Source organism: Bradyrhizobium sp. Y36, assembly GCF_002531575.1.
Taxonomy (GTDB): domain Bacteria; phylum Pseudomonadota; class Alphaproteobacteria; order Rhizobiales; family Xanthobacteraceae; genus Bradyrhizobium.
On the sequence record NZ_NWTI01000014.1, the window covers coordinates 1 to 55,652 of the forward strand.

57 protein-coding genes and 1 pseudogene (1 of these 58 running past the window's edge) are annotated in these 55,652 nt (G+C 65.8%); 39 read left to right on the forward strand and 19 right to left on the reverse strand.

From position 1 onward, the window contains the following. Positions 1-133 precede the first annotated feature (133 nt). The 3 genes from CO669_RS21940 to CO669_RS21950 all read right to left on the reverse strand — a co-directional run bounded on the left by CO669_RS21940 (position 134) and on the right by CO669_RS21950 (position 2,677). The gene (locus CO669_RS21940; protein WP_245444431.1) at positions 134-613 is read right to left on the reverse strand and encodes a DUF2846 domain-containing protein; all 480 of its coding nucleotides are present in this window, start codon (positions 611-613) and stop codon (positions 134-136) included. A gap of 81 nt (positions 614-694) precedes the next feature. Further along, positions 695-1,717, reverse strand: coding sequence for an LLM class flavin-dependent oxidoreductase (locus CO669_RS21945; RefSeq protein ID WP_097662197.1), 1,023 nt, complete (start codon positions 1,715-1,717; stop codon positions 695-697). Between the two features lie 30 nt (positions 1,718-1,747). After that, positions 1,748-2,677: a LysR family transcriptional regulator gene (locus tag CO669_RS21950; RefSeq protein WP_097662028.1), complete on the reverse strand. Its 930-nt coding sequence runs from the start codon at positions 2,675-2,677 to the stop codon at positions 1,748-1,750. Between the two features lie 104 nt (positions 2,678-2,781). On the opposite strand from CO669_RS21950, the gene styA reads away from it, so the two are divergent. Both styA and styB read left to right on the forward strand, forming a co-directional pair. Then, positions 2,782-4,032 carry a styrene monooxygenase subunit StyA gene (gene styA, locus CO669_RS21955; RefSeq protein ID WP_097662029.1) on the forward strand — a complete coding sequence of 417 codons (1,251 nt, stop codon included), beginning with the start codon at positions 2,782-2,784 and terminating at the stop codon, positions 4,030-4,032. 24 nt (positions 4,033-4,056) lie between these two features. After that, positions 4,057-4,542, forward strand: coding sequence for a styrene monooxygenase NADH-dependent flavin reductase subunit StyB (gene styB, locus CO669_RS21960; protein ID WP_097662030.1), 486 nt, complete (start codon positions 4,057-4,059; stop codon positions 4,540-4,542). 172 nt (positions 4,543-4,714) lie between these two features. Here the strand turns inward: styB and CO669_RS21970 are convergent. Continuing rightward, positions 4,715-6,277: pseudogene (locus tag CO669_RS21970) on the reverse strand (winged helix-turn-helix domain-containing tetratricopeptide repeat protein). 385 nt (positions 6,278-6,662) lie between these two features. On the opposite strand from CO669_RS21970, the gene CO669_RS21975 reads away from it, so the two are divergent. Continuing rightward, positions 6,663-7,151, forward strand: a complete 489-nt coding sequence (locus CO669_RS21975) for an RICIN domain-containing protein (RefSeq protein WP_097662032.1) — start codon at positions 6,663-6,665, stop codon at positions 7,149-7,151. 152 nt (positions 7,152-7,303) lie between these two features. On the opposite strand, the gene CO669_RS21980 is transcribed toward CO669_RS21975, so the two are convergent. From CO669_RS21980 to CO669_RS22000, 4 genes are all read right to left on the reverse strand, one after another. Continuing rightward, positions 7,304-7,987: a class I SAM-dependent methyltransferase gene (locus CO669_RS21980; protein ID WP_245444433.1), complete on the reverse strand. Its 684-nt coding sequence runs from the start codon at positions 7,985-7,987 to the stop codon at positions 7,304-7,306. Positions 7,988-8,013: 26 nt separating this feature from the next. Next, positions 8,014-8,472, reverse strand: coding sequence for an Rrf2 family transcriptional regulator (locus CO669_RS21985; RefSeq protein ID WP_097662034.1), 459 nt, complete (start codon positions 8,470-8,472; stop codon positions 8,014-8,016). A 516-nt stretch (positions 8,473-8,988) separates the two neighbouring features. Then, entirely contained in the window at positions 8,989-11,010 is a 2,022-nt protein-coding gene (locus tag CO669_RS21995; protein WP_097662036.1) for a YgiQ family radical SAM protein, read from the reverse strand. 94 nt (positions 11,011-11,104) lie between these two features. Then, entirely contained in the window at positions 11,105-11,971 is an 867-nt protein-coding gene (locus tag CO669_RS22000) for a beta-keto acid cleavage family enzyme (RefSeq protein WP_097662037.1), read from the reverse strand. A gap of 157 nt (positions 11,972-12,128) precedes the next feature. On the opposite strand from CO669_RS22000, the gene CO669_RS22005 reads away from it, so the two are divergent. The 3 genes from CO669_RS22005 (at position 12,129) to CO669_RS36095 (ending at position 13,630) form a co-directional block, all read left to right on the forward strand. Next, positions 12,129-12,431, forward strand: a complete 303-nt coding sequence (locus CO669_RS22005; RefSeq protein WP_097662038.1) for a hypothetical protein — start codon at positions 12,129-12,131, stop codon at positions 12,429-12,431. Beyond that, positions 12,397-13,356 (forward strand): DMT family transporter, encoded by a 960-nt coding sequence (locus CO669_RS22010; RefSeq protein WP_097662039.1) that lies wholly within the window; start codon positions 12,397-12,399, stop codon positions 13,354-13,356. The genes CO669_RS22005 and CO669_RS22010 overlap by 35 nt, the downstream gene beginning before the upstream one ends. A 109-nt stretch (positions 13,357-13,465) precedes the next feature. After that, positions 13,466-13,630: a hypothetical protein gene (locus CO669_RS36095; RefSeq protein ID WP_198964181.1), complete on the forward strand. Its 165-nt coding sequence runs from the start codon at positions 13,466-13,468 to the stop codon at positions 13,628-13,630. 6 nt (positions 13,631-13,636) lie between these two features. On the opposite strand, the gene CO669_RS22015 is transcribed toward CO669_RS36095, so the two are convergent. Together CO669_RS22015 and CO669_RS22020 are read right to left on the reverse strand one after the other, a co-directional pair. After that, entirely contained in the window at positions 13,637-14,317 is a 681-nt protein-coding gene (locus CO669_RS22015; protein WP_097662040.1) for a GntR family transcriptional regulator, read from the reverse strand. Positions 14,318-14,325: 8 nt separating this feature from the next. Next, positions 14,326-15,738 (reverse strand): FAD-binding oxidoreductase, encoded by a 1,413-nt coding sequence (locus CO669_RS22020; protein WP_097662041.1) that lies wholly within the window; start codon positions 15,736-15,738, stop codon positions 14,326-14,328. Between the two features lie 179 nt (positions 15,739-15,917). On the opposite strand from CO669_RS22020, the gene CO669_RS22025 reads away from it, so the two are divergent. The 12 genes from CO669_RS22025 (at position 15,918) to CO669_RS22075 (ending at position 30,996) form a co-directional block, all read left to right on the forward strand. Beyond that, entirely contained in the window at positions 15,918-16,802 is an 885-nt protein-coding gene (locus CO669_RS22025; protein WP_097662042.1) for a dihydrodipicolinate synthase family protein, read from the forward strand. Between the two features lie 203 nt (positions 16,803-17,005). Continuing rightward, positions 17,006-19,339 (forward strand): TonB-dependent siderophore receptor, encoded by a 2,334-nt coding sequence (locus tag CO669_RS22030; RefSeq protein ID WP_198964182.1) that lies wholly within the window; start codon positions 17,006-17,008, stop codon positions 19,337-19,339. 2 nt (positions 19,340-19,341) lie between these two features. Further along, on the forward strand, positions 19,342-20,523 hold the full coding sequence (locus tag CO669_RS22035; protein ID WP_097662043.1) for a PepSY-associated TM helix domain-containing protein: 1,182 nt from the start codon (positions 19,342-19,344) through the stop codon (positions 20,521-20,523). 163 nt (positions 20,524-20,686) lie between these two features. Beyond that, complete coding sequence (locus CO669_RS36410; RefSeq protein ID WP_245444435.1) at positions 20,687-21,277, forward strand: DUF1963 domain-containing protein; 591 nt, start codon at positions 20,687-20,689, stop codon at positions 21,275-21,277. Positions 21,278-21,337: 60 nt separating this feature from the next. Then, on the forward strand, positions 21,338-21,970 hold the full coding sequence (locus CO669_RS36415; protein ID WP_245444437.1) for a DUF1963 domain-containing protein: 633 nt from the start codon (positions 21,338-21,340) through the stop codon (positions 21,968-21,970). Positions 21,971-22,060: 90 nt separating this feature from the next. Continuing rightward, on the forward strand, positions 22,061-23,293 hold the full coding sequence (locus CO669_RS22045; protein ID WP_097662044.1) for a rhodanese-like domain-containing protein: 1,233 nt from the start codon (positions 22,061-22,063) through the stop codon (positions 23,291-23,293). 130 nt (positions 23,294-23,423) lie between these two features. Beyond that, positions 23,424-24,668, forward strand: coding sequence for a phosphoglycerate dehydrogenase (serA, locus tag CO669_RS22050; protein ID WP_097662045.1), 1,245 nt, complete (start codon positions 23,424-23,426; stop codon positions 24,666-24,668). Positions 24,669-24,747: 79 nt separating this feature from the next. Beyond that, a complete protein-coding gene (locus tag CO669_RS22055) occupies positions 24,748-26,409 on the forward strand; it encodes a tannase/feruloyl esterase family alpha/beta hydrolase (protein ID WP_198964183.1) in 1,662 nt (553 codons plus the stop codon). A 48-nt stretch (positions 26,410-26,457) separates the two neighbouring features. Further along, complete coding sequence (locus CO669_RS22060) at positions 26,458-26,952, forward strand: MarR family winged helix-turn-helix transcriptional regulator (protein WP_097662047.1); 495 nt, start codon at positions 26,458-26,460, stop codon at positions 26,950-26,952. A gap of 12 nt (positions 26,953-26,964) precedes the next feature. Beyond that, entirely contained in the window at positions 26,965-27,735 is a 771-nt protein-coding gene (locus CO669_RS22065; protein WP_097662048.1) for an enoyl-CoA hydratase, read from the forward strand. Between the two features lie 109 nt (positions 27,736-27,844). Beyond that, on the forward strand, positions 27,845-29,926 hold the full coding sequence (locus tag CO669_RS22070; RefSeq protein ID WP_198964184.1) for a methyl-accepting chemotaxis protein: 2,082 nt from the start codon (positions 27,845-27,847) through the stop codon (positions 29,924-29,926). 131 nt (positions 29,927-30,057) lie between these two features. Further along, positions 30,058-30,996: a dihydrodipicolinate synthase family protein gene (locus tag CO669_RS22075; protein WP_097662050.1), complete on the forward strand. Its 939-nt coding sequence runs from the start codon at positions 30,058-30,060 to the stop codon at positions 30,994-30,996. 241 nt (positions 30,997-31,237) lie between these two features. Here the strand turns inward: CO669_RS22075 and CO669_RS22080 are convergent, their stop codons facing one another. From CO669_RS22080 to CO669_RS22090, 3 genes are read right to left on the reverse strand one after another with little or no spacing between them, the layout of a single operon-like run. Further along, positions 31,238-31,936 (reverse strand): DUF1045 domain-containing protein, encoded by a 699-nt coding sequence (locus tag CO669_RS22080; RefSeq protein ID WP_097662051.1) that lies wholly within the window; start codon positions 31,934-31,936, stop codon positions 31,238-31,240. 18 nt (positions 31,937-31,954) lie between these two features. After that, complete coding sequence (locus tag CO669_RS22085) at positions 31,955-33,148, reverse strand: alpha-D-ribose 1-methylphosphonate 5-triphosphate diphosphatase (RefSeq protein WP_097662052.1); 1,194 nt, start codon at positions 33,146-33,148, stop codon at positions 31,955-31,957. Next, the gene (locus CO669_RS22090) at positions 33,145-33,816 is read right to left on the reverse strand and encodes a transferase hexapeptide repeat family protein (protein ID WP_097662053.1); all 672 of its coding nucleotides are present in this window, start codon (positions 33,814-33,816) and stop codon (positions 33,145-33,147) included. The genes CO669_RS22085 and CO669_RS22090 overlap by 4 nt, the downstream gene beginning before the upstream one ends. A gap of 174 nt (positions 33,817-33,990) precedes the next feature. Between CO669_RS22090 and phnC the strand changes: the two genes are divergently transcribed. The 4 genes from phnC to phnE (CO669_RS22110) all read left to right on the forward strand — a co-directional run bounded on the left by phnC (position 33,991) and on the right by phnE (CO669_RS22110) (position 37,597). After that, positions 33,991-34,800, forward strand: a complete 810-nt coding sequence (phnC, locus tag CO669_RS22095; RefSeq protein ID WP_097662054.1) for a phosphonate ABC transporter ATP-binding protein — start codon at positions 33,991-33,993, stop codon at positions 34,798-34,800. Between the two features lie 62 nt (positions 34,801-34,862). Beyond that, entirely contained in the window at positions 34,863-35,798 is a 936-nt protein-coding gene (phnD, locus tag CO669_RS22100) for a phosphonate ABC transporter substrate-binding protein (RefSeq protein WP_097662055.1), read from the forward strand. A 72-nt stretch (positions 35,799-35,870) separates the two neighbouring features. Then, positions 35,871-36,755 (forward strand): phosphonate ABC transporter, permease protein PhnE, encoded by an 885-nt coding sequence (gene phnE, locus CO669_RS22105; protein WP_097662056.1) that lies wholly within the window; start codon positions 35,871-35,873, stop codon positions 36,753-36,755. Beyond that, complete coding sequence (gene phnE / locus CO669_RS22110) at positions 36,752-37,597, forward strand: phosphonate ABC transporter, permease protein PhnE (protein WP_097662057.1); 846 nt, start codon at positions 36,752-36,754, stop codon at positions 37,595-37,597. Before phnE (CO669_RS22105) ends, phnE (CO669_RS22110) begins: the two co-directional genes overlap by 4 nt. 120 nt (positions 37,598-37,717) lie before the next feature. On the opposite strand, the gene phnF is transcribed toward phnE (CO669_RS22110), so the two are convergent. Then, positions 37,718-38,446: a phosphonate metabolism transcriptional regulator PhnF gene (phnF, locus tag CO669_RS22115; protein WP_097662058.1), complete on the reverse strand. Its 729-nt coding sequence runs from the start codon at positions 38,444-38,446 to the stop codon at positions 37,718-37,720. Between the two features lie 169 nt (positions 38,447-38,615). Between phnF and phnG the strand changes: the two genes are divergently transcribed. Genes phnG through CO669_RS22160 form a run of 9 tightly spaced genes read left to right on the forward strand, consistent with a single transcriptional unit; the run spans position 38,616 to position 45,549 of the window. Beyond that, positions 38,616-39,029 carry a phosphonate C-P lyase system protein PhnG gene (gene phnG, locus CO669_RS22120; RefSeq protein ID WP_245444443.1) on the forward strand — a complete coding sequence of 138 codons (414 nt, stop codon included), beginning with the start codon at positions 38,616-38,618 and terminating at the stop codon, positions 39,027-39,029. A 4-nt stretch (positions 39,030-39,033) separates the two neighbouring features. Further along, entirely contained in the window at positions 39,034-39,642 is a 609-nt protein-coding gene (phnH, locus tag CO669_RS22125; RefSeq protein WP_198964185.1) for a phosphonate C-P lyase system protein PhnH, read from the forward strand. A gap of 3 nt (positions 39,643-39,645) precedes the next feature. Continuing rightward, on the forward strand, positions 39,646-40,749 hold the full coding sequence (locus CO669_RS22130) for a carbon-phosphorus lyase complex subunit (protein ID WP_097662060.1): 1,104 nt from the start codon (positions 39,646-39,648) through the stop codon (positions 40,747-40,749). After that, positions 40,746-41,642 (forward strand): alpha-D-ribose 1-methylphosphonate 5-phosphate C-P-lyase PhnJ, encoded by an 897-nt coding sequence (locus tag CO669_RS22135; protein ID WP_097662061.1) that lies wholly within the window; start codon positions 40,746-40,748, stop codon positions 41,640-41,642. The genes CO669_RS22130 and CO669_RS22135 overlap by 4 nt, the downstream gene beginning before the upstream one ends. Then, positions 41,635-42,432: a phosphonate C-P lyase system protein PhnK gene (gene phnK, locus CO669_RS22140; protein WP_097662062.1), complete on the forward strand. Its 798-nt coding sequence runs from the start codon at positions 41,635-41,637 to the stop codon at positions 42,430-42,432. Before CO669_RS22135 ends, phnK begins: the two co-directional genes overlap by 8 nt. A 22-nt stretch (positions 42,433-42,454) precedes the next feature. Continuing rightward, positions 42,455-43,153 (forward strand): phosphonate C-P lyase system protein PhnL, encoded by a 699-nt coding sequence (gene phnL, locus CO669_RS22145; protein WP_198964186.1) that lies wholly within the window; start codon positions 42,455-42,457, stop codon positions 43,151-43,153. A gap of 11 nt (positions 43,154-43,164) precedes the next feature. Further along, on the forward strand, positions 43,165-44,319 hold the full coding sequence (locus CO669_RS22150) for an alpha-D-ribose 1-methylphosphonate 5-triphosphate diphosphatase (RefSeq protein ID WP_097662199.1): 1,155 nt from the start codon (positions 43,165-43,167) through the stop codon (positions 44,317-44,319). Continuing rightward, a complete protein-coding gene (gene phnN, locus CO669_RS22155; protein ID WP_097662064.1) occupies positions 44,316-44,927 on the forward strand; it encodes a phosphonate metabolism protein/1,5-bisphosphokinase (PRPP-forming) PhnN in 612 nt (203 codons plus the stop codon). The genes CO669_RS22150 and phnN overlap by 4 nt, the downstream gene beginning before the upstream one ends. 10 nt (positions 44,928-44,937) lie before the next feature. Further along, the gene (locus CO669_RS22160; RefSeq protein WP_097662065.1) at positions 44,938-45,549 is read left to right on the forward strand and encodes a pyridoxamine 5'-phosphate oxidase family protein; all 612 of its coding nucleotides are present in this window, start codon (positions 44,938-44,940) and stop codon (positions 45,547-45,549) included. A gap of 241 nt (positions 45,550-45,790) precedes the next feature. Here the strand turns inward: CO669_RS22160 and CO669_RS22165 are convergent, their stop codons facing one another. Beyond that, positions 45,791-46,522 carry an SDR family NAD(P)-dependent oxidoreductase gene (locus tag CO669_RS22165; protein WP_097662200.1) on the reverse strand — a complete coding sequence of 244 codons (732 nt, stop codon included), beginning with the start codon at positions 46,520-46,522 and terminating at the stop codon, positions 45,791-45,793. A gap of 388 nt (positions 46,523-46,910) precedes the next feature. Between CO669_RS22165 and CO669_RS22175 the strand changes: the two genes are divergently transcribed. Next, positions 46,911-47,114, forward strand: a complete 204-nt coding sequence (locus tag CO669_RS22175) for a hypothetical protein (protein WP_097662066.1) — start codon at positions 46,911-46,913, stop codon at positions 47,112-47,114. On the opposite strand, the gene CO669_RS22180 is transcribed toward CO669_RS22175, so the two are convergent. The 4 genes from CO669_RS22180 to CO669_RS22195 all read right to left on the reverse strand — a co-directional run bounded on the left by CO669_RS22180 (position 47,115) and on the right by CO669_RS22195 (position 50,686). Further along, positions 47,115-47,618, reverse strand: a complete 504-nt coding sequence (locus tag CO669_RS22180; RefSeq protein ID WP_097662067.1) for a DUF6496 domain-containing protein — start codon at positions 47,616-47,618, stop codon at positions 47,115-47,117. It lies immediately after the preceding gene. A gap of 68 nt (positions 47,619-47,686) precedes the next feature. Further along, on the reverse strand, positions 47,687-48,469 hold the full coding sequence (locus CO669_RS22185) for an alpha/beta fold hydrolase (protein ID WP_097662068.1): 783 nt from the start codon (positions 48,467-48,469) through the stop codon (positions 47,687-47,689). A 4-nt stretch (positions 48,470-48,473) separates the two neighbouring features. Then, complete coding sequence (locus tag CO669_RS22190; RefSeq protein ID WP_097662069.1) at positions 48,474-49,769, reverse strand: O-acetylhomoserine aminocarboxypropyltransferase; 1,296 nt, start codon at positions 49,767-49,769, stop codon at positions 48,474-48,476. A gap of 125 nt (positions 49,770-49,894) precedes the next feature. Then, positions 49,895-50,686: an IclR family transcriptional regulator gene (locus CO669_RS22195; RefSeq protein ID WP_198964187.1), complete on the reverse strand. Its 792-nt coding sequence runs from the start codon at positions 50,684-50,686 to the stop codon at positions 49,895-49,897. 128 nt (positions 50,687-50,814) lie between these two features. Between CO669_RS22195 and CO669_RS22200 the strand changes: the two genes are divergently transcribed. The 7 genes in view from CO669_RS22200 to CO669_RS22230 are tightly spaced (at most 41 nt apart) and all read left to right on the forward strand, a layout consistent with a single transcriptional unit that may run on beyond the window. Continuing rightward, positions 50,815-51,780 carry a Bug family tripartite tricarboxylate transporter substrate binding protein gene (locus CO669_RS22200; protein WP_097662071.1) on the forward strand — a complete coding sequence of 322 codons (966 nt, stop codon included), beginning with the start codon at positions 50,815-50,817 and terminating at the stop codon, positions 51,778-51,780. A gap of 3 nt (positions 51,781-51,783) precedes the next feature. After that, positions 51,784-52,401: a flavin reductase family protein gene (locus CO669_RS22205; protein ID WP_097662072.1), complete on the forward strand. Its 618-nt coding sequence runs from the start codon at positions 51,784-51,786 to the stop codon at positions 52,399-52,401. Between the two features lie 41 nt (positions 52,402-52,442). Further along, positions 52,443-53,303, forward strand: coding sequence for a fumarylacetoacetate hydrolase family protein (locus CO669_RS22210; protein ID WP_097662073.1), 861 nt, complete (start codon positions 52,443-52,445; stop codon positions 53,301-53,303). Between the two features lie 3 nt (positions 53,304-53,306). Continuing rightward, on the forward strand, positions 53,307-54,110 hold the full coding sequence (gene hpaH / locus CO669_RS22215; protein ID WP_097662074.1) for a 2-oxo-hept-4-ene-1,7-dioate hydratase: 804 nt from the start codon (positions 53,307-53,309) through the stop codon (positions 54,108-54,110). Positions 54,111-54,135: 25 nt separating this feature from the next. After that, a complete protein-coding gene (locus CO669_RS22220; protein ID WP_035706477.1) occupies positions 54,136-54,522 on the forward strand; it encodes a RidA family protein in 387 nt (128 codons plus the stop codon). Between the two features lie 13 nt (positions 54,523-54,535). Next, positions 54,536-55,411, forward strand: a complete 876-nt coding sequence (locus CO669_RS22225; RefSeq protein WP_097662075.1) for an amidohydrolase family protein — start codon at positions 54,536-54,538, stop codon at positions 55,409-55,411. 22 nt (positions 55,412-55,433) lie between these two features. Next, positions 55,434-55,652, forward strand: the beginning of a protein-coding gene (locus tag CO669_RS22230; RefSeq protein WP_245444439.1) for a tannase/feruloyl esterase family alpha/beta hydrolase. The gene runs 1,458 nt beyond the window's last position; only the first 219 of its 1,677 coding nucleotides appear in the window; it begins with the start codon at positions 55,434-55,436; its stop codon lies beyond the right edge, outside the window.

The following is a 55,652-nucleotide window of genomic DNA, read 5'->3' on the forward strand; positions in this document are numbered from 1 at the left end:
GAAACTTCCTCGCAGCCGTTCTGCTCGCCGCCACCCGTCTATGGGCTAGGTTTGAGTCCACTACCTAGTCCGGGATGATCAACAGCCGCGTGTTCGCCTCGGCGATCGCCTCGTCCTGGCGAAGCGCCTCAGATCATACCTTGCCGCATGAGCTGGTGCTCTGATGCAAGCTGGCGACGTCTGCACGGCCCTGGCTTTCGGTGACCTGAATCAATGTGATGGCACCGGGCGTGATGATTCCCATCTGCGGTTGGGCGGAGAGGTAGGTGGTGCTGCCGGCGCGCAGATCGACGCTCACCTTTTCGCTTCCCTGCCCGAACAGATTGCTGCTCAGTGGAAGATTGTTGACCGCAACCTCGTGGCGGCCCGGAGGCAGGTCGCAGGCCAGGAAACCCGCAGCCTGACTGCCTCCAACGGAGCGTCCGTCGACCGAATAGTTTGGCTGGATTGCGAAACCCAGGGCGGATGAGCGATAGACCACCAGCCGCGCGGTATTTGCCTTGACGTTATCTGTCAGAGCCGTGCTGCCCATCGGCCCTGACGCACACCCCGCAAGCAAGAAAGCCGCAACGACGATCCCCGGACGCAAGCCCATTCCAACCCCCTGATTCATTCCAACAGTCCCCGAGGGATCTTTGGCGAGGGTGGTGCGCGAAGTCAATCGCGACTTCTGGTCGTGCCGCTCCAGCTCATGTCACCGCCATCCCAATGCCGGCGCGACGTGCTTCAGGATCGCCTCGATCGCATGCGCGCAGTAGTCGACGCCGAGCTGGTTCGGAATGGTCAACAGCAGCGTATCCGCCTCGGCAATCGCCTCGTCCTGCTTGAGCTGCTCGATCAGCACGTCGGGTTCGGCGGCATAAGAGCGGCCGAAGATGGCCCGGGTCTGCGGGTCGATGAAGCCGATCTGGTCCGAGCCGCCGCGCTCTCCGCCGAAATAGGCGCGGTCGCGATCGTTCATCAGCGCGAAGATGCTGCGGCTGACGGACACGCGGGGTTCGCGGCTGTGACCGGCCTCCTTCCACGCCGCCCGATAGGCCCGGATCTGCGCGGCCTGCTGCACGTGAAAAGCTTCGCCGGTCTCGTCGTTCTTCAGCGTCGAGCTCTGCAGGTTCATGCCGAGCTTTGCCGCCCACTCGGCAGTGGCATTCGAGCCCGCGCCCCACCAGATCCGCTCGCGCAGGCCTTGCGCATGCGGCTCGATGCGCAAGAGGCCCGGCGGATTTGGAAACATCGGCTGCGGGTTGGGCTCGGCAAAACCTTCGCCGCGCAAGAGGTCGAGGAAGACCTCGGCGTGACGTCGGCCCATGTCGGCATCGCTTGCGCCCTCCGCGGGGCGATAGCCGAAATAGCGCCAGCCATCGATCACCTGCTCCGGCGAGCCGCGGCTGATGCCGAGCTGCAGCCGGCCGCCGGCGATGAGGTCGGCGGATCCTGCGTCCTCCACCATGTAGAGCGGGTTCTCGTAACGCATGTCGATCACGGCCGTGCCGATCTCGATCGTGCTTGTTTTCGCGCCGACGGCGGCGAGCAGCGGAAATGGCGAAGCCAGCTGCCGCGCGAAATGGTGCACGCGGAAATAGGCGCCGTCCGCCCCGAGTTGCTCGGCCGCGACCGCCAGCTCGATCGATTGCAGCAGCGTGTCCGAAGCCGAGCGGGTCTGCGATTGCGACGAGGGCGTCCAGTGTCCGAAGGACAGGAATCCGATTTTTTTCATGGGCGTCATTTAATGACGGCAGAGGCGGCGTCAACCGCCTGAGTCGGGGGGCGAGCCATGCGGGGAAGCAGGAGAAAAATGGTCGGCGCGCGCGACCAGCAAATCCAGGAAGCTGCGCGCCCGCAGCGACATCCACTGCGTCTCCGGGTAGACCGCATGCAGCGGCAATGCGGCGATGCTGTAATCCGGCAGCACATGTTCGAGCTCGCCGCTGCGGAGGCCGTCCGCGGCATTCCATTCCGGCAGGATGGCGATGCCGAGATGATGCATCGTGGCCTCCTGCATCGCATCGGCATCGTCGACGTGAATGGGCCCGTTGATCGAGGCAACGTGCCTTCCATGCTCGGATTCGAAGGCCCATTGCTGTGCCGGCGACATCCGGGAATAGACGATGCATTGATGCGCGCCGAGATCGTCCGGCGTGCGCGGCAGCGGCCGGCCGTGCAGATAGGTCGGTGTCGCCACGAGATAGCGCTGTACGGTGCCGAGCCGGCGGGCGACCAGCGTGCTCGCCTCCAGATGTCCGATCCGCAGCGCCAGCTCGATGCCTTCCTCGACCAGGTTGACGAAGCGCTCGCTGAAGCGGATGTCGACGCGCACTTCCGGATAGTGCCGCACATAGTCGGCGATGACAGGCATCATGTAGCGCCGTCCGAACGACGACGGCACGCCGATCCGAAGCGTACCGCTCGGACGGGGCGCGGCCTGCTCGATGCTCGAGCGCGCCATGTCGAAACTGTCGAGGATCTGCCGCGCGAGATCGTAGATGCGATGCGCTTCCGCGGTCGGCTTCAGCGTGCGCGTCGTGCGCGAGAACAGCTGCGTGCCGAACTCGCTCTCCAGCATCGCGATGCGCTTGCTGATCGCGGGCTGGCCGAGGCCGAGCTCCTTGGCCGCCGCCGAGAAGCTGCCGCCCTCGAGGGTGCGAACGAACGCGCGCAAACAATCGATCCGGTCCATAATTCATTCCTGATCGGAATAAATTATATCCCATTTATTCCGTAGTGGACAAGGCGGCAGATCGTTACGCTCCCTCAAAACGAGCAATCAGGGGAGGAGACCACGTGGCACGCAACGTCGGAATCGTCGGCGCCGGGATCGCCGGCCTGCATCTCGCGCTTTACCTGCAGAAGCATGGTGTGGACGCCACTGTCATCACCGACCGGCCGCCCGAGGATTATCGCGATATCCGGCTGCTCAACACGGTGGCGCATCACCACGTGACGCTCGCGCGCGAGGACTATCTCGGCGTCAATCACTGGACCGACCCGAAGGACCATTATTACTACCACGACCACGTCTTCAATTTTCCGCAGCCGCTGAGCTTTCGCGGCGATTTCTCGAAACCGAGCCGCGCCGTCGACTACCGGATCTATCTGCCGGCATTGATGCAGGACTTCACCAACCGCGGCGGCAAGATCGAGTATCGCCGCATCGAGGAGCGCGACATCCGTCCGCTGGTCGCGCGGTTCGATCTCCTGGTGGTCTCGACCGGCAAGGGGCCGCTCGGCCAGCTCTTCACCTACCGTCCCGAGCACACGCCCTATTCGCAGCCGCAACGGCGGCTCTGCGTCGGGCTTTACACCGGCGTGCGGCAGCCCGATCCCATGAACGTCACGCTGTCGGTGTCGCCGGGACATGGCGAGATGATCGTGATCCCGACCATCACCTTCGGCGGCATCGCCAACGCGCTGCTGATGGAGAACGTGCCCGGCGGCGACATGGAGGAGCTGGCGACGCTCAGCTACGACGACAACCCGAAGCACTTCCTCAAGGTGCTGCTGGGCAAGCTGGAGAAACATCATCCGACCACCTACGACCGCATCGACACCGCGCGCTTCGACCTCGCGCAGCCGCAGGACCTGCTGCAAGGCGGCGTGGTCCCGACCGTGCGCAACACGGTGGTGGCGTTCGACGACGGCAAATGCGCCATCGCGCTCGGCGACGTCCACGCCATCGTCGATCCCATGATGGGGCAGGGCGCCAATGTCGCCTCCTATGCCGCCTTCGTGCTCGGCGAGGAGATCGTCAATGCCGACGCGCTCGATGCGCGCCTGTGCGAAAAGATCGACCTGAAGCGGCAGGACCGCGTGCTCGCGGCCTCGCGCTGGACCAATGTCATGCTGCAGCCGCCGAGCGAAGCGCTGGGCATGCTGATCGGCGCGATGAGCCAGAACCAGGCGCTCGCGAACGAGTTCACCGAGAACTTCAATTACCCTGATCGCCAATGGGATCGCATCTCGACGCCGCAGCGCATCCAGGCCTGGATCGAACGCATGTCGGCGCCGGCAGAGCCGGTCAGGGCGATCGCGTGAGGTGTGATGCGGGCCGTGAGTGAGATGCCGCGCGCCAATCCGGCCGCGTTCCGCGAAGCCGCCTCGCGCTTTGCGACCGGCGTCGCTGTGTTGACCGCGCTGGACGAGCACGGCCGCGTCTGCGGCATGACCGCCAACAGTTTCGTCACCGTCAGCCTGTCGCCGCCGACCGTGCTGGTCTCCGTCATGCCCGGACGCATGCACCGCGCGATCACAGCGACGGGGCGCTACTGCGTCAACGTCCTGCCGGAGCACGGCCGCGACCTGTCACGGCACTTTGCGAGCCAGCCCAACAGCGGCGCGATGCCGGACTACGACATCGTCGACGGCCTGCCGCGCCTTCAGGGCTGCATCGCCTGGTTCGCCTGCGAGGTGACGCGCCATGTCGATGTCAGCGACCACACCCTGATCATCGCCGAAGTCTCAGGCTGCGACTACCGCGACACCACGCCGCTGGTGTTCTTCTCCAGCCGGTATCATCGCGGAGCGGGGGCGCCGGTGGATCGGTGAGGGTGCGCCGTTTCGCGGTCGTTCAGGCGTAGGCCACCCAGCCGCGGAAGGCGAAGCCGGGTGTAGAACAGCGTCGGGTTCGAGAAACCGGCCTCGCGCAGGATCGTCTCGTCCTGCGCCGGCGCCAGACTAGGGAAGAAGGCGGTGAAGTCGACCTTGGCCGGAGTGCCCGTCATCCTTCGGGCACGCCAGCCAAGCGAAAGCCCTCACAAGCGCGTTCGCGCCCAGCAAGGTATGTGGGGTTGTCGCTTTGTTTAGCGGCGACGAATCGACGGATGGTGAACCCCGGGTGGAGCGCCAGTCCCGTACTTGCGGCAGTCCGCGCCTCTTCCAGCGCGCCAGTCAGGCCCAACGCTGCGGCCAGCGTCAAATGAGCCAGAGGAAAGTTGCGGTTCGCCTCGGTGCTTCGTCGTAACCAACCGACGGCCTCCATGTCCGAACCAAGGAGCAGCTTGGCAACGCCCACGATACAGGCCCACTGGTAGGTTTCAACGTCGCGAGGGGACAGACGCAAAGCCTCGCGTATATGACCTTCAGTCTCGGCAGCGCGCCCCATATAGAATTTGGCGCAGCCGAGGGCAGCATGGGCGTTGGCAGCATTCGGATTCAGTACCAACGCATGCTCTAGGTCACGGACGGCTTGCGCGGCCCGATTCGTAAAGATCTGGACCCAACCTCGAGCCAAGTGGGCCATCGCACGGTTAGACGTGATGGACAATGCCTTGTTCGCCATCGCCTCGGCCGCTGCCAGCCGCGCAGGCCCATCATCCGTCGTAAAACTGTTTGCAATTATCGTATCAACATTTGCCAGGCCAATCATTGAGTCGATGTTGCCGGGGTCAAACTCCAGGGCGCGTTCGAAGAAGCTGCGCGCTTGCGTCACGCATTCAAGGCTAAATCCCTTCAGCAGCCAGGCCCGGCCCTGGAAGTACAAGTCCATCGCATCAGGGTGCGGCGTGCGCTGGGCTCGTCGCGCCTCAGCTTCGACGAGCTGCGTACCCAAGGTATTGGCGAGCCTCGATACGAGTTCGTCCTGCATGTCGAACAGGCCCGCGACAGGCCTCTCAAAGCGCTCCGCCCAAAGATGCTGGCCGCTCGCGGCATCGACCAACTGCGCGTTAATCCGGAGTCGCTTCCCGCTGCGTTGCACCGAGCCTTCGAGCACTTAGCGAATGTTTAATTCCCGCCCGACCTGCCGTACATCGATCGCTCTACCCTTGTATGAGTACGCGCTATTCCGTGCGATGACGAACGACCCACTGATGCGCGACAGGTCCGTCGTCAAGCTCTCGGTAACACCATCCACAAAATAGTCCTGCTCAGGATCGCCGCCCAGGTTCGCGAAGGGTAGCACGACGATGGATAAGCGTGGCGGCGTGTCGACGGTTCGCTCGACCGGGCCAACGACCTCGTGTGGTGACGCACGGACTTCCCGCACGGCACCAACAAAGCGGAAGCCCTTGCGAGGCAGTGTCTTGATCAGTCGCTGTTTTTCCCCTGTGTCGCCGATTGCGTTGCGTGCCGCATTCAGACGGGTAGTAAGCGCAGCATCCGAGACGATGCGTCCGCTCCAAACGGTATCAATCAGTTCGTCTTTATTGACGACGCGCTCCCTGTGGCGGATCAGGTAGTCGAGCAGGTCAAATGCCTGCGGCGCGATGGTGACCACGTCAGCTTCGCGACGCAGTTCGCGCCGGTCCGTGTCAAATGTGTACTCATCGAAGAGATAGCGCAAACTGCCATTCCTTCTCGGGGGTCGCCTTGGTAGCCCCGATGGCACGAAGAATAAGCCTTCAGTAAGAAAAATGTAAGCCAGCAGTTAAGCCCGCCGGCGCATCTTGCGGCAACTTCGTCTGGTGAACAGTCCGGACAGGACGCGCCGCAACGAGCACGATTTATGGGACCGCCCGGCCGGAACTCGCAACGGAAAGGCGGCAGGCCGTCTACCGCGCTCTCGAAGCATCTTGGAGTTCAGTTCAGGACCGGCGCACACGCGGGAGGTTGCGAACCCCATTGTGCCACCTGCGAAGTCGGACACGTCCTTGGTTCTACTTGATCGCAATCGCGTGAAATCGATCGCGTAACTGCGATCGCTCGCCACAAGAATTCAGAGGTGTCAAATGCAAAGATTTCTTATCGGCAGCGCCCTGGTAGCATGCATGCTTTCTGCAGCCGGCTTCACTCCGCCTCGCAAGCCCCATGCCGAAATTGTGTCGGTCAACAGCGAGAAATGCCTGGACGTGAACGAAGCATCGCAGGAGAACAAAGCCCGCATCATCCAATTCGGATGCCACGGCGGCCTCAATCAACAATGGGGTTTCCAAGAGGTGCGCCCCGGCCTTTGGCGTATTGTCGCGGCTCACAGCGGTCTATGCCTGGACGTGAACCAAGCATCGCAGGACAACAGGGCACACCTCATTCAGTTCGAATGTCGCGATACGCCGAACCAGCTGTTCTTTGTCGACGACGTTGATGTCGGTCGAGTGAGGATCAAACCGTCACACACGCAGAAATGTCTCGATATCGAAGGTGGATCGGTCGCCGACAAGGCGCAACTCATTCAATTCGACTGTCGAGAACAGACGAACCAGAAGTTCGTCGTGAGGTAGCTGTTCGCGAGTGCAGCGATCCTCTTCGCGCTGGCAAAAGGCTTGAGAAGGCACGAAAGTGCGTTGCTTGACTAACCTTCTACAATACGGTCCATCGTGGACGCGTGAGGTATCGAAGCGGTCGACACGATAATGCTAGACCACCTGACACCTCACGCATACGCCACCCAACCGCGGAAGGCGAAGCCGGTGTAGAACAGCGTCGGCTCGGAGAAGCCGGCCTCGCGCAGGATCGTCTCGTCCTGGGCGGGCGCCAGAATCTGCAGATGGTTGCTGACGGCATCCCGCGCGGCCGCCGCTTGCTCGGGTTCGACGCCGGAGGCGGCCAGGAACGCGGAGTACCGCGCCAGCCACAGCGGACGTTCCTTCGCTCCATCGGGCGCGCTGAGATGCGCGACCACGAACGGTGCGCGCGGTTTGAGCCGGCGGCGGACCTCCGAGGCGATCCGGCGCCGCTCGGCGACATCGACGAAGTGCAGGGTCAGGAGGCAGGTGGCGCCGTCGAACGGTCCCTGCGGGGCGTCATCGACATAGCCTTGATGAAAGCGCGCGCGTGGTGCGAGCTCTCCCAGGGTCTGCCCGGCCAGCGCCAGCATCTCTGCGGACGGATCGACGCCGTCGAAGCGCCAGCCGGGATGTGCCTGCGCAAAAGCCCTGAGCTCCAGGCCGCCGCCGGCGCCGAGGACAAGCACCTGCCCATCACCGGGAACGCTTTCGGCCAGCAGAATCGCCGCCATGGATTGCATGGCCTCATAGCCCGGCACGAAGCGCCGCGGCCCCTCGGTGTATCGCGCCACGAATTGTGGATCCGAGAATGCGGCCTGAATGTCGGTCATGACGTTGTCCCTGGGAATGCAGCCGTTCACGCGCCATGCGCGCCGATGTCGTGGATCTTTCGAGACCCGAGCCGCTTGCGCAGATCGTCGCTCAGCATCGCCAGCGTCACCTCGCCGAGGCGCGACAGCAGCAAGGCCTCGGCGTCGGCAAAGGCCTGACCGAGCGCGGCATTGACGGCCTGCTCGACGAGACAGCCCGGCGCCTCGGTCCGGTTGCCCATCGCCAATAGCGACGGGCTGCCGAGCGCGGCATAGACGTCGCGCAGCGTCACCTTCGACAGGTCGCAGGAAAGCTTCCAGCCGCCGCCATGCCCCTTCTCGGAGTGGACGTAACCGAGCTCGCGCAGCCCCGCCATGATGCGCCGGATCACCACGGGGTTGGTGTCCATGGCTTTCGCCAGAGTCTCGGATGTGAACGGCCCGGGCTGCTGCGCCATGTGTAGAAGGACGTGCAGCACGCCGGACAATCGGCTGTCTCGTTTCATGTAACTTTATATGTTACATAATGGCGCCGGCGTCAATCGTCCTTTGCGTGACGCTGAACCCAGCGCACCGCAGGGGCGACCTATGCCTTGCAACAGAAAGCTCTCCCAGATGCCTTGGATAAAGCGATACATCCTTAGTTGTCTGATCGCGGTATTCGTTCTTGGTGCCCAGGATGGCTACCAGAATCCCGGCGAGCGTCACTTCGGCTCGACCCTCATCATGGGTGCGGCTTGGCCCGTAACCCTTCCCGTCGTGCTTGGCTACGCGGCAGGCGAGACGGCGCGGCAGAGCAAGCAAGGTTGAAGTCCCGCGGCACGATGCAATCTACCTGCGCGAATTGATGCCATCACACGGCTGTTCTGCCCGACGGAGCAACGTTTCCTTTGCTCGATCAACCGGCCGTCAGCCCACGCTCTAAGCCATTGATCCTGCTAGCCCCGTCTACTGTGCATGGGGTTGTTTTCGACATTTTTGCATTGGGCCCATAGCGGCGAGGCCGAGCCGGCTCCCGCCCGCTACTTCATCACCCGCAGGCCCTTCGTCGTGAACCGCTGCGTCTTGTCGCCGGGGCGAACGGGGCGCCGCGTGCCGGCGGCCTTGCCGGTGCCGGGCGGCTGGTGCGCAGGGACCAACTGGTGCGGCTGCGAGCCGATCAAATCGCGGCGGCCCATCTCGATCAGCGCCTCGCGCAGCACCGGCCAATTGTCGGGATCGTGGTAGCGCAGGAACGCCTTGTGCAGGCGGCGCTGGCGCAGGCCCTTGATTGCCTCGACCTTGTCGCTGCCGCCATGGCGCACGCCGCGCAAGGGATTGACGCCGGTGTGGTACATCGCGGTCGCCGTCGCCATCGGCGAAGGCAGGAAGGTCTGCACCTGGTCGGCGCGATAGCGGTTCTTCTTCAGCCACAGCGCGAGGTTCATCATGTCCTCGTCGGTCGTGCCCGGATGCGCCGCGATGAAATAGGGGATCAGGTAATATTTCTTGCCGGCGCGCTCGGCGGCTTCGTCGAACATGCGCTTGAACTTGTTGTAGGCGCCGATGCCCGGCTTCATCATCTTGTCGAGCGGGCCGCGCTCGGTATGCTCGGGCGCGATCTTGAGATAACCGCCGACGTGATGGGTGACGAGCTCCTTGATGTATTCGGGGCTCTCGACCGCGAGGTCGTAGCGCACGCCGGAGGCGACCATCACCTTCTTGATGCCCTTGGTCTCGCGCACCTTGCGATAGAGGCGAATGAGATCGTCATGCGAGGTGTTGAGGTTCGGGCAGATCTCCGGGAAGACGCAGGACGGACGGCGGCACGCGGCCTCGACCTTCGGGTCCTTGCACGCCATCCGGTACATGTTGGCGGTGGGGCCGCCGATGTCGGAGATCACGCCGGTGAAGCCCGGGGTCTTGTCGCGGATCTTCTCGATCTCGCGCAGGATCGAGCCCTCCGAGCGGTTCTGGATGATGCGGCCCTCGTGCTCGGTGATCGAGCAGAAGGTGCAGCCGCCGAAGCAGCCGCGCATGATCGTCACCGAGAACTTGATCATGTCCCAGGCCGGGATCTTGGCATCGCCGTAGGACGGATGCGGTGCGCGCGCGTAGGGCAGGTCGTAGACCGCGTCCATCTCCTCGGAGGTCAGCGGGATCGGCGGCGGGTTGAGCCAGAGGTCGCGATCACCATGCCGCTGCACCAGCGGCCGCGCATTGCCGGGATTGCTCTCACGGTGCAGCACGCGCGAGGCGCGGGCATAGGCTTCCTTGTCCTGCTCGACCTGCTCCAGCGCCGGCAAGCGGATCACGGTTAAGCCCTTCTGGCGCGTGGCACCCTCGTCGGCGGAATCGAGATCGTCGGCGTGCAGCTCGGTGTAGTCCTCGGGCACCTTGCGGAACAGCGCGACGCCCCTGATGTCGTCGAGCTCGCGCGCGGTTTCGCCAGCCGCAATGCGGTTCGCCACTTCGACGACGGCGCGCTCGGCGTTGCCGTACAGCAGGAGGTCGGCCTTGGCGTCGGCGAGCACCGAGCGGCGCACCTTGTCCGACCAGTAATCGTAATGCGCGATCCGGCGCAGCGAGGCCTCGATGCCGCCGAGAATGATCGGCACGTCCTTGAACGCCTCGCGGCAGCGCTGCGCATAGACGACGGTGCAGCGGTCAGGCCGCTTGCCGCCTTCGCCGCCCGCGGTATAGGCGTCGTCGCTGCGGATGCGGCGGTCCGCGGTGTAGCGGTTCACCATGGAATCCATGTTGCCGCCGGTGACGCCGAAGAACACCTTTGGCTTGCCGAGCGCCTTGAACGGCTCGGCCGAGTGCCAGTCGGGCTGGGAGATGATGCCGACCCGGAAGCCCTGCGCCTCCAGCAGCCGGCCGATGATCGCCATGCCGAAGCTCGGATGGTCGACATAGGCATCCCCGGTCACCAGCACGATGTCGCAGGCGTCCCAGCCGAGCGCGTCCATCTCGACGCGGCTCATCGGGAGGAACGGCGCCGGCTTGCGCGGGCGCGCGTGAGCCATCAGGGGCTTTGCGGCGGCGATGATCTGGGTGTCCATGCGGACAGGCATAAGACTCCGGGCTTCCGAATACAACCGACGGAGGCGTGAAGATTTGCGGTTCCGCCGGCCGAAATCGGGGCGCGCGCGTGCGTTAACCCTTCGCCAGGGCCTGCCGGACCTCGGCCGTCGTCGCCGGCTCGCCGCCATGCGCGCGCACCATCCGGACGGCGTCCTCGACGAGGTCAATGTTGGTGGCCGTCGAGCCCAGCAACGCATCCTCGAGCCCGACGCGCAGATGGCCGCCGCGGGCGATCGTGTCGGGAATCAGCGGCGTGATGTCGACGCCGAGGCCGGAAACCATCCAGGGCGCACCGGACGCTTCCTCCTCCATCAGCGCGACCAGCGCCGCGAGGCCATAAGGTCTTGGCGGAAAGCAGAACGCGAATTGCTGCGAGAACATGAAGCGGTAGACCGGCGTCTTCACGCCGCTGGCGCGCGCCAGCGCCGCGCCGGCGCGGATGAAGCCCGGCTCGTAGATGGCGAACGCGGGATGGATGCCGTAGCGCCTGGCAACGTCGAGCCCCCTGCGAATATGCGTCTCCGGATTGAGATAGGTCTCCGCGGGCTTGCTCTCTGCATGGGTCGCGGTCAGCGTGAAATTGACGCTGCCGGGATCGACCACTGCGAATTCGAGCAGGCCACGCTCGGCCAATGCCCCGATATGGGCGAAGCGCGCCTTGGGATCGGCCACATTGCCGCGCGCATCGAGGCCGGGGATCGAGGGGTAGACGGGCACGTCGATCCTGGCGCGGATGCCCTCGATGATGCGCGCATAGACCTGCCAGTCGAACGTCTGCGGACCGCCGCCGTCATAGGCATGGGTGTGAACGATGGCCGCGCCGGCTTCCGCGCAGGCGATGCCCTCGGCGATGATCGCATCGATGGTGTCGGGAATGCCGGACTGACGCGCGCGGCTCCAGGGCCCGTTCAACGCCGCCTCGATCCAGACCTTGTGCATGGCGTGCCTCCCGATCCGCCCACACCGGACGGAGCTCGTTTTGCGCGACCGTATCACGGGACGCCGCATGAGGTCAGCGTCATCGGGTGTGTGACGCCGTCCACATACCGCCCGTTCGCCATTCGTCATGCTCTCTCCAGTCTTGAAGGAGAGCCCCATGTTTCTGATCGATGCGCTGCTGATCCTGGCGATGTTGTTCTTCCTGTTCCTGCCGATCACCGATCGCCGCACGGTGCGGATGAGGATCTGCATGCTCTGCGCGCTGCTGGCGGTGTTCTCGGTTTCGATCACCCGCACGCCCATCGTGCCGGTGCTGCTGGCGAGCGTCTCCGCGCCTCCCGGAATGGCGCGCGTGCCGCATATGCATCTCGGTGAGCCCTCGTCGGGGTTCTCACCGCGGCCGACATCGGATATCCGATTGATCCATGGGCAAGGACATCTCGGGCAGGGAAACCTCTGACGGCGGGCATTTATCAGCGGCTGGCGCGGCGCCGTCCACGGACGCCTGGCTCGGCGCGGTTGCGCTGATCGGCTTCATCCTGGTGGCGACCGCGCAAGCTTCCAACCAGGTTCTGGCGCGCGGACTTGCCGGCTCCGTCCCGCCTTTCTCGCTGGCCTTCTTCCGCTGGGGCATCGTCGCAATCGGGCTCGCGCCGATCGCACTGAGGGAGATCCGCGATGGCCGCGTGCCGCTCGGCCGGAACATCTGGCCGATCCTCGCCGCCGGATTCATGGGCATGTTCCTGTGCGGCGGTCCGGTCTATGCCGCGGGCGTGTCGACGACGGCGATCCACATCGCGCTGATCATGGCGCTGTCGCCGATCACGGTGCTGCTGATTTCGGCCCTGCGCGGCATCGAGCATGTCGGCCCGCTGCAATGGCTCGGCACGGCGCTCGCGCTCGCCGGCGCGCTGCTGATCATCTCCGGCGGCCACCCGCGGACGCTGATCGAACTTGAGACCGTGGCCGGCGACGGCCTCGTCGTGATCGCGATGCTCGGCTGGTCCGGCTATACGCTGCTGCAATCGCGCGCCGCGCCACGGGCTTCGCTGCTGGCGCGCATCAGCCTGTTCTCGGGTGCCGGCGCGCTGTTTTCGCTGCCGCTTGCGGCGAGGGAAATGTGGGCGATGCCGGAGCAGGTGTTCAGCACCAAGGCGCTGTCGGCCTATGTCTTCGCCGGCATCGTTCCCGGCCTGCTCGCCTATGCCGGCTTTGCCTGGCTCGGCGGCAGGTTCGGCTCGGTCCGGACCTCGCTCGTGCTCTATCTCGGGCCGATCGCGAGCGCGCTACTGTCTTTCGCCATCCTCGGCGAGCCGCCGAAGCTGATCCATCTTTTCGGCGGTCTGCTGATCCTAGGCGGCGTCTGGGCCAGCCTGCGCCGCTAGTTCCATCCGCATGCGCACCCGCAGGAACCATCCGTCCTCGCGAACATTCTGATGGGGGAGTTGCGGCGAGCCCGGCTCGCGATGTTCGCCATCTGCCGATGGGGGAGCTGTGAGTACAGTCATAGAGAACCTGCTGTTACGAAAGCAGAAGCTCGTGGAGCAGCTCGAAAAGGCGCCATCGGTCGAGGACCGCGACAGAATCGAGCACCAGCTCGAACAGATCAACACGGCGCTGGATTTCCTGGACAGGCCGGGACCGAGGGGCGCGAAATAGCCGCGGTCAATCCGCTTTCGCCGTCTCTACCTTCAAAGCCTTGGCATAGACCACGCCCGAATTGGTGATATGCGTCGTCATCAACGCTTCGAACGCATCGAACTCGCCGCGCGCGAACAGATCGAGCAGCCTGCGGTGCTCGTCGAATGACGTGCGGGTGCGGACGTCGATCGGCGACGTCAGATTGGTGCGGAGCGCGGCGACGCGGCCGGAGACCAGCTGGTAGGATTCGGCGAGGTAGCGGTTGCCGCAATGGACGAACAGCGCCTCGTGAAACGCCGCGTCGGCGCGGCCATAGGCGATGTTGTCCTTGGCCGCCACTGCCGGCTCCATCGCGGCGATCGCCTCGCTCATCGACGCGATCGCGCCATCGCGGTCGTGGCGATGAGCGAGCTCTGCGGCCTTGGGCTCGAGCGCGACGCGGAAGGTGCAGAGCGCGGTGATATCCTCCGCGCTCGGCGTAAAGACGAAACTGCCGACCTGCGGACGGATCACGACGAGGCCCTGCGCCTGCAACTGCCCCATCGCCTCGCGCACCGGCGTGCGGCTGACGCCGAATGAATTCGCCACCATCTCCTCGGAGATGGCGGCACCGAGCGCGAACTCGCCGTCGATGATCGCCTGCCGCAGCCGCAGCATCACGCGCTGCGACAGCGATTTCGGCGTATCGAGCTTGAGCGATCGCATCTGCGCTCTCAGACGACCTTGCCGGGATTGAGCAGGTGGTCGGGATCGAGCGCGGCCTTCAGCGTCCGCATCAGGGCGATCTCGGGCTCGCTCCGGGCATGACCCAGCCATTTCTTCTTCAAGGTGCCGATGCCGTGCTCGGCCGAGATGCTGCCGCCCAGCTCGCGGACGAGACCGTAGATGATCGCGTCCATCTCTTCCTTCGGCTGCTGCTCGACGGCAAGGCCGGTGACCCAGGAGACCAGATGCAGGTTGCCATCGCCGATATGGCCGTAATAGACGCTCTCGCATCCCGCGATGCCGCCGGCGAGCGCCGCCTTGCAGCGCGTGACGAACTCGTCCATCCGGGCCACCGCAAGGCCGATGTCGTAGGAGATGTGCGGGCCCAGCACCTGGCCGAACTCGGCGCAGATATCGCGCACGCGCCAGAAGGCCTGCGTCTGGGCCAGCGACTGCGCCAGGGCGGCATCCGCCAGCAGCCCGCGCTCCATCAACTCTTCGAGCCAGGCCTGGAAGCGCGGCGCGTCGACGCTCTCGTCGGTGCCTTGCGCCTCGACCAGTACGTAGAGGCCGTGCCCGGCCGCGACCGGCGGCTTCACGCCGGCGCGAGTCGTGATCACGTCCCAGTAATCCGGCCACATCACCTCGAACGCCGACAGCAACGGGCCAAGGCCGCTGCGCGCCGCGCCGAGCAGCGCAATCACCGCGGCATAGTCCTTCAGCGCGCACAGCGCGGCCATGGTCGAGCGCGGCTTCGGGAACAGTTTCAGCACCACGCGGGTGATGATGCCGAGCGTGCCTTCGGAGCCGATAAAGAGGTGCTTGAGGTCATAGCCGGCGTTGTTCTTCATCAGCTTGTTGAGGCTCGTGATGATGGTGCCGTCGGGCAGCACGACTTCGAGGCCGAGCACCAGCTCGCGCGTCATGCCGTAGCGGATCACGCGGTTGCCGCCGGCATTGGTCGAGAGATTGCCGCCGATCGCGCAGGAGCCGCGGGAGCCGAGATCGAGTGGAAAGAAGAAGCCGGCCTCGTCGGCGGCCTTCTGGATCGTCTCCAGCGGCGTGCCTGATTTCACCGTCATCGTCATCGAGGCGGGGTCGATCTCCTCGATGCCGGTCATGCGCTCCAGCGAGATCGCGACCCAGCCGGCTTCGGGCGAGGCGCCGCGGCACAGGCCGGTCAGTCCGCCCTGCGGCACGAACGGCAGACGCGCCTGCCGGCAGGTCGCAACGGCATCGGCGACGCCTCGCGCGTCCATCGGACGGATCACCGCCAGCGGCGCCTGCGGCAGGCTCGCGCTCCAATCGTTGCAATTGCGCGCGGGCACGTCGGTGCCGATCAACACCGCGGCTGCGCCGAGCTTGTCGCGCAGCGCGCCGAGCAATTGGTCGGGGCGCCCGATGGGGGTCACCATGTTCATGCGAGACCTCCTCAAAATCTGGCTGCGCCCATGCGCGCCGTGCCGTCGGAAAGGGTTTGCGTGGCTCTTGTATGTAAGGTACAACAGAGAAAGTAAAGCAAAAACAAGGCCTGCTTCAGCCTCGGAAGATCGTTGGAGATCAGGGGCTTAGTTCGGGATCGCAGCAAAGGGTGGTGGAGATGACGGAGGCAATTCGCGGGTTCTGGGTGGCGTCGGCGACGCCGCTGGCGGCCGACGGCAGCGTGGACTCCGCAAAGCTCGCCGCGCACGCCAGGCAGCTGTTCGGCAAGGGCGTCGAGGGCGTCGTCCTGTTCGGCACCACCGGCGAGGGCACCTCGTTCAATGTCGCGGAACGCGTCGCGACCATCGAAGCCGTGCTCAAGGCCGGCGTCGCGCCGGAACGCATCGGCATCGGCGGCGGCTTCCCCGCCATCACCGACAGCATCGCACTGACCCGCACCGTGCTCGGCCTCGGCCTGCGCCATGTGCTGATGCTGCCGCCCTATTTCGACCGCGGCGTCTCGCCCGAAGGTATCGAGGATGCGTTCTCGGCGATCATCGACGGCGTCGCCGACGACCGGCTGCGCGCCCATCTCTATCATATCCCGCAGATGTCGGGCGTCGCGATCCCGACCAGCGCAGCCGCCAACCTGCGCAAGCGATACGGCAAGGTGATCGCCGGCCTGAAGGACTCCAGCGGCGACTTCAGGCAGTTCCAGGCCTTCCGTGCCGCGGCTCCCGAGCTCGCCATCACCGTCGGCAATGAAGCCGACATCACCCGCGCGATCGCCGCCGGCGGCGCCGGCACCATCTGCGGCATGGCCAATGCCGTGCCCGAGCTGGTCAAGGGCATGGTCGAGGGCAAGGACGTCGAGGCGCGCATGCAGGCTGCGATCGACGTCGTGCTGAAGTCGCCGTCGTTCACCGCGACGCTGAAGGCGATCCTTGCGGCACAGACCGGTGATGCGGCCTGGCTGCGCGTGCGCCCGCCGCTGCGTGCATCGTCCGACGGCGCCGCGCTCAAGCGCAAGCTCGACGAGCTGACGGCGCCCGCCGTCGCGTGAGATCACGATAACGTTGCGACACGTCGCTGCGAATTCGCGCGCAGCGTGTCGCGTACGGCATGACTGCAATTCATGATTGCCGTTGCTGGTCGATCTTTCGTTAGAACGATTCCACACTAGAGCGATTCAAGCTCCACTACGGTTCTCCTCGATCGCGACGGCTGTTACACGCGCACACTTCAATGTTCGTGACGTGAAGTGGATTGAAAGTGCGTGCCTTCGTGGATGGCCTGCCGATCGGCAGCCGTCGTCATCGTGCCGGCGAGAGCCGTGCAGGTCTTCTCATCGGTGCAGTCGTGCTGCTCGCCGAAATTCCATCCCACATGACAAGCGCACGGGCGCAATCGGCTTTGCCGCCGGTGACGGTGGAGGCGCCGGCGCCGCGGTCCAAGCCGGCGCGCGCGTCGGAGCAACCGTCACGCCGAGCCCAGGCCGCAGCACGGCGCCAACCCGCCAGCAATCCCGCCCCCGCCGCGCCGACGCTTTCGCAGCGCGCAGCCGCGGAAGCTGCCGCGCAACAGGCGGCAAAGCTCGGCTACCGCGCGATGCCGAGCGCGACGACGCTGCGCAGCGGCGCCTCGCCGCTCGACACATCGCAGGCCGTCAACGTGGTGCCCGAACAGGTGCTGAAAGACCAGCTTCCGCGCAACATCGACGATGCGCTGATCAACATCAGCGGCATCACCCAGACCAACACGCTCGCCGGCACCCAGGATGCGGTGATCCGCCGAGGTTTTGGCGACAATCGCGACGGCTCGATCATGCGCAACGGCATGCCGCTGGTGCAGGGGCGCAGCCTCAATTCCGCGGTCGAAAGCGTCGAGGTGCTGAAGGGACCGGCCTCGCTGCTCTACGGCATCATGGACCCCGGCGGCATCGTCAACACCATCAGCAAGCGCCCCGAGTTGTACCAGCACGGCTCGATCACGCTGCTCGGCTCGACCTACGCGAACAACCGCAGCGGCGCCGACGGCACGCTCGACATCACCGGCCCGATCGGCGACAGCGGTCTCGCCTATCGCTTCATCGGCTACGGCGTCAGCGAGGACTACTGGCGCAATTTTGGCCGCCACAGAGAAATGCTGGTGAACCCGTCGCTGGCCTGGTACGGCGACACGACGACGGTCCAGCTCACCTATGAGCATCGTGAGTTCATCACTCCGTTCGACCGTGGCACGTCCTTCGTCAAGGGGGCACCGCTGGCGATCCCGGCAACGCGCCGGCTCGACGAGCCCTTTAACAATATGTGGGGCACCTCCGATCTGCTGCAGGCTTCGGTCGAGCACAAGCTCGACGACAATTGGAAGGTCACCGCAGCCTACAGCTACAACACCGAGACCTTCAGCGCCAATCAGCTCCGCATCACAGGCGTCAACGCCACGACCGGCGTCGAGACCCGCAGCAACGATGGCACCCGTAACTCGCTGAGCAATGCCAGTTACGGCACCTCGTATCTGCAGGGCGACGTCTGGGTCGGCGGCTTCCGCAACGAGATCCTGTTCGGAGGCGAGGCGCTCTATCGCACCATCGATCGCCACGACCTGATCCGCCAGGCGACGCCGAGCTTCAATTTCTACAACCCGGTGTACGGACTGGTCGTACCGGGCACGACCGTTTCGGCAACCGACAGCGAGCAGACCGACAAGCTCGGCACCCGCGGCTTCTTTGCCCAGGACACGTTCCATCTGACCAACTGGCTGTCCGTGGTTGGCGGCGTGCGCTGGATGGAATACGAGCAGCTCGCAGGAAAGGGGCGGCCGAACTTCATCACGAACACCAACCTGGCGGGAGACAAGGTGCTGCCGCTCGGCGGCGTCATCGTCAAGCTGAGCGATCAGCTCTCCTACTACGTGAGCTATACGCAGTCGTTGAAGCCGACCTCGACCATCGCGGCGTTCACCACCGGCTTCGTCGTCGACTCCACCATTGCGCCCGAAGAGGGAACGCAATGGGAGACCGGGCTGAAGTTCGATGTCAACAAGCGGCTGTCGGGCACTTTGGCAGTCTACGACATCGAGAAGAAGAACGTGCTGGTGCTCGATGATATCGGCAACGGCAAATCGGCGGCGCGCACCTCCGGCGCGGCCCGGTCGCGCGGCGTCGAATTGGACGTGACCGGCAGGCTGACCGATCAGTGGAGCATGATCGGAAGTTACGGCTATACCGACGCGCGCCTGATCAACGATCCCGTCGTCGGCAACGCAAAACTGCTGAACGTCGCGATGAACACGGCCTCACTTTATCTCGTCTACGATCTCGGCGACGCGCTCGCCGGACGTCTGCGGCTCGGCGGCGGCGCGCGCTATGTCGGCGACCGGCCGGGCGATTCCGCCAACACGTTCTTCATGCCGTCCTATACCGTCGCGGACATCTTCGCGACCTACGACACGAAGGTCGACAATCTGCCGGTGACCTATCAGTTCAACGTCAAGAACCTGTTCGACAAGGTCTACTACGCATCCACCACCGGCAACGCCCTCAACGTCGCCATCGGCGATGCGCGGCGCGTCTCGCTGTCGGCGACGGTGAAGTTCTAGCCATGGCAGCGCGGCTCGGACACGCGATCAAGGCGATCCTGTTCCAGGTCCATTCCATCTTGGGCCTGATCCTCGCCGTGCTGGTGTCCCTGATCGCATTGACCGGCGCGATCATGAGCTTCGAGGACGAGATCGTCGATCATCTCAATGCCGGTATCATGCAGGTCGCGCCCCGCCAGGCACCGGTGCTGATGCCGGACGAGCTGGTCGCGCGGCTGAAGGCGGCGCAGGATCTCGGCAAGGTCGCCGCGGTCACGCTGTCGAGCGATCCGTCCGCGGCTGTTCATGTCCGCTTTGCGCGTGACGAGCAGGGCGGACGGCCCACCTCGCTCTATGTCGATCCCCATGACGCGCGCGTGCTGGGCGCGCCGCGGGGCGAGGCGTTCTTCGCGACCGTGCGCCGGCTGCATCGCTGGCTGCTCATCCCCGGCGACGGCAAGGGCTGGGGGCGCCCGATCACGGGCACGATCGCGCTCGGCCTGATCGTCATGCTGGTGTCGGGCCTCGTGCTGCGCTGGCCGCGTCGTGCGCTCAGCGTGAAGATGTGGCTGAAGCCGAATCTCGGGCTCGGCGGGCGCGGCTTGCACCGGTCGCTGCACACCGTGATCGGCACCTGGGTCCTGCCGGTCTATCTGACGATGACGCTCACCGGGCTGTTCTTCTCCTTCGAGTGGTACAAGGACGGCGTCACCTGGCTGCTGGCGCGTCCGCACGTTGCCGCGGCGAAGATGCCCGCAAAGCCGCCGCGTGCGGCCAATTCCGAGGCGGCGTTTCCAATCGGGTTCGATCGGGCCTGGACGACGTTCCAGCGCGAGGAGGGCGATCGGTTTTCCCGGGCGCTGCTGACGCTGCCGGCGGGACCGGGCACGGCGATCCGTATCCGGTCCTGGGGCAAGGATTCGCTGCTGGAGACCACGCGCGACGAATTCCGCATCGATGCCGTCACCGGCCAGCTGGTCTCCGCGGAGCGCTTTGCCGCCAAGACCTTCGGGGAGAAGATCATCGCGGCCATCTACGACATCCATCGCGGCGAGATCCTGGGCTGGCCGGGCAAGCTCGCCTTCATGATCGCCGCGATCTTGATGCCGCTGTTCTCCGTCACCGGCATCCTGCTCTATCTGTCGCGCCGCAAGCTGCGGCGACCGGCGCAGCCACCGCTCGGGCGGCTCGTTCCCGGAGAGTGAGCCGGCAAGCCAGCAGGCGGGATGCCTGATGACAACTTGGTCCCTTGGGCCGAGGCCAGTTACTCCAAGTGTCGCATTACAGCCAAGCAAGGAAATTCTTGTCTCGTCGGTTAGAGAATGGTTCCCTCCACACGTTTAAGTCGTGTACGGGAGCCCCTCAGCAATGTCTGAACGAGACGCAGTTGAAGAGACGGCCCGGCCTGCGGTGCTGGTCAGGCGCAGCGATCTGCCCGTGCCATTGGCGCACCCGGCACGAAGTTTCTTCGGGGGGCTTCCTAGATTGCCTCCGCGTTTCGATTGGCCGACCGCGGACGTCACGGCTTTCGAAGCACCGGAGACCGTTGCACTGACATTCGTGGCCCAGATCGACCTGGCCGAAGTGCCAGCGGCCGGTTGGTCGCCGCTTCCCACGCGGGGTACGCTTTATTTCTTCTGTAGTTCTGTGTTCGTTGGCGAGGGAAACCCACCCTGTCGCGTCCTCTACAGCCCAACCGACGGCAATGCGTATCCCGACCGTCAGCCACCGCCGGATCTGATGCCGTTGGCTGGCAGCGGCGGTGACTACCAGGTCAGATGGCTCAATCCCGACGTCGATTTCCATTCCAAGGTCGAATTCAAATATCCGCTTTCTTTCCGGCCGTACCGCGACTTCTACTTCCTGGAAGATGCCGTCGGAGGCGAACTCATGATCACGGAATTATGTAAAGCGCTAGGTCCGGGCGAGCCGCCGGAGTACGATCTGCTTCAGTTTTGAATTGAGACCGAGTACGAGAAGGACCAGGATTGGCCGTTCAATTGGCTGCTGATCGCTTGCGTGGTTCGGTCGGTCTTATCGAATATTCAGCGCGACCTGACGGGCGGATACTACGGCGAGCCACCCACCGAAGAAGCAATCGTGGAACTGAAGCGTCTTCGTGCCGGGGCGCTGGAGTGGCTCGAACGGTGTGGGGATCTGACTCCACTGGATGATGTCGACGCGGGCACGAAGGCGGCGTTCAGGTCCTGGTGGTTCGACGTCGTGCAGGGCTACCAGAAGTTGGGCAGGCAGGTAACCACTCATGTCGGCCAGATCGCGGAAGACCTTGGTAACGCCATCAATTATACGATCCGTTGTATGGCGACGCACGATGTCGACGCTGTCGATGATGCTCCGTTGAATTACGTTGCAAATCTCGTGCGACAAAATCGTTGGACGGCGCCGACCGCAGCAGAGGGGCGACGCCGCCATTTCCACTCGGCGATTCATCAGATCCTGGGGTACGGCAGCTCGTGGCAGGATGCGACCGAGGCGCATCGGGAAGATGTCTTGCTGCTTCAAATCGAGGGCGATCTTGCCTTTTTCGAGTGGCATTCAGATATCGGCGGCGTGCTTCATTTCTGGATCGATCCCGATGCACTTGCTCAAGGCGATTTCTCGCAAGTCGTCGCAACATACCAAAGCGACTAGCCTGATCTCGGTCGGTGCTTCTCGCTTATTGCTGGCCAACGCTACCGCAATGGGTCAAAAGGTCCCTGTTCTCTTCGCAAGGCCCGTACAATGAAGCTTTCCACCGTCACCCCCGCCGATATCCGCCGCGCCCTGCTGCTGCGCGAGGAAATCGCGCTGCTCGATCTCAGATACGAGGCCGGCTTTGCGACGGGGCATCCGCTATTCGCCGCCAACATGGCCGTCGACCGGATCGAGATCGAGGCCGAGACGCGGCTGCCGCGCAAAGATGTTCCGATCGTGCTTTATGACGACGGTGATGGGCTGGTCGCGCGTGGTGCTGAGCGCCTCGCCGCGCTTGGCTACACCAACATCAGCGCGCTCGATGGCGGGCTGAAGGCCTGGCGTGCGGCAGGCTATGAGGTCTTCGAGGACGTCAACTCCTACTCGAAAGCGTTCGGCGAGCTGGTCGAGTCGCGCAGGCATACGCCCTCGTTCAGCGCCGACGAAGTGGCCAAGCTGATCGCCGACAAGGCCGACATCGCCATCCTCGACGTCCGCCGCTTCGACGAATACGCGACCATGAACGTTCCGGGCTCGGTCAGCGTGCCCGGTGCGGAGCTGGTGCTGCGGGCAGGGCAGGCGGCGCCCGATCCCGAGACCACCATTATCGTCAACTGCGCTGGTCGCACCCGCTCCATCATCGGCACCCAGTCGCTGATCAATGCCGGCGTGCCCAACAAGGTGCGGGCGCTGCGCAACGGCACCATCGGCTGGACGCTGGCGAAGCACGCGCTCAATCACGGCGCGGACAAGCGCGGGGAGATCGGGCCATTCGAGGGCGGTCCTGCGAATGCGCGCGATGTCGCCTACCGTGCCGGCGTGCGCCATATCGGTGCGCACGAGATGGCCGCGCTCGTCGCGCAGACGGATCGCACGCTCTATTGCTTCGACGTGCGCGACGCCGAGGACTATGCGGCGGGTCATCTTTCGGGCTTCCGGCATTATCCGGGCGGTCAGCTCGTGCAGGAGACCGACATGGCCGCGCCCATACGCGGTGCGCGCATCGTTCTGACCGACGACCGAGGCGTCCGTGCCGACATGACGGCGTCGTGGCTCGCGCAGATGGGCTGGGAGGTCTATGTGCTGGAAGGCGGCTACGACGGCGCGCTCGAGATCGGCCCGCCGCGCGTGCTGCCGAAGCCTGATCCGGCCCACCGCTACCGCCGGCCCTATGAAGGTACCGATGTCGCGGAGACGGCGATGCAGGCCTATCTCGATTGGGAATACGGCCTGGTCGAGCAGCTCCGCCGCGACGGCACGCACGGGTTTTATGTGATTTGAGAAGAAGGCGGAGCCGCTGGGATACCAAGCATAGCGAACCCCGCCATCTTCCCCTCCGTATCGGCCCCTATTGTGCTGGGCGTCCTCCGCGGTCTATGTGCTCGGCAAAGCCGCCAGTTCAGGAGATTCCATGTCAGCCCCAGGCCAGAGCCAGGAGCGGAGCGCGAAGGCGCTGTTGCTCGAAGGCGTCAATGATAGCGCTGTCGATCTTTTCAAGGGCGCGGGCTTCACCAATGTCGAGCGGCTCGGCAAGGCGCTGGACGGTGAGGATCTGCGCAAGGCCCTCAAGGGCGTGTCGCTGCTCGGCATCCGCTCGCGCACCCAGATCACCGATGAGGTGCTGGACGCCGCCGACGGGCTGCTCGCGGTCGGCTGCTTCAGCGTCGGAACCAACCAGGTCGATCTTGCGGCGGCGCGCAAGCGCGGCATTCCTGTCTTCAACGCACCGTTCTCCAACACGCGCAGCGTCGCCGAGCTCGTGATCGGCGAGATCGTGATGCTGCTGCGGCGCATCTTCCCGCGCTCGGTCTCGGCCCATGAGGGCGGCTGGGACAAATCGGCGACCGGCAGCCGCGAGGTCCGCGGCCGCACCCTCGGCATCGTCGGCTACGGCAATATCGGCTCGCAGCTCTCGACGCTGGCCGAGGCCATCGGCATGCGCGTGATCTATTTCGACCGCACCGACAAGCTCCGCCACGGCAACACCGAGCCGGTCGAGCGGCTGGACGAGCTGCTGGCGCAGAGCGACGTCGTCAGCCTGCACGTGCCGGAGACGCCGGAGACTGCGGGCATGATCGGCGAGAAGGAGCTGCGGGCGATGAAGCCGGGCTCGTTCCTGATCAACAACAGCCGCGGCACCGTGGTCGATCTCGACGCGCTCGCGCGCGCCTTGCGCGACGGCCATCTTGCCGGCGCCGCCGTCGACGTGTTTCCGGTCGAGCCCTCCTCGAACGCGGACCGCTTCAAGAGCCCGGTGCAGGGCATCGAGAACGTCATCCTCACCCCGCATATCGGCGGCTCCACCGAAGAGGCGCAGGAGCGCATCGGCGGGGAAGTCGCGCGAAAACTGGTCGACTATTTCATCACGGGCTCGACCATGGGCGCGGTGAATTTCCCGGAAGTGCAACTGCATCTGCGCCCCTCCGGCGCGCGCTTCAGCCATGTCCATCGCAACGTGCCCGGCATGCTGCGGCGGCTCAACGAGGTCTTCCTCCAGCGCGACATCAATATCGTCGCGCAATATCTGGAGACATCCGGCGATCTCGGTTACGTCGTGCTCGACGCCGATCTGGCGGGGCAGGATTCCGCCGAGCTGCTCCAGCAGATCCGTGCCCTCGAAGGCACGGTCGGCGCGCGGCTGGTGTTCGAGCACTAATGCTCATTGACGGTCGGCGGGAGGTCGCATTCAATGCGATCTCCTGACGGATCGAGCAAAGAAAACCCGGGTGGAAACGATGACGCTGACGAGAGCGAAGCTGTGCGCATGGCTGGTGGGCACGGCGGCGACGCTGAGCGCGAACGCGGCATGGACCGCGACCCTGGCAGACAATGCGGAAGCGGTCTGCAAGGGGCTCATCGGCGGCACCGATGCCGTGAAGATCGATGCCGCAACGCTGCAGTCGCCCTCGCATCTTGCCGTCGCCGAGCGCGGGCCGACGCCGTCCGGGCGCGTCACGCCGGCCAATCCCGCCTTCTGCAAGGTGCTCGGCCATATCGATCCCACCGATCCCAAGGCGCCGCCGATCAAATTCCAGGTCAACCTTCCCGTCGAATGGAACGGCCGATCGGTGCAGTACGGTGGCGGCGGCTTCAACGGCGTGCTGATCACGGGCCTTGCGCTGCCGCCGGCCTATCCCTTCGACAAGCCGTCGCCGCTCGCGCGCGGCTTCGTCACCTACGGCACCGATTCCGGCCATGAAACGAAGCAGGGCGAGCCGCCGCAGGTCTTCGCGCTGAACGACGAAGCCTTCGAGAATTTTGCCCATCGCGCCTACAAGCGCGTGCGCGACGTTGCGGTTGGGTTGATGGAGCGCGCCTACGGCAAGAAGCCGGAGAAGATGTACTTCATGGGCTCGTCCGAGGGCGGCCGCGAAGGCCTCACCATGGCGCAGCGTTACCCCGATGATTTCGACGGCATCTTCGCCCGCGTGCCGGTGATCAACTGGGTCGGCCTGCAGCACGCCGGCACACGTTCGGGTCTTGCGACCATGGGTGCGGGCTGGATCAATCCGGCGCAGGTCAAGCTCGTCGGCGATGCCGTGCGCGCGGCGTGCGACAAGGCCGACGGCTCCGACGATGCGCTGGTTCAGGACCCCGTCGGCTGCAAGGCTGCCTTCAAGGCCGAGGCGCTGCGTTGTGCGGACGGCAAGACGGGGGATCAGTGTCTCACCGATGCGCAGGTCAAGGCGATCGAGACGCTGCACGGCACCTACAAATTTCCGTTCGCGCTCGCCAATGGCCTTGATGACTATCCGGGCTGGGGCGTCTCGGGCGAGGATACGCCGGCGATCGGGCCGACCGGCGGCTGGGTGGCGTGGTGGCTCGGCACCGCGCCGCCGGCGCAGCCGCCCGCACCCAACAACGGCATCGCCTGGATCTACGGCGCCGGCGGCATTCAATACGTGTTCGCGCGCGATCCCAAGCTCGACGTCACCACCTACAAGGTGGAGGAGCACAAGGCGCGGCTGCTCGAAGTGTCGAAGCTGATGGATTCGACCGATCCCGATCTCAGCCGCTTCCGCGCCCGCGGCGGCCGGCTGATCATGCTCGAGCACATGGCCGACTACGCGCAAAGCCCCTATGCCGGCATCCGCTATTTCGAGAGCGTCGAGCGCAAGCTCGGCAAGTCCGAGACCGCCGAGTTCGCGCGGCTCTACACCGCGCCCGGTGTCGACCATGTCGGCTCCGGCGCGCCGGCCAATGTCGACATGCTGAGCGTGCTGGCCGACTGGGTCGAGAAGGGCAAGGCACCCGGCGATCTCGAAGTCGCCGAGCAGAAGGTCGAGGCGCCATCCTTCGCGACGCTGCGCGCGCTGCCGCTGTGCCGCTGGCCGGCCTGGCCGCATTACAAGTCCGGGCCGGTGACGGAAGCGGCGAGCTTCACCTGCGCGCCGTAGCGAGGCGGGCGGTTTGACAATGACCTTACGCTCGGCTATCTATTTCGCATGCGAAATAAAATCGCCGACGCGCGGCATCATCGCCTGATCTACCTGCTCAACGTCGCCCAGCGCCGCCTGCAGCGCTGGATGGCGGCGCGGCCGGAAAACGAGGTGACGCCGGCGCAGGCGGGGCTGTTGTTCATCCTCGGCAAGCAGGACGGCGTCCTGATGGGCGAGGCGGGCGCGGCGCTGGATTTGGGTCCGGCCGGCATTTCCGGCCTCGTCGATCGCACCGAGGCCGCGAAGCTGATCGAGCGGCGGGCCGACCGCGAGGACGGACGCGCCTGGCGCGTCTGGCTGACGCCGAAGGGGCGGACAGCGCTGGCGCAGGCGAAGGCCGGCGCGGCCGAGGTCAACGCCGCGCTGACGGACGGGTTCACGGCCGCGGAGATCGACGTCGTCGCGCGCTGGCTGACCAGCATTCAGGACAAGTTTCCAAGATCTTCAGAACCAGGATCTTCAGAACCAAGATCTTCAGAGCCAAGAGATTCAGACGACTAGAAGGAGAGACCCATGACCGAGCATGTCCGGATCGAGAACAACGGCGGAATTCTCACCCTCACCCTGGCGCGTCCCGACAAGAAGAACGCGCTGACCGATGCGATGTACGGCAAGCTGGCCGACGCCATCGAATCCGCCGAGTTCGATCCCTCCACCCGCGTGATCCTGATCCGCGGCGAGGGCGACATGTTCACCGCCGGCAACGACGTCGGCGAGTTTGCGGCGGTCGCGGCCGGCAAGTCCGAAGGCAGCCGCAACGTCATCCGCTTCATCCAGTCGCTGGCGCGCTGCACCCGGCCGCTGGTCGCGGCGGTGCAGGGCCGCGCCGTCGGCGTCGGCACCACCATGCTGCTGCACTGCGACCTCGTCGTGCTCGCCGACAACGCGCAATTGTCGACGCCCTTCGTCAGCCTCGCGCTGGTGCCGGAAGCGGCCTCCAGCCTGCTGATGCCGGCCCGCATCGGCTATGTCCGCGCCTACGAGATGTTCGCGCTGGGTGAGACCGTGCCGGCGCAGGCTGCGCTGCAATGGGGCCTCGCCAACCGCGTGGTGCCGCTCGACAGGCTCGATGCCGAGGCGCTGGCGCTGGCGCAGCGCCTCGCCCGCCAGCCGGCCGGCGCGCTTACCGCGACCAAGAAGCTGATGCGTAGCGGCGAGGTGCTGGTGACGCAGATGCAGGCCGAAGGCGAGCAGTTCGCCAAGCGCCTGCGCACCGCCGAGGCCCGCGAGGCGTTCACCGCCTTCGCCGAACGCCGCCCGCCGGATTTCACCAAGGTTGCGTGAAACCGGCGATCCCGGGGAGGCCGGCGATTAGGATTTGAGATAAAGCTTAACCGAACTTTGGCATGTCGCGGTGCAGGGTAACCACTCGTGGAGAGTAGGTCCCCTGGCCATGTCAATTGTTAAGAATTCGGTAAGCAAGCTCCTTCTGGCCCTGATGGCGCTTCTGGCCCTCGGTGCGCTGGCCAGCACGGCGATCCAGATGATCGGCGCGTTCGGCCGCTACAGCGACAGTCTGGAGACCGAGCGGCTCGCGGCTGCCGACAAGGCGATCTTCCACGGCGTGCTGTCCTTGCGCAACAATCGCGGCGATGCCCAGAGCGCGCTGCTCGGCGAGGACGATCCGCGTGGCAAGCTCGGCGCCGCCGAAAAGGCCGAGCAGGCCGGCTATGATTCCATCGTCGCGGCGCTTTCCACCGTCGAATTCGCCCGGCGTGACGAACTCGCCGGCACGCTGAAGCAGCGCTGGGCCGACGCCGCACCGCAATTCCAGCTGTTCTACGACGAGGCCAAGCGTCCGCGCGCCGAGCGCAAGATCGAGCGAACCAATTCCTGGTACGATGCCGTCACCAAGGTGATCGACACCGCCAACCTTGCCTCCACCGCGGTGTCGAACCGGGCCTGGATGAACGATCCCTACATCGCGCGCATGATTCAGGTCCGCCGCTTCGCCTGGCAGGTTCGCGATCGCTACGGCATCCATTGCTCGTCCCTTCGCTCGAACGTCAACAGCAGCAAGCCGCTCGACGACGCCCAGAAGCGGTCGGTGGCGCAATGGGACGGCACGATCGCCTCCGGCTGGGCCGGCATGGCCGAATTGCTGGCGGCGCCCGACGTGACGGCGGAACTGGTGACCGCGGCGAGCGACGCGAAGGCCAAAACCGACGGCGTGCTCAAGCAGATCGGCGATCTCACCAGGAATTTCGACGGCAGCGGCAAGCCGGCGATGCCCGCCGCGGAATGGAACGCGCTGTGCCAGTCGCCTTTCGCACCGATCGTCGCGGTCGCCAACAAGGCGCTCGACCAGTCGATCGCGCGTGCCGAGATGGTTCAGGCGAAAGCCCTCACCAACCTCATCGTGCAGTCCGTCGCGTTCCTGCTCGCGCTCGCCGTAACCCTGGCCGGCGTGTTCGTGGTGCGCAACCGCCTGATGCGCCCGGTGCGCGCCATCCTCGACGCCATCGCCCGCATCAGTGCGCGCGACTATGCGACGCCGGTGCCGCAATCCCGGCATCCCGACGAGTTCGGCACCATGGCCGCCGCGCTCGAAAGCCTGCGCGAGAGCGCGGCAACCGCCGAGCGTCTCGGCCGGGAGCGCGAATCGCAGCAGGCGCTCCAGCTGGCCCGCTCCGGCACCGTCGATGCGGCCTGCCGCAGTTTTGACGACACCGTGCAAGCGGTCATTCAGAGCGTTGCGGCCTCGACGCGTGAGCTCGATGCCACCGCGACCGGCGTGCGCTCGCTGGTCTCGGAATCGAGCAGCCAGACCGCGGCGGTCTCCTCCTCCGCCGAGCAGGCCACCAACAATCTCGAGACCATCGCGGCGGCGACCGAAGAGCTCTCCGCATCCGTCGGCGAGATCTCCGCACAGGTTCAGGCCAGCGCCCGCGAGGCGCGCGAGGCCGTGTCGCAGGCCGCCCAGACCAACGCAACGGTCGAGATCCTCGACCAGACCGCAACCCGCATTGGCGAAGTCGTGAAGATGATCAACGCCATCGCCGGCCAGACCAACCTTCTGGCCTTGAACGCCACCATCGAGGCCGCGCGCGCGGGCGAGGCCGGCCGCGGCTTCGCCGTGGTCGCAGGTGAGGTCAAGAGCCTGGCGTCCCAGACGGCGACGGCGACGGAAGAGATCTCGCGGCAGGTCGAGGAGATCCAGGCCGCGACGGGCCAGGCGGTTGCCGCCATCCGTTCGATCGGCGGTGCCATCAGCGGCATCGACGAGAAGATGACGGCGATCGCAGCGGCCGTCGAGCAGCAGCGTGCCGCCACCACCGAGATCTCGCGCAACTTCCAGCAGGCCGCGCAAGGCACCCGCGAGGTCACCGACACCATCGGCAGCGTCGCCAGGCTCAACCAGGAGACCGGCAACGCCGGCACGGTGTTGTCGGAATCCGTCAAGAAGATGTCGGCCGACGCCGATCGACTCCGCGTCGCGGTCGAGGGCTTCCTGGGCGCGGTGAAGACCGCGTAGTTTCGCCTCACTCTTCCATCCCGACGTCGCGCGTTCGGCATTGCCGCAGGTCTCTCCGGCGGCTACATCTGTGCCGCCGTGCTCCGCGAGCGCGGCGCCAGACGCAAGACCTATCAGGGATGGAGAGTTCGATGCCGGTCACCCCAAGCAAGGCCCAGCGCCCCTATAGCGGCGTGTTCCCGGTCGCGCCCACCATCTTCGACGAGCGCGGCGAGCTCGATCTCGAGGGACAGCGCCGCTGCATCGATTTCATGATCGATGCCGGCTCGAACGGCATCTGCATCCTCGCCAATTTCTCCGAGCAGTTCGTGCTCACCGATGCCGAGCGGGAGACCGTGATGCACGCGGTGCTGGAGCATGTCGCGGGCCGGGTTCCCGTGATCGTCACCACCACCCATTTCAGCTCGGCGGTTTGCGCCGCGCGCAGCAAGCAGGCGGAAGCCGCCGGCGCGGCCATGGTGATGGTGATGCCGCCCTATCACGGTGCGACCTTTCGCGTGCCGGAGAAGGGCATCGTCGAATTCTTCAAGGTGCTCTCCGGCGCGATCGACATACCGATCATGATTCAGGACGCGCCGGTGGCCGGCACGCCCCTGTCGGTCGAGCTGCTGGCGCGGCTGGCGCGCGAGTTTTCCAACATCCGCTATTTCAAGATCGAAGTGCCCTTCGCGGCCGCCAAGCTGCGTAGCCTGATCGAGGCGGGCGGCAAGGACATCGAGGGCCCTTGGGACGGCGAGGAAGCCATCACGCTGCTCGCCGATCTCGACGCCGGCGCCACCGGCGCGATGACCGGCGGCGGCTATCCCGACGGCATCCGCCAGATCGTCGATCCCTATTTCGCCGGCGATCGCGAAAAGGCCAAGGCCGCCTACGAACGCTGGCTGCCGCTGATCAACTACGAGAATCGCCAATGCGGCCTGATCGCCTGCAAGGTCATGATGCAGGCTGGCGGCGTGATCAAATCCGACGCCGTGCGTCACCCGCTGCAGCCGCTGCATCCGGCCACGAGGGCGGGATTGCTGGAGCTCGCCAAGGAGCGCGACGCCCTGGCGCTGCGGTGGGGGAAGTAGGGCTCTCGAATCGCCTTCTGTCGCCAAATACTCCGCTGTCGTCCCGGACAAGCGCGCCCTAAGCGCGCGCAGATCCGGGACCCATACGCCGCAGCTTTGGCGAGGACTCGGAGTTACCAGCAGCCGTAGGGTGGGCAAAGGCGCGCAGCGCCGTGCCCACGATCCTTATCGATAGCGACGGGTGGTGGGCACGCTTCGCTTTGCCCACCCTACGAGAGCTGAGTGTGCCGCGCGATCTGGGCTATGCGGCCAGCATCCACTCGCCGATGATCCGAAACCGCGCCTTGGCATCATCCTGCCTGAACAGCGTGATGCGGTCGATCTCGAGCGTCTCGATCCCCAGCGCCGCAAACCGCGTCCGCAGCATCTCCAGGATCGGCCCGCGACGCTCCGCATCCAGCCGCCCCGTGAGCGTCATGTGGAAGCGGAATTCTTCCATCACGTATGGATAGCCCCAGCGATCGAGATAGTCGCGCTGCCGCTCGCTGAGCTTCTCCGGTTTGCGCCGCGCGCGGTCTTCGGCCGTCAACGCCGGACGGAAAACGTCGAGCTCGCGCACGCAATCGGCGGCGAGCTGCTGCAGCGCCTCGATCGGCTCGGCTGGAATGACGGCAATGAAGCCGCTGATGGCATCCACCACCGGCTGGATCACAGGGCGCGGCCGCGCCTTGCGGGCGAAGGTTGCGCAGGCGGCCGTCAGCTCCGCTTCAGTCTTGCCTGAGACAAGCGCCATCGGCGCTTTCAGCGTGCCGTGAAAACCATATTTGCGGGGATCGGCCGTGACGTCGCGCCAGTCCGGCGCCACCTGCAGCGCGCCTTGCGGAAACGCAACTTCGTCACCTGAATAGGCATCATAGCCGAGCAGCTCGGCGCCGAAGCGGGAGAGCGGGCTGGTGGGCCCGGCGGCAAAATAGATCGCGTAGCGGGGAAGGCCTGTCATGGACTCAGCATAACCAATTCAGGCCGCAACGATAGCCTCGCGCGGCGCCGCCATGGCTGCGAGCAGCCGTGTGGCGTCGGTGAGATGCACGAGCTTGCCGTTTGAGATCACCGCGATCAGCCGCGGCCGCAATGGCACGCTGTCATCGACCAGCAGAATGTCGGCGCGGCGGCCTTGCGCGAGCACGCCGCGATCGGTGAGGCCGGTCGCGCGCGCCGGGCCGGCCGAGACCAGATCCCAGGCCTTCGTCAGTGGCAGCACGCCATCGGCGGCAAGACGGAACGCGGCTAGCAGCTGCGCGGGATAATAATAGTCCGACGCCAGCACCGAGCAGAGCCCCTTGGCGATCATGTCGGAGGCCTTGGTCCAGCCGGTGTGGCTGCCGCCGCGCACGACATTCGGCGCGCCGTAGACGATGGCATCGCCATGGTGCGCAGCCGCCTGCGCCGTCTCCTCGTTGATCGGGAACTCCGCGATGTCGGCGCCGAGCTCGCGAAATGCCCGGCGCATCGCCGGCGTCGCGTCGTCGTGCGAGAGCATCCGCACCTCCGCCGCGCGGGCCGTGGCAGCCAGCCGCGACACGGACGCCGGCACCTCGTCGGCGCGCGAGCTGACGCGTTCGACCAGCCGGTCGAATTCCTCGCCCGTCAATCCGGTGCGTTCGACCATGCGGTTGCGCTTGCGCGGCTTGGCCATGTCGGCGACGGTGCCGTCCATGTGGTCGTTGAAGGCGAACAGGTCGACCCGGCCCTCGCCGAGCCACTGGCTGATTTCGGCCTCGGCGTCGAGATTGTAGGTTTCGTGCCGCAGATGGAAGCGGGTGTCGGCGGCGAATTGCGGACGCTGCCGCTCGATCGCCTCCATCAGGCCGCGCGCATTGTCGGCGCTGCGCAGGCCCGGCTCCCACGAGCAGGTCGTGGCGTGAAACACCGTTGTGATGCCGTTGCTGATGGCCTGGCGATCGCTATCGGCGAGCGCGACGTCGATGGGGAAGTCGACACCGGCGCGCGGCATCATCTGCCGTTCGAACGCGTCGCCATGCAGATCGACGATACCAGGCAGCACCAGCAGGTTGCGTGCATCGATCGCCAGCCGCGCCCGGCCGCGCGAGGCGTCGACCTCCGCGATATCAGTCCCGGATATGGCGAGGGATGTTTCGACGAGCTCGGCGCCGATCAGGGCCCGGCCGCCTTCGAGGAAGATGTCTGTCACGCGACCGCGCTTCGTTTGCTGGCAGGAGAATTGGCGAGCAGGCCTGCCCGTGATTCGTATGTCGCAAGGAATTCTTCAATCCCGAGCTTGCGGAAATCGGGCAGAGCTTCACGCAATTTGTCGTGATCCCAGTCCCACCAGGCAAGCTTGGCGAGCCGTCCGGCGATCTCCTCCGAGAACCGCCGCCGCACGATCCGTGCCGGGTTGCCGGCGACGATGGTGTAGGCGGGGACATCCTTGGTGACGATGGCGCCGGCCGCGATCACCGCGCCGGTGCCGATATTGCGGCCCGGCAGCACGACCGCGCCATGGCCGATCCAGACGTCATGGCCGATATGGACGTGATGCTGCCGCCGCCAGTCGAAGAACTCGGCATCGTCGCTCTCGCCTTCGAAATAGGCGCTGGAGCGATAGGTGAAATGCGCCTGGGTCGCGCGATGCATCGGATGGTTGCCGGGATTGATGCGCGTCATCGCGGCGATCGAGCAGAACTTCCCGATGGTCGTGTAGGTGATCTGGGAATCGTTCACGACATAGGAGTAATCGCCCATCTCGACTTCGTGCAGGATCGTGCGCGCGCCGACCTCGGTATAGGCGCCGAGCCTGGTCTCATGCAGCTTGGCCGAGGGATCGATGGTCGGGTGAACCGAGAGAGCTTTGGCGGCCATGGTGCGTCCGAAATGCGGGGGGCAGGCGCTTCTCTTCGAGCGGCTTGATGACGGTGTCGTGACATGACGATGACAGGGGATGAGGTGTGTAGGATCGCCGCACCGCAACGCGCCTGTCACACAAGTGTTAACCGCGGGCGTTAGCGGTTGGCTCCAGCTAATCTGGAGCCCTGCATGCTGGTGGTGGAAGGTCTGACGTGTCGCTTCGGCGCGAAAGCCGCGGTGGACGACGCCTCGTTTCAAGTTTCCCCCGGCGGCTTCGTCGGCGTGATCGGACGGTCCGGCGCCGGCAAGTCGACGCTGCTGCGGAGCATCAATCGCCTGGTGACGCCGACTGAGGGACGTATCCTGTTCGACGGCGTCGACGTCACCGCATTGCGCGGCAAGCAGCTGCGGCAGTGGCGGGCGCGCTCGGCGATGATCTTCCAGCAGTTCAACCTGGTCGGCCGGCTCGATGTCCTCACCAACGTCCTGATGGGGCGTCTGGCGACCATGCCGGCCTGGCGTTCGCTGTCGCAAGCATGGCCGGAGCAGGACAAGGCGCTGGCGATGTCCGCGCTCGAGCAGTTCGACATCGCTTCGCTCGCCGCGCAGCGCGCCGACCAGCTCTCCGGCGGCCAGCAGCAGCGCGTCGCGATCGCCCGCGCCCTGGTGCAGCAGCCCGACATCATCCTCGCCGACGAGCCGATCGCCTCGCTCGATCCGCGCAACACCAAGATCGTGATGGATGCGCTGCTGCGCATCAACAAGCATTTCGGCATCACCGTGCTCTGCAATTTGCATTCGCTCGATCTCGCCCGCTCCTATTGCGACCGCCTGATCGGAATGGCGCAGGGGCGGGTGGTGTTCGACGGCGCGCCGGCCGTGCTGACCGACCATGTCGCGCGCGAGCTCTACGATCTCGAAGCCGCCGACGTCATGGGTAGCGCGCCCGTGCCGGCGCCCGAGGGCGTGCCGGCGCTCGGAACGGCCGCGGCCGCCTGAGCCACATCTGTTTCGTTGCCAGTTTCTTGCGTCAACCGACCCCAACCGATGAAGAGGGTAACATGATCACTCGCAGACTCATTCTCGCCGGCGCTGCCGCGCTCGCGTTCACGGCCTCCGCCTCCGCCGAGGACTGGAAGGCCAAATATCCCGAGCTGACCTTCGCGGTCATTCCGGCGGAAAACGCCTCGGGCGTGACCGAGCGCTGGGCGCCGTTCATGAACTATCTCTCCAAGGAATTGGGCGTGAAGGTCACGCTGCGCATCGCCAACGACTACGCCGCCGTCATCGAGGGCCAGCGCGCCGGCAACATCCACATCGCCAGCTACGGCTCGGCCTCGTTCGCCCGCGCTCGCCTGACCGGCGTCAAGACCGACGCCTTCGCCAACGACATCAACGCCGACGGCACGACCGGCTATTATTCGGTGTTCTTCGTCAAGGCAAACAGCCCCTACAAGAGCATCGACCAGCTCAAGGGCAAGAACCTCGGCCTCGTCGACCCGAACTCGACCTCGGGCAACAACGTGCCGCGCTTCGAGCTCGACAAGATGGGCATCACCGATGCCGACACCTATTTCAGCAAGGTCGTCTTCACCGGCAGCCACGAGAACGCGATGCTGGCGCTGGCGCAGGGCACCGTCGAGGTCGCCGCCAACCAATGGACCAGCGACGACGATTCGACGTTGGCGCAGATGCTGACCAAGGGCATGCTGAAGAATGCCGACGGCACGCCGATGAAGAAGGATGATTTCCGCATCATCCACAAATCGGCCCCGATCATCAACGGCCCCTATGCCTACAATTCCGACCTGCCCGAAGAGGCCAAGGCGGCGATCGCCAAGGCGTTCTTCGACGCGCCGGCCAAGGACAAGGCGGCCTTCGACCGTCTCCAGGACGGCCAGAAGAAGGGTTTTCATCCCGCCACCACCAAGGACTGGGATGGCACGATCGAGCTGATCAAGTTCGTCGATGCGCTGCGCAAGAAGAAGGCGTCCTGAATTTTCGGGACGATGCACTCGAGCCGGGTCCCAGAGACCCGGCTCTTTCTTTGACGGGACCCGTTTCGAGCGATGACGACAGCGGTTTCGATCCTCCCCGAGCAGCAGCTCGCCGTGCTCAACGGAGCCTATCGCCAGGCGGTCGCCCGGCGGCGGCTTCGCGTCCTGTTCGGCGCCGCGATCTTCGCCGCCGCGCTGCTTCTCGCGGCCATCGGCGCGGAGGTGAATCTGCGCACGCTCTTCACCTATTTCGGCAATTTCGTCAGCTATTTCGACCGCATTCTCACCCTCGACAGCGGCCAGCGTGTCTGGACCGACGTCGGCGAGTGGCTCTGGGGCTGGCGCAAATGGTTGAAGATGCTGGGCGAGACCCTGCTTATCAGCTATGTCGGCACGCTGATCGGCGCCACGCTCGCATTTGGCCTGAATTTCTTCGCGGCTGAAAACACGTCGCCCGCACCCTGGCTGCGCTTCGTCGTCCGGCGCCTGCTCGAATTCGCCCGCACCGTCCCCGGCATCGTGTTCGCGCTGGTGTTCGTCATCGCTTTCGGGCTCGGGCCGATGGCCGGCGTGCTCGCGATCGCGATCCACTCCACCGGCGCGCTCGGAAAGCTGTTCTCGGAGATCGTCGAGAATGCCGACATGAAGCCGGTCGAGGGCATCCGCTCGACCGGTGCGAGCTGGCTGTCCTGCATGCGTTTCGCGGTGGTGCCGCAGGTGACCGCGGGCTATGCCAGCTACGCGCTGCTGCGTTTCGAGATCAATGTCCGCGAAGCCTCCGTGATGGGCTTCGTCGGTGCCGGCGGCATCGGCCAGGAGCTCGTCGTCGCCATCCGCAAATTCTACTATTCGGACGTCAGCGCCATCCTGCTCACCATCATCGTCACGGTCTTCATCATCGACATCACCACCGGCTGGCTGCGCGGCCGCCTGTTCGGCAAGGAGGCGCGGACGTGACGCGGCAGGAGGTCGATACGCGAGCGCTTCGCGCACGCTACCCCGATGTGTTCGACCGGCCGGCCTCGGCGCGTCTCGCCATGCCGGCCATGATCGCCGCGGCATTCGCGGTCCTCATTTACGGCCTCGTCGATCTCGACTTCTCGCCGTCGCGCTTCCTCGCGGGCCTCAGCCAGCTCGGCTGGATCAGCCTGATGATGATCCCGCCGGATCCCGGCTCGTCGCTGCCGGTCTATCTGAAGGCGCTCGGCGAGACGTTGTCGATCGCGCTGCTCGGCACCACGCTCGCCGCATTGTTCGCGCTCCCGGTCAGCCTGCTGGCGGCGCGCAACATCGTGCCGTCGAAGATCCTGCGCTTTCCGGTGCGCCGCTTTCTCGATTCGATCCGCGGCGTCGATACGCTGATCTGGGCACTGGTGTGGATCAACGTCGTGGGCCTCGGTCCGTTCGCCGGCGTGCTCGCCATCGCGGTGTCGGATTTCGGCGCGTTCGGAAAACTGTTCTCGGAGGCGATCGAGGGCGCCGACCAGAAGCAGGTCGAAGGCATCCGCGCCTCCGGCGGCAGCAAGCTGCACGAAATCCGGTTTGGTCTCCTGCCGCAGGTGCTGCCCGTGATCGCCGGGCAGGTGCTCTATTTCATCGAATCCAACACCCGCTCGGCCACCATCATCGGCATCGTCGGCGCCGGCGGCATCGGCCTCCAGCTCGCCGAGCAGATCCGCGTGCTGGAATGGCAGAAAGTGTCGTTTCTGATCCTGATGATTTTGGTCGCGGTCGCCGCGATCGATTTCATCTCGGGCAAGCTGCGGTTCGCGATCATCGGGCGCAGGGCGGTCGCCTGACAAAAGGTGCCGTAGGGTGGGCAAAGGCGCGTCAGCGCCGTGCCCACGAACTCTCTCCGTCATGAGCAAAGCCGTGGGCACGCTCCGCTTTGCCCACCCTACGGCACCGAATTCGTGGAGCTACGACTCCACCAGAAACTCCACCCGCTCCGCCGCGAACCGCGAGTGCTTGGTCATCAGCGGCTTGCCGTCGAGATCGTGGTCGGTCGCGTCCACCACCAGGATCGGGCGACCGAGCGCGAGATCGAGCCGGGCCGCGTCGGTGGCGTCGACGATGCCGGCGGTGATCCGGGTCGCGCCGCGGCGATAGTCGCGCACGCCATAATGCGCGAGAAGCTTCGTCATCGAGCGCGTCGCTGCGAACACCGCGCCGGCATTTGGAAACAGCTCCGCCGACAGCCAGGAGGTGGAGACGCAGATCGGCGTGCGGTCGGCGAGGCGGATCGCCTCGATCCGCACCAAGGGCGCGCCGGTCTTGAGGCCGAGCTCGCGCGCCAGCTCCCGCGTGGCGACATCCTCGGACGCCTCGATCAGCTGGCCGCGTGGCTCGCGGCCGCCGGCGCCGACGATCTCGGAGAAGCGGGTGCGCGAGCGCAGGGGATAGGCGAGCTTCTGGGCCTCGACATAGGTGCCGCTGCCGCGCTCGGCCCGCACCAGGCCGCGTTCGGCGAGCGCCGCCAGCGCGCGCCGCACGGTGTGGCGGTTCACCCGATAGGTTTCGGCGATCTCCATCTCGCCCGGCAATTTGTCGCCGGCCGCAAAGCGGCCGTCGGCGATGCCGCGCTCGATGCCGTCGGCAACGAGGCGCCACAGCGCGACGCCGGACGAGGCAGTGTCTTGCATGCTCATATCGCCGGTCAGCCTAGCCCAGAAATCACGCCCTTGTCACGAAACAGTCATGGCGCTCTCTTATGAAGTTGTCTATTATCATAGACAACTTCGATGCGGCAAGTTCTGTCAAAGGTTCGGTGATCGGGTGACCCAGCACAACAACCAGCAAGCCCAGCGCAAGGCCGCCATGGCCGTGCTGGCGCACGCGGAGGCGGGCGAGATCGCCGCCCGCCTCCGCGACTTCGCCCTTCCGGACCATCAGGACCTGCGCACGCCGGAAAACGGTCTCGTCATGCTGCGCGGCCGGGTCGGCGGCGACGGCGCGCCGTTCAACCTCGGCGAAGCCACGGTGTCGCGCGCGGCGGTGCGGCTCGCCAGCGGCGAGGTCGGCTTTGGCTACACGCTCGGCCGCGACGGCGAGAAGGCGCGGCTGATCGCGCTGTGCGATGCGCTGGTGCAGTCCCGGGATTTCGGCGGCGCGGTGGAGCGGGACGTAATCGCACCGTTGCGCGAGCAGCTTATGATTCGCCGCAAGCAGGCGGCGGCCGAGACCGCCGCCACGAAGGTTGATTTCTACACCATGGTGCGCGGTGAGGGGTGAGATCATGACCACGATTGCGGAACTGCCGCCCGGTTTCGCCGACAAGGTGCTGTCGGCGCAGTCGACCTTTCGCTCGGTGATGGATGCGATGGCGCGGCCCGGCTCGGTCCAGCGCATCGTGCCGGCAGCGGGAACGCCCGAGACGATGATGCGCGGCACCGCCGCGATCGCGCTGACGCTGTTCGATCACGACACGCCGCTGTGGCTCGATGCGCGGATGGCGGAAAGGCCGGACGTGGTGAAATGGCTGAAGTTCCACACCGGCGCGCCGGTGGTGCAGGATTCCTCCATCGCGAGCTTTGCGCTGATCGGCGATGGCGCCGCGCTGCCGGCGCTCGAGCGCTTCGCGCTCGGCACCAGTGAATATCCCGACCGTTCGACCACCTTGATCCTCCAGGTCGAGAGCCTCGAATCGGGGCGTCCCTTCGAGCTGCGCGGCCCCGGCATCGATGGCACCGCGATGCTCCAGGCGTCGATCAAGCCGTTCGATCTGTTCGAGCGCCTGCATCTCAACGAGGCGCTGTTTCCGCGCGGCATCGATGTGGTGCTGGTCGCCGACGAGGCCGTGGTTGCGATCCCCCGCACCACGCGAATCGTGAGCAAGGGAAGCTGAAGCATGTATGTCGCAGTCAAAGGCGGCGAACGCGCCATCGAGAACGCCCATCGCCTGCTCGCCCACAAGCGGCGCGGTGATCACAGCGTTCCGGAGCTCACGCTCGGCCAGATCTCGGAGCAGCTCGGCCTTGCCGTGGACCGCGTCATGAGCGAAGGCTCGCTCTATGACCGCGAGCTCGCGGCGCTCGCGATCAAGCAGGCGCGTGGCGATCTGATCGAGGCGATCTTCCTGGTGCGCGCCTTCCGTGCCACGCTGCCGCGTTTCGGCGCCAGCGAGCCGGTCGACACCGGCGCGATGCGGGTGCAGCGACGGGTGTCCTCGACCTTCAAGGACATTCCGGGCGGTCAGATCCTCGGGCCGACCTTCGACTACACCCACCGCCTGCTCGATCCCGCGCTCGCGCAAGGCTTTGTGCCGGACGCGCTGGTCACGACGGAAGCCTCCACCGCGCCGACGCCGCGCGTGACGGACATTCTCGGCCGCGACGGATTGATCGAATCCTCGCCACAGGCCGAGGTGGGCGCCAGCGTCGGCGACCTCACCCGCGAGCCGCTGAATTTCCCGGCCGACCGCGACCTGCGCCTGCAAAACCTCGCGCGCGGGGATGAGGGCTTTCTGCTGGCGATGGGCTATTCCACCCAGCGCGGCTATGGCCGCAACCATCCCTTTGCCGGCGAGATCCGTTTCGGCGAGGTCGAGGTCGAATTCTCGGCCGAAGACGTCGGCTTCGCGGTGCCGCTCGGCTCCATTGCGCTGACTGAGTGCCAGATGGTCAACCAGTTCAAGGGCTCGGCGACCGAAGCGCCGTGCTTCACCCGCGGCTATGGCCTCGCCTTCGGCCAGAGCGAGCGCAAGACCATGTCGATGGCGCTGGTCGATCGTGCATTGCGCGCCCGCGAGCTCGGCGAGGAGGCACTCGCCCCGGCTCAGGATGAGGAGTTCGTGATGTCGCATTCGGACAACGTCCAGGCGACCGGCTTCGTCGAGCATCTCAAGCTGCCGCATTATGTCGACTTCCAGTCCGAGCTCGGCCTGCTCCGCAAGCTGCGCAAGGAGTTCACTGACGCCCAGGCGCCCGACGCCATGAAGGAGGCCGCGGAATGAACGCGCCGGCCTACAACTTTGCCTATCTCGACGAACAGACCAAGCGGATGATCCGCCGCGCGATCCTCAAGGCGATCGCGATTCCCGGCTATCAGGTGCCGTTCGCCAGCCGCGAGATGCCGATGCCCTATGGCTGGGGCACCGGCGGCGTGCAGGTCACCGCCGCGATCCTCGGCCCCCAGGATGTGTTGAAGGTGATCGACCAGGGCTCGGACGACACCACCAATGCGATCTCGATCCGGAAGTTCTTCGCGAAGACCGCGGGCGTTGCCACCACGACCGCGACGGAGGAGGCGACGGTGATCCAGACCCGTCACCGCATTCCCGAGGCGGCGCTGAACGAGAACCAGGTGCTGGTCTATCAGGTGCCGATCCCGGAACCCCTGCGCTTCCTCGAGCCGCGCGAGACCGAGACGCGGCGCATGCATGCGCTCGCCGAATACGGCCTGATGCACGTCAAGCTCTATGAGGACATCGCCCGCTTCGGCCATATCGCCACCGCCTACGCCTATCCGGTCAAGGTGAACGCGCGCTATGTGATGGACCCGTCGCCGACGCCGAAATTCGACAATCCCAAGATGGACAATTGCCCCGCGCTGCAATTGTTCGGCGCCGGCCGCGAGAAGCGCATCTATGCGATCCCGCCCTATACGCAGGTGGTGTCGCTCGACTTCGAGGATCACCCGTTCGAACCCTACCGCTTCAACGCGCCCTGCGCGCTGTGCGCGGCGGAAAATTCCTATCTCGACGAGATCGTCACCGACGACGAGGGCGGGCGCATGTTCGTCTGTTCGGACACCGACTATTGCGAGGGACGTCAGGCCGCCGGCCACCACGGCAGCCTCAGTGCTGCTCCCTACAAGGAGAAGGCGCAGGAGGCGTCGAATGGCTGACCAAGACCCGCTCGACAACGACGAACCGCTGCTGGTCGCGACGTCCCTCAGCAAGTCGTTCGGCCGCATTGCCGCCTGCCGCCACGTGTCGTTCTCGCTCTATCCCGGCGAGGTGCTGGCGATCGTCGGAGAATCCGGCTCGGGCAAATCGACGCTGCTGCAATTGCTGTCGGGCCAGCTCGCAGCCAGCGCCGGCCATGTCTCTTACCGGATGCGTGACGGTGTCGCTCGCGATCTCGCCACGCTGGGCGAAGCCGAGCGGCGCTTCCTGTTCCGCACCGATTGGGGGTTCGTGCATCAGGACCCCGCGCAGGGCCTGCGCATGGCGGTGTCGGCCGGCGCCAATGTCGGCGAGCGGCTGATGGCGGTGGGCTGGAATCACTATGGCCGCATCCGCGATACCGCATCCGACTGGCTCACCCGCGTCGAGATCGACACCGCGCGTATCGACGATGCGCCCCGGACCTATTCCGGCGGCATGCGGCAGCGGCTCCAGATCGCGCGCAACCTCGTCACCGAGCCGCGGCTGGTGTTCATGGACGAGCCGACCGGCGGCCTCGACGTCTCCGTGCAGGCCCGCCTGCTCGATCTGCTCCGCAGCCTCGTCGCCGAGCTGCATCTCGCCGTCATCATCGTCACCCACGATCTCGCGGTGGCGCGTCTGCTGTCGCACCGCGTGATGGTGATGAAGGGTGGCCGCGTCATCGAGACCGGCCTCACCGACCAGGTTCTCGACGATCCCCGCGAGCCCTATACCCAGCTCCTCGTCTCCTCGATCCTGCCGCCATGAACCTTTCGATATGAGCTCACAGATGACCGCTATGATCGACGTCACCGACGCCAAGAAGACCTTCACGATGCACCTGCAGGGCGGCATCGAATTGCCTGTCGTCAGCGGCGTGACCTTCCACGTCGATCCCGGCGAGTGCGTCGTGCTGTCGGGCCCGTCGGGTGCCGGCAAGTCGTCGATCCTGAAGATGATCTTCGGCAATTACCGCTGCGACAGCGGCCGCATCGGCATCCGCCATCGCGGCGCGCAGATCGATCTTGCCAGCGCCGAGCCGCGCCAGGTGCTCAATGTCCGCCGCTCCACCATCGGCTATGTCAGCCAGTTCTTGCGGGCGGTGCCCCGCGTCGCCACCATCGACGTCGTCGCCGAGCCGCTGATCGTGAACGGCATCAGCCGCACCGACGCGCAGGCACGCGCCGGCGAGCTGCTGCACCGTCTCAACATCCCCGAGCGCCTCTGGCAGCTGCCGCCCGCGACCTTCTCCGGCGGCGAGCAGCAGCGCGTCAACATCGCGCGCGGCTTCATCTCGGATCTGCCCATCCTGCTGCTGGACGAGCCGACCGCCTCGCTCGATGCCGCCAACCGCGCCGTGGTGGTCGAGCTGGTCGCCGAGAAAAAACGCCAGGGCGTTGCCATGGTCGCCATTGTCCATGACGACGAAATCCGTCATCTGATCGCCGACCGTATCGTCGACGTCACCAGCTTTGCCGCCGCGGCCTGAAGGACATGGAAATGAACGCCCCGAAGGATATCGTGATCGCCAATGCCAGGATCGTGCTGGCCGATCGGGTGATCGAGCAGGGCTGGCTCGCTCTTGCCGACGGCCGCATTGCCGAGATCGGTGATGGGACTGCGCCTGCAGGTGCCGAGGATGCCGGCGGCGATCTGATCATGCCGGGCCTGATCGAGCTTCACACCGACCATCTCGAAGCCCATTACGTGCCGCGGCCAAAAGTATTCTGGAACCCGGTCGCCGCCGTCGTCTCCTATGACGGCCAGCTCGCCACATCCGGCATCACCACCGTGTTCGACTCGCTGCGGGTCTGGCGCGAGGACGGCGCCGAGGAGGTCGATGGCCGCGCCGGCGTGCTCGCCGCCGCCATCACCACCGCGCGCGAGGCCAGCCTGCTCCGCGCCGACCACTTCCTGCATCTGCGCTGCGAGATCCCGATGCCGAGCGTGGTCGAGGAGGCCAAGGAGCTGATCGACCGCCCCGACGTCAAGCTGATGTCGCTGATGGACCACACGCCCGGCCAGCGCCAGTTCCGCGACGAGGTCAAGCTGCGCGACTATTACCGCGGCAAGGGCGGCGGCAAGACCGATGCCGAGCTCGACGAGCTGTTCGCCAAGCGCTTCGAGTATCAGAAGCTCTATGCCGCGGCCAACATGCGCGAGATCGTGTCGCTGGCGCATCAGTACCGGATTCCGCTGGCGAGCCACGACGACACCACGGAGGAGAACGTCGCCGATGCCGTGCGCGACCGCGTCTCGGTCGCGGAATTCCCGACCACGCTGGAGGCTGCGCGCGCCCTGCACCAGGCCGGCATCGACATCCTGATGGGCGCGCCGAACGTCGTGCGCGGCGGCTCGCATTCCGGCAACATCGCCGCGGTCGATCTCGCCCGCGAAGGCTTGCTCGACATCCTGTCGTCGGACTACATCCCGTCGAGCCTTTTGATGGGGGCCCTGCAATTGCCCGGGCACGTCCCCGGCATCAGTCTTCCGGCGGCGATCCGCACCGTGACGAAGGCGCCCGCCGAGGCGGTCGGCCTTACCGATCGCGGCGAGATCGCGGCCGGCAAGCGCGCCGATCTGATCCGCGTGCATGTGGCCGGCCACGTGCCCGTCGTCCGCAGCGTCTGGCGCGAAGGACACCGCGTCGCATGAACGAGATCCCGGCCAGGGCGCAGGACGATGCGGGCGCGATCGGCCCCGGCCGGCTCGTGCTCGTGGTCGGTCCGAGCGGTGCCGGCAAGGACACGCTGCTGCGGCTCGCGCAGGCGGCCTGCACCGACGATCGCGGCATTGTTTTCCCGCGCCGCGTCGTGACGCGCGAATCCTCCGCTGACGAAGACAATGTCGCGCTCGGTCCCGACGAATTCCGCCGCGCGCGCGACCACGGCGATTTCGCCGTGCATTGGGAGGCGCACGGGCATTCCTATGCGCTGCCGATCGACATCAACGACGATATTCGTGCGGGCCACACGGTCGTCGCCAATGTCTCGCGCACGGTGATCGGCGCGCTGCGCCAGGCCTACGCCAACGTCGTGGTGGTCGCGATCACGGCGCCGCCCGACGTGCTGGCCGCGCGGCTTGCCGCGCGCGCGCGGCACAGCGACGGCAATCTCGCAGATCGGCTGTCGCGCAGCGTCAGCGACGCCGCGGCCGAGGCCGATGTCACCATCCTCAATGCAGGGAGTGCGGAGTATCACGGCCGCCACCTCCTGCGCGTCATCAAGGGCGAAGGCTGGCGCGAGGATCGGCCAGCACAATAAGGAGACTGGAATGTCGGTGATCGAAACGGTCGAGCAGCTTGAAGCCATCTACGGCGCCGTGGGTGACGCCTCGACCGTGAAAGTCGCCGACCACGTCACGCCGCTCTATCGCATCTTCATCGAGAAGGCGCCGTTTGCGGCGCTCGCCACCATCGGGCCCGAGGGTATCGACTGTTCGCCGCGCGGCGACCTGCCCGGCTTCGTTCGTGTCCACGACCCCAGGACCCTGATGCTGCCGGACCGCCGCGGCAACAACCGCGTCGACTCGCTGCGCAACATCGTGCGCGATCCCAGGGTGTCGCTGATGTTTCTCATCCCCGGCTCCGGCAACGCGGTCCGCGCCAACGGCCGCGCCCATCTCTCCATCGATCCCGAGCTGCTGGCCTCGTTCAAGGTCGAAGGCAAGGCGCCGCGCAGCGTCATGGTGATGAAGGTGGAGGAGATCTACTTCCAATGCGCCCGCGCCATCGTGCGCTCCGACCTCTGGAATCCCGACAGGCGCATCGACCCGAAGACGCTGCCGACGCCAGGCCAGATCCTCGCCGAGATGAGCGACAACAAGGTCGGCGGCGCGGAGTACGACCGGATCTGGCCGGAACGCGCGGCAGCGACGATGTGGTGATCTTTCTAGCCCTCTCCCCCTTGCGGGAGAGAGGGCTCGTCGCGAAGCGGCGAGACAGGTGAGGGGTATCTCTCCTCACGACGAGTGTCGCGTTGACGGAGTCGCAGGGTGGGCAAAGGCGCACTTGCGCCGTGCCCACGAATTCTCTCCAACTCCACGCAAATCGTGGGCACGCTGCGCTTTGCCCACCCTACGGCACCGCCCGGGCCTGACGGCGGCGTCCGCCCCGCCGCCGTGCCCGCTAATTGAACGCCATCCCGCCGCTCAGCGCGACCGTCTGTCCGGTCATGTAGGCGTTGTCCACCAGCAGCATCACCGCTTTTGCCACCTCATCAGCCGTGCCGAAACGGCCGAGCGGGATGCGGCCGACGAGCTGGGGCTGGCCGCTCATCATGTCGGTCTCGATCAACGATGGCGCCACGGCGTTGACGGTGATGCCGTCCTTCACGAGGCGTGCCGCGTAGCCTCGCGTCAGGCCCTCCATGCCCGCCTTGGATGCATTGTAATGCGGGCCAATCGAGCCGGCCCCGCGCGCTGCGCCCGAGGAGATGTTGACGATCCGGCCCCATTTTCGTGACCGCATCGACGGCAACACAGCCTGCGTGCAGAGGAAGGCGGATTTCAGATTGACCAGAATGGTGCGGTCGAAATCGTCCTCGGTGAGATCGTCGACACCGCGCGTGATGGCAATGCCGGCATTGTTGACGAGGACGTCGATCGGCCCGAGCCCGGCCGTGACGCGCTCGACCATCGCGGTCACGGCGCCGGCTTGCGAGACGTCGGCAGCGACGACGATGGCGCGGCCGCCCTGCTTGACGATCTCGCCCGCCAGCTGCTCGGCCTGACCGATCTGCTCGCGGCAATTGATCGCCACCGCCGCACCGGCTTCAGCCAGCGCACGACAGACGGCAGCGCCGATCCCGCGCGAGCCGCCGGTGACGAGCGCGGTGCGCCCCGTCAAAGCATCCGCCATGTCTGGAACCTCCCAAATCGGCCTCGTGGTGCGCAAAGCCTATCATGCTCACCGCTCGCGCGCGTTGAACTCATCGCGAGATGAATCCGTCTGTCGGCGCTTCTCGCAGGAGAAGCGCCGGAGTGCGACCGCCGCAAATATGGATGGCCATTTTATTGACCTGGCGCACCGATCGCTCGATATTGCGGGCATCGAAACTGCTCCCCGGGCTTGAAGCCGCACCATGAGAACCGACCACCAGCGCAATCAGAACGGCATGCATGCGTGCATGACGCGGCGCTGCGTCTCGGCGGCAACCGGCGCCTGTTGTTGTTGCTGACCGCCTCTTAGCAACGCCCGCACAGAAATTCCAAGACAGGAACGCCGAACCTTCGGCGAACGAGCAGTCATGTCCCAGCACCAGTCAAACGCCTACATCATCGAGATCCAGGACCGCGCCGCCGGCATCGTCACGCGAGATGCCCGCGGTTTTCGCTTCTTCTCTTCCGAGCGCCTGTTCGACAGTCTCGAAGGCCGCCAGTTCCGCTCCGCGCGCGAAGCCGAGCGCGCCGCGCGTGCGGTGCTGTCCGAGCGAGGGCGGCGTCTGAGCTGATCAGCTGCGCCGGCGCGCCCTGGTGCGCGCGGCCTTCTTCGCGGCGGTGGAGCGGGCCTTGGCACCCTTGGTCCGGCTGGCTTTCCGCGCCGCGGCCGAACGCGACGCTGCCGTTCGCCGGCTCGCGGCGCGCTTGCCCTGCTTGGACAGCGCGCTCCGCGATGCGGTCGAGCGCGGCTCCTTCTTCAGCACGTTCTCGACCGCGCGCGACACTTTCGGCCGGCGCTTCGGCGTGCGTTTGCCTTGGCCGACCTCGTAGGCGTATTTGGCGCTGCGGCGCGTCGATGCCTTGGTTCGTCCCTTGCGCGGGGGCGGCAGGTCGACGCCGGCGCGGCGCGCCTCGGACAGGCCGATGGCAATGGCTTGCTTCGTCGAGCGCGCGCCGTGCTTGCCTTTGCGGATCCGGTCGATCTCGTCCTTGACGAATTCGCCGGCCTGCGTGCTCGCCGATTTGCCTGCGCGCTTGTCCTGCTTCGCTTTGCGGATCACTTCTTGTCTTGGCATGGGGTGAGTTCCCTCAAGATATCCAGGGATGTCTCTCCGCAACGCGCAAGATGATCGATTGATCCTTGTCAGCTCCGCAACGCCGCCAGCAATTCGTCGGGCCGCTCGGCCATGATCATGTGGCCGGCGCCCGGCACCACGATCGTCTTCGCATGCGGGATCGCCGCGGCAAGCGCCTTGCCCGCCTTCGCCGGGGTCATCATGTCGCGCTCGCCGAGGATGAGCGTCGTCGGCACCTTGACGCTCGCGGCGGCGGCGAGCGCATTGGCGTAAGCGTTGCACGCCGACAAATCCCTGAACAGCACGCCCGGCTCGCACGCCTTCAGCACCGCCTGCGCGCCGCCATGCATCCACAGGCCCGGCGCGAGGCTGCCGCCGAGCTCGGCGTTGAAGCCGAGGCCCCAGATCGACACCATGTCGTTGGCGTCCTGCGAATTGGCCTCGGCAGCCTTGAGCAGATCCGGACCGACCGTCATCGTCGCGGCCGTACCGATCAGGCTCAGCGCGGAGACTTTGTCGGGATGCCGCGCGGCGGTCTCCAGCGAGATCAGCGATCCCATGGAATGGCCGATCAGACGCGCCTTCGTGGCGCCTGCCGCATCGAGCAGCGCCGCGGTCCAGTCGGCCATCTCGGCGATGCTGCCGAGCGAAGGCCCGGCCGAGCGGCCGTGGCCGGGCAGGTCGGGCGCCAGCACGCCAAAGCCGTGATGGGCGAACCAGCGCGTATGCAGCGCCCAGGTGGAATGGTCAAAGCCGGCGCCGTGGAGGAAGACGACCGTGGGCAGCGATTTGTCGAAGTCGCGGCCGCCGGTTGCGGCGAACACCTCGAGGCCGTTGACGGAAAGCTTCATGGTGTCAGACCTTCTGCGAGATGCGCAGCGCCTGCGCGAGATCGTCGATGATGTCGCTTGCCGTCTCGATGCCGACCGACAGCCGCACCAGCTCTTCGCCGATGCCGGCCGCCTTGAGCTGCTCGGCATCCATCTGCTGATGCGTGGTCGAGGCCGGGTGGATCACCAGCGTCTTGGCATCGCCGACATTGGCGAGATGGCTGATCATGCGCAAGCTCTCGATGAACTTGCGCCCCGCCGGACGGCCGCCCTTGATGCCGAAGGAGATGATCGAGCCGGCGCCGCGCGGCAGCAGCTGCTTGGCGAGCTGGTAGTCCGTGTGCGTCTCCAGCGAGGGATGCAGCACCCAGTCGACGGCCTTGTTGGATTTCAGCGCTTCCAGCACGGAGTGCGTATTCTGCATGTGGCGATCCATGCGGACGCCCAGCGTCTCGATGCCCTGCAGCAGCTGGAACGCATTGGTCGGCGACAGGCAGGCGCCGAAATCGCGCAGGCCTTCGGTGCGCGCGCGCATGATGAAGGCGGCCGTGCCGAACTGCTCGTCGAAGACGATGCCGTGATAGCCGCCATAGGGCTCGGTCAGCACGGCGAATTTGCCCGATGCGCGCCAGTCGAACCGGCCGCCGTCAATGATGGCGCCGCCGATCGCGATGCCGTGGCCGCCGATCCATTTGGTCGCCGAATGCATCACGATATCCGCGCCGAGTTCGATCGGGCGGCTGAGATAGGGCGTGGCAAAGGTGTTGTCGATCAAGAGGGGAATCTTCGCCTCGTGGGCGATCGCCGCGACCTTCGGGATGTCCAGCACCTCCAGTCCTGGATTGCCGATGGTCTCGCCGATCACGAGCCTGGTGTTCGGCTTGATCGCGGCGCGGAATGCGTCGTGGTCGCGCGGCTTGACGAAAGTGGTGGTGATGCCGAAGCGCGGCAGCGTGTGCGCCAGCAGGTTGATGGTGCCGCCATAAAGCGAGCTCGACGCCACGATGTGGTCGCCGGCATTGAGCAGCGTTGCGATCGCCAGATGCAGCGCGGCCATGCCGCTCGCGGTGCAGATCGCACCGACGCCGCCTTCCAGTGCGGCGAGCCGCTCCTCCAGCACGCCCGTGGTCGGATTGGAGATGCGCGTATAGATGTGGCCGGCACGCTCCAGATTGAACAGCGCGGCAGCATGGTCGGAATCCTGGAACACGTAGGACGTGGTCTGGTAGATCGGCACCGCGCGGGCGCCGGTCACGGGATCCGGATGCTGGCCCGCATGCAGGCTCAGGGTCTCGAAGGCAGGCGGTTTCGGCGCGGGCATGCGTGGCCTCGTTGGTCGGTCGGCGATGGCGGCCGTTGTGCCACAAAACGGAGCGCCGAGTCAGCCATTGACAGCTCTCATGAAGTCGTCATGGCAGCATGTGTGCAACCAACCTCCAGCGCAGCCTAACCCCCAATCGCCTGCTCGATCACTCGCGTCTCCCGCAACAGGATCTCCGCGACCTCCTGCTCGCGCCTTGGACCGAGCCTGGTCCGCACCGCGGAGACCGTCATCGCCGCGGCGGGTTGCCCGTCCGGGGTCTTGATCCAGGTCGAGATCGATTTCGTGCCCTGGATCAGGCCGGTCTCCCGCATGCCGTATCCGAGCCGCCGCGCGGCGGTGATCTCGCCAAGGACGGTCGCCATGTCGGTCTTGTACGCCTCGAACCTCTTTTCGTTCGCTGCGACGATCTTTCGCGCATCCTGCGCCGGCATCGCGGCAAGGATCGCAACACCGGCACTCGAGACGCCGAGCGGCCGGCGCGCGCCGATCTCGATCGACAGCACCTGGATCGGATAGATCCCGATCCGGCGATCGACGCACAGCGTGTCGTTGCCGGTGCGCACCGTCAGGAACAGCGTGTCGCCGATCTCGGCGGAGGCGCGTTGCAGCGACGGATTGGCCGCGATCAGGAGCCGCGACGGCCGCGGCCGCGCCAGCGCCAGCTCGGGCACCTGGTTGCCGATCGCGAAGTGGCCGCTGCGCTCGTTCCGCTCGACGATGCCTTCCTCGATCAGCACGTGCACGATGCGATGCACGGTGGGGCGGGTGAGGCCGGTCGCCTGCACGACCTCGGCCAATGGCACACCGGCCTCGCGGCCTGCGGCAAGAATGCGCAGCACGGCGAGCGCGCGCCGGATCGCCTGCGCGCCCTGCCGCGGTGATGTCGCGTTGCGGGCGAATTTGGTCTTGTCCATAATATGGACAAGAACGCCACAATTCACTCGACAGGTAAAGCGCGCATCTGGAGATTGCGGCCCGATCGGGCGCCATGCGCAAAGGCAGGCGCCCGACGTGGAACTGGAAGCGCCGTCGGGAGGTTAACATGAGATTAATCTGGATTGCCATCGCTGCAATGGCCGCAATGTTGGCGGGGCCTGTGGCAGCCCAGCAGTGGCCGGCGCGGAGCGTCAAGCTGATCGTGCCTTATCCCGCCGGCGGCAATGTCGACAGCGCCGCGCGCATCGTCGCCGACAAGCTGCAGGAAAAGCTCGGCCAGCCTTTCATCATCGAGAACAAGGCCGGCGCCGGTGGCATGATCGCGGGCGAGGCGTTCGCGAAGTCGGCGCCCGACGGTTACACCCTGTTCGTCGGCGCCAACGGCCCGGTGCTGTTCGCGACCGAGATCAACAAGCGTGAAGCCTACAATTGGAAAAAGGACTTCATGCCGATCTCGACCATCTCGATGACGCCTTTGGTGCTCGAGGTGCATCCGTCGGTGCAGGCCAACACTTTCAAGGAATTCATCGATCTCGCCAAGCGCGAGCCCGGCAAGCTGACCATGGCCTCGCCCGGTCCCGGCACCACCAACCATCTGCTCAGCGAGCTGATGCAGTCCAATCTCGATCTGCAATGGGTCACCGCGCATTATCGCGGCAATGCGCCTGCCATCAACGACCTGCTCGGCGGCCAGGTGCAGTTCGCGTTCGACCAGCTCACGGTCAGCCTCCAGCACATCAAGGCCGGCCTGTTCCGCGCGCTCGCCGTCACCAGCCCGCATCGCCTGAAGTCGCTGCCGGATGTTCCGACCTTCGCCGAGCTCGGCTACAAGGATTTCGACGGCCAGACCTTCACCGGCCTGTTCGCGCCCGCGGGCACGCCGGCGCCCGTGATCGACAAGCTGCACGAGACGCTGGTCGCGATCCTGAAGGACCCCGCGGTGATCGACAAGTTCGAGAAGCTGGGCGGCGAAGCCACGCCGATGACGCCGGACGAATTCAAGGCCTATCTCGAGCGCGAGGACGCCAAGTGGATTCCGGTGGTGCGCAAGGCCAACATCAGGGCGGATTGATCGATGCGGATCGATCCCACCGAGCTCGGCGCGGAGCGCATCTACCGCCTGATGACCGGCATCGTGGTGCCGCGCCCGATCGCGTGGGTGACGAGCCTGTCCGCCACGGGCGTGCTCAACCTCGCCCCGTTCAGCGCCTTCACTTTCGTCTCCCAGAAGCCGCCGATGCTCGCCATCAGCGTCGGCCGCAAGGGCGCGGACTACAAGGACACCGCGCACAACATCCTCGATACCGAGGAATACGTGATCCATATCGCCGACACTCCGCTGATGTCGGCGGTGCACGACTCATCGGTCGAGCATCCGCCTGAGATCAGCGAGGTCGAGCATCTCGGTCTCGAAACGATCGCGAGCGAGCGCATCAAGGTGCCGCGGCTGGCCGCCGCACCGGTCGCGATGGAATGCCGCTTCCGGCAGTGCCTGGAGTTCGGCGACGCCAAGAGCCGGCTGATCGTCGGCGAGGTCGTGATGTTTCATCTGCGTGACGGCCTCGTCAACGACGGCAAGGTCGAGACCCGGGCGCTCGACCCGATCGCGCGCATCGGCGGTCCCCGTTACGCCCGCCTCGGCGAGATCGTCACGCTGAACACCGTGTTCCAGACCCCCAAATCGAAGGACTGAGCGCGCCCGCCGCGCTGCCCGAACACCATTGGAGAACGACCATGCGCCTCGTAAGCTATCTCTTTGATGGAGCGCCGCGCTACGGCGTGGCCGTCGCCGACGGTGTGATCGATCTGACCAGGCGGATCGGGCGCGACCATTCGGATGTGAAGGCGTTGATCGCCGCCAACGCGCTTGCTGATGCGCAGGAGGCCGTCGCCGGACAGAAGCCGGATTACGCGCTCGACAAGCTCGTCCTGCTGCCGCCGGTGCTGGCGCCGGAAAAGCTCTGGTGCATTGGCGTCAACTACGCCGAGCGCAATGCCGAATACAAAGACAATTCGGACCTGCCCAAATATCCCAGCCTGTTCGTGCGCAGCATGTCCTCGATGACCGGCTCCGGTCAGCCGCTCGAGAAGCCCAGGGTGTCCGAGCAGCTCGACTACGAGGGCGAGCTCGTCATCGTGATCGGGCAGGGCGGCCGCCACATCCCGCGCGAGAAGGCGTGGGCGCACATCTTCGGCATGACCCTGTGCAACGAGGGCACGATCCGCGACTGGCTGCGCCACGGCAAGTTCAACGTCACGCAGGGCAAGAATTTCGACCGCTCCGGCAGCATCGGCCCGTGGATCGTGACGTCGGACGAATTGGACCCGCGCGGACCGCACGACATCATCACCCGCGTCAATGGCGAGGTGCGGCAGCAGGACACCACCGAGCGGCTGATGTTCCCGTTCGATTTCATCATCTCCTATCTCTCGACCTTCGCAACGCTCAAGCCCGGCGACATGATCGTGACGGGCACGCCGACAGGGGCGGGCGCGCGCTTCGATCCGCCGCGCTGGCTGAAAGTCGGCGACGTCGTCGAGGTCGAGTCGAGCCGTATCGGCGTGCTCCGCAACACCGTCGCCGCGGAGCAATAGACGATGCTGGACAATGCGACGATCGAACGCCTTGCCGCCCGCCTCGACGAGGCCGAGCGCACCAAGACGCTGATCAACATGTTCACGAAGGACTATCCCGATTTCAGCATCGAGGATGCCTACGCCGTCCAGCGCGCCTGGACCAAGCTCCAGCTCGGCCGCGGCCGCATCATCAGGGGTCACAAGATCGGCCTGACCTCGAAGGCGATGCAGAACGCGGTCGGCATCAACGAGCCCGATTACGGCGTGCTGTTCGCCGACATGTTCTACGCCGACGCCACGCCGATCCCGTTCGACCGCTTCCATGCGCCGCGCATCGAGGTCGAGCTCGCCTTCGTGCTGAAGGCGCCGCTGCGCGGACCCGACTGCACCATCTTCGACGTGCTCAACGCCACCGACTACGTCACGCCCGCGCTGGAGATCCTGGAAACGCGCATGCACCGCGTCGACCCCGAGACGGGCAAGATGCGCAAGGTCATGGACACCATCTCGGACAACGCGGCGAACGCCGCGCTGGTGCTCGGCGGCCGGCCGATCCGCCCGATGGATGCGGATCTGCGCTGGATCGGCGCGCTCTTGTTCCGCAACGGCGAGGTCGAGGAGACCGGACTCGCCGCCGGCGTGCTCAATCACCCCGCCAACGGCATCGCCTGGCTCGCCAACCGCCTCGCACCGCATGACGAGCACCTCAAGGCCGGCGAGGTCGTGCTGGCGGGCTCGTTCACGCGCCCCGTCGACATCCGCCGCGGCGACACGTTCCACGCTGACTACGGTCCGTTCGGCTCGGTGTCGTGCCAGTTCGTCTGAACCAACGATTAGGAGGGAACGCATCATGACAAGGCGCAAGAGCATCCACATCGGCGGCTTCAAGCACGTCAATCCGATTCCGAACGCCTGCCGCATCGGCAATCTCGTGATGTCCGGCGTCATCCTCGGCCGCGATCCCGCGACCAACGCGATGCCGGAGAGCCTGGATGCCCAATGCGCCAACATGTTCGCGCATATGAAGGCGACCGTGGAGGCCGCCGGCGGGACCACCGACGACATCATCAAGATGACGGTGTGGCTGAAGGACCGCGGCAACCGCGGGCCCGTCAATGTCGAGTGGCTGAAGATGTTTCCGGACGAGCATTCGCGCCCGGCGCGTCACGCGCTGCCGATGGACAACATGGACGGCGGCGCGCTGGTGCAGTGCGACTTCACCGCCGTGATCGACTGAAGGAGCTTTGCACATGCCGACCTATCTGCCGTTCGATCCCAATCCGCGCCGCCCGGTGAAGGCGCCGCCGCCGAAGACCGTCGACAGCCAGTTCCACGTGCTGGGCCCGATCGAGAAATATCCGGAGCGTCCCGGCGCCGCCTATCGGATGCCGACCGCGACCTGGGAAGCGGCGCTGCGCATGCACAGGGCGCTCGGCATCGAGCGCGGCATCATCGTGCAGACCACCACTTATGGCGCCGATCATGCCGTGGTGCTCGATGGCCTCGCGGCGATGGGCCCGAATTATCGGGGCTGCGCCAATGCGCTGGTGTTCGCGGAAGCGGACGACTCCTATCTTGCCAAGCTGCACGACGCCGGCGTGCGCGGCGCGCGCTTCAGCTTCCGCCAGGAGCTGGGCGCGGTGCTGTCGGACGCCGATTTTGCCCGCGCCATCGCCCGCATCCGCGAGCTCGGCTGGTACGCAAAGATCCAGCCGGAAAAGGACGGCATCGTCTCCAGCGTCGCCAAATACGAGAATCTCGACGTGCCCGTGCTGATCGACCACATGGCGCGGCCTGATCCTGAAGTGGGCAGGAACGATCCGAATTTGCGCAAGATGCTGGAGCTGCTCGGCAAGGGCAATTTCTGGGTCATGCTCTCGCTCGGCGAGAAGACCTCGAAGGCCGGCGCGCCTTACGACGACGTGATCCCGATCGCGCGGGCCTATATCGAGGCCGCCGTCGACCGCTGCGTCTGGGCCAGCGACTGGCCGCATCCGGTCTCGGTGAAGCAGCCGCCGAACGATGCCGACTTGCTGGAGCTGATGTACCGCTACGTCGCCGACCAGACGGAGCTGGAGAAGATCCTGGTCCACAATCCGGCAAAGCTGTTCGGCTTTCCCGACTAGCCGGGCATCGGCGGGAGAGTGCATGTTGGTCGTCATGGCACGACGGCCGCGTCGCCAGGTCTGGCTGGGCGCGGCGCTTGCTTGCATCGGAAGCGTCGCGGCCGCGGCAGCCGACCACGACACCATCCCGCCCGTGACCGCGTGCGATCGGCTCCACCAGGAGTCGTCCGCGGCGATGCGCGTCAGCGAGGCGCAGTCGCGCCCGGCCGCGGGCGGAATGGCCGCGCATTGCGAGGTGATC

Bases quoted from the DNA above. Each gene is read 5' to 3' on its own strand.
- CO669_RS21940 (WP_245444431.1), bottom strand. From the start codon at position 613: ATGAATCAGGGGGTTGGAATGGGCTTGCGTCCGGGGATCGTCGTTGCG.
- CO669_RS21945 (WP_097662197.1), bottom strand. From the start codon at position 1,717: ATGAAAAAAATCGGATTCCTGTCCTTCGGACACTGGACGCCCTCGTCG.
- CO669_RS21950 (WP_097662028.1), bottom strand. From the start codon at position 2,677: ATGGACCGGATCGATTGTTTGCGCGCGTTCGTTCGCACCCTCGAGGGC.
- styB (WP_097662030.1), top strand. From the start codon at position 4,057: ATGCCGCGCGCCAATCCGGCCGCGTTCCGCGAAGCCGCCTCGCGCTTT.
- CO669_RS21975 (WP_097662032.1), top strand. From the start codon at position 6,663: ATGCAAAGATTTCTTATCGGCAGCGCCCTGGTAGCATGCATGCTTTCT.
- CO669_RS21980 (WP_245444433.1), bottom strand. From the start codon at position 7,987: ATGACCGACATTCAGGCCGCATTCTCGGATCCACAATTCGTGGCGCGA.
- CO669_RS21985 (WP_097662034.1), bottom strand. From the start codon at position 8,472: ATGAAACGAGACAGCCGATTGTCCGGCGTGCTGCACGTCCTTCTACAC.
- CO669_RS21995 (WP_097662036.1), bottom strand. From the start codon at position 11,010: ATGGACACCCAGATCATCGCCGCCGCAAAGCCCCTGATGGCTCACGCG.
- CO669_RS22000 (WP_097662037.1), bottom strand. From the start codon at position 11,971: ATGCACAAGGTCTGGATCGAGGCGGCGTTGAACGGGCCCTGGAGCCGC.
- CO669_RS22005 (WP_097662038.1), top strand. From the start codon at position 12,129: ATGTTTCTGATCGATGCGCTGCTGATCCTGGCGATGTTGTTCTTCCTG.
- CO669_RS22010 (WP_097662039.1), top strand. From the start codon at position 12,397: ATGGGCAAGGACATCTCGGGCAGGGAAACCTCTGACGGCGGGCATTTA.
- CO669_RS22015 (WP_097662040.1), bottom strand. From the start codon at position 14,317: ATGCGATCGCTCAAGCTCGATACGCCGAAATCGCTGTCGCAGCGCGTG.
- CO669_RS22020 (WP_097662041.1), bottom strand. From the start codon at position 15,738: ATGAACATGGTGACCCCCATCGGGCGCCCCGACCAATTGCTCGGCGCG.
- CO669_RS22025 (WP_097662042.1), top strand. From the start codon at position 15,918: ATGACGGAGGCAATTCGCGGGTTCTGGGTGGCGTCGGCGACGCCGCTG.
- CO669_RS22035 (WP_097662043.1), top strand. From the start codon at position 19,342: ATGGCAGCGCGGCTCGGACACGCGATCAAGGCGATCCTGTTCCAGGTC.
- CO669_RS36410 (WP_245444435.1), top strand. From the start codon at position 20,687: ATGTCTGAACGAGACGCAGTTGAAGAGACGGCCCGGCCTGCGGTGCTG.
- CO669_RS22045 (WP_097662044.1), top strand. From the start codon at position 22,061: ATGAAGCTTTCCACCGTCACCCCCGCCGATATCCGCCGCGCCCTGCTG.
- serA (WP_097662045.1), top strand. From the start codon at position 23,424: ATGTCAGCCCCAGGCCAGAGCCAGGAGCGGAGCGCGAAGGCGCTGTTG.
- CO669_RS22055 (WP_198964183.1), top strand. From the start codon at position 24,748: ATGACGCTGACGAGAGCGAAGCTGTGCGCATGGCTGGTGGGCACGGCG.
- CO669_RS22060 (WP_097662047.1), top strand. From the start codon at position 26,458: ATGCGAAATAAAATCGCCGACGCGCGGCATCATCGCCTGATCTACCTG.
- CO669_RS22065 (WP_097662048.1), top strand. From the start codon at position 26,965: ATGACCGAGCATGTCCGGATCGAGAACAACGGCGGAATTCTCACCCTC.
- CO669_RS22070 (WP_198964184.1), top strand. From the start codon at position 27,845: ATGTCAATTGTTAAGAATTCGGTAAGCAAGCTCCTTCTGGCCCTGATG.
- CO669_RS22075 (WP_097662050.1), top strand. From the start codon at position 30,058: ATGCCGGTCACCCCAAGCAAGGCCCAGCGCCCCTATAGCGGCGTGTTC.
- CO669_RS22080 (WP_097662051.1), bottom strand. From the start codon at position 31,936: ATGACAGGCCTTCCCCGCTACGCGATCTATTTTGCCGCCGGGCCCACC.
- CO669_RS22090 (WP_097662053.1), bottom strand. From the start codon at position 33,816: ATGGCCGCCAAAGCTCTCTCGGTTCACCCGACCATCGATCCCTCGGCC.
- phnC (WP_097662054.1), top strand. From the start codon at position 33,991: ATGCTGGTGGTGGAAGGTCTGACGTGTCGCTTCGGCGCGAAAGCCGCG.
- phnD (WP_097662055.1), top strand. From the start codon at position 34,863: ATGATCACTCGCAGACTCATTCTCGCCGGCGCTGCCGCGCTCGCGTTC.
- phnE (WP_097662056.1), top strand. From the start codon at position 35,871: ATGACGACAGCGGTTTCGATCCTCCCCGAGCAGCAGCTCGCCGTGCTC.
- phnF (WP_097662058.1), bottom strand. From the start codon at position 38,446: ATGAGCATGCAAGACACTGCCTCGTCCGGCGTCGCGCTGTGGCGCCTC.
- phnG (WP_245444443.1), top strand. From the start codon at position 38,616: ATGGCCGTGCTGGCGCACGCGGAGGCGGGCGAGATCGCCGCCCGCCTC.
- phnH (WP_198964185.1), top strand. From the start codon at position 39,034: ATGACCACGATTGCGGAACTGCCGCCCGGTTTCGCCGACAAGGTGCTG.
- CO669_RS22130 (WP_097662060.1), top strand. From the start codon at position 39,646: ATGTATGTCGCAGTCAAAGGCGGCGAACGCGCCATCGAGAACGCCCAT.
- CO669_RS22135 (WP_097662061.1), top strand. From the start codon at position 40,746: ATGAACGCGCCGGCCTACAACTTTGCCTATCTCGACGAACAGACCAAG.
- phnK (WP_097662062.1), top strand. From the start codon at position 41,635: ATGGCTGACCAAGACCCGCTCGACAACGACGAACCGCTGCTGGTCGCG.
- phnL (WP_198964186.1), top strand. From the start codon at position 42,455: ATGACCGCTATGATCGACGTCACCGACGCCAAGAAGACCTTCACGATG.
- CO669_RS22150 (WP_097662199.1), top strand. From the start codon at position 43,165: ATGAACGCCCCGAAGGATATCGTGATCGCCAATGCCAGGATCGTGCTG.
- phnN (WP_097662064.1), top strand. From the start codon at position 44,316: ATGAACGAGATCCCGGCCAGGGCGCAGGACGATGCGGGCGCGATCGGC.
- CO669_RS22160 (WP_097662065.1), top strand. From the start codon at position 44,938: ATGTCGGTGATCGAAACGGTCGAGCAGCTTGAAGCCATCTACGGCGCC.
- CO669_RS22165 (WP_097662200.1), bottom strand. From the start codon at position 46,522: ATGGCGGATGCTTTGACGGGGCGCACCGCGCTCGTCACCGGCGGCTCG.
- CO669_RS22175 (WP_097662066.1), top strand. From the start codon at position 46,911: ATGTCCCAGCACCAGTCAAACGCCTACATCATCGAGATCCAGGACCGC.
- CO669_RS22180 (WP_097662067.1), bottom strand. From the start codon at position 47,618: ATGCCAAGACAAGAAGTGATCCGCAAAGCGAAGCAGGACAAGCGCGCA.
- CO669_RS22185 (WP_097662068.1), bottom strand. From the start codon at position 48,469: ATGAAGCTTTCCGTCAACGGCCTCGAGGTGTTCGCCGCAACCGGCGGC.
- CO669_RS22190 (WP_097662069.1), bottom strand. From the start codon at position 49,769: ATGCCCGCGCCGAAACCGCCTGCCTTCGAGACCCTGAGCCTGCATGCG.
- CO669_RS22195 (WP_198964187.1), bottom strand. From the start codon at position 50,686: ATGGACAAGACCAAATTCGCCCGCAACGCGACATCACCGCGGCAGGGC.
- CO669_RS22200 (WP_097662071.1), top strand. From the start codon at position 50,815: ATGAGATTAATCTGGATTGCCATCGCTGCAATGGCCGCAATGTTGGCG.
- CO669_RS22205 (WP_097662072.1), top strand. From the start codon at position 51,784: ATGCGGATCGATCCCACCGAGCTCGGCGCGGAGCGCATCTACCGCCTG.
- CO669_RS22210 (WP_097662073.1), top strand. From the start codon at position 52,443: ATGCGCCTCGTAAGCTATCTCTTTGATGGAGCGCCGCGCTACGGCGTG.
- hpaH (WP_097662074.1), top strand. From the start codon at position 53,307: ATGCTGGACAATGCGACGATCGAACGCCTTGCCGCCCGCCTCGACGAG.
- CO669_RS22220 (WP_035706477.1), top strand. From the start codon at position 54,136: ATGACAAGGCGCAAGAGCATCCACATCGGCGGCTTCAAGCACGTCAAT.
- CO669_RS22225 (WP_097662075.1), top strand. From the start codon at position 54,536: ATGCCGACCTATCTGCCGTTCGATCCCAATCCGCGCCGCCCGGTGAAG.